The sequence below is a fragment of the Robiginitalea sp. genome (assembly GCF_982776155.1).
The window spans coordinates 1-52,219 of the sequence record NZ_CEXZKX010000002.1 but is presented as its reverse complement, the minus strand read 5'-3'; the positions used below and the strand labels follow the sequence as shown (position 1 = coordinate 52,219).

45 protein-coding genes, 1 tRNA gene and 1 pseudogene are annotated in these 52,219 nt (G+C 58.8%); 22 read left to right on the top strand and 25 right to left on the bottom strand.

All coding sequences use genetic code 11. The annotated features are described in order from the left end of the window. Nucleotides 1–87: 87 nt before the first annotated feature. The 5 genes from AC3DKS_RS03755 to AC3DKS_RS03735 form a co-directional block, all read right to left on the bottom strand. A tRNA-Asp gene (locus tag AC3DKS_RS03755) sits at nucleotides 88–161 on the bottom strand. 132 nt (nucleotides 162–293) lie between these two features. After that, a complete protein-coding gene (locus tag AC3DKS_RS03750) occupies nucleotides 294–1,226 on the bottom strand; it encodes a DUF58 domain-containing protein (RefSeq protein ID WP_272607661.1) in 933 nt (310 codons plus the stop codon). A 208-nt stretch (nucleotides 1,227–1,434) separates the two neighbouring features. Then, nucleotides 1,435–1,752, bottom strand: a complete 318-nt coding sequence (trxA, locus tag AC3DKS_RS03745) for a thioredoxin (RefSeq protein ID WP_272607659.1) — start codon at nucleotides 1,750–1,752, stop codon at nucleotides 1,435–1,437. 178 nt (nucleotides 1,753–1,930) lie between these two features. Next, the gene (dnaE, locus tag AC3DKS_RS03740) at nucleotides 1,931–6,292 is read right to left on the bottom strand and encodes a DNA polymerase III subunit alpha (RefSeq protein WP_272607658.1); all 4,362 of its coding nucleotides are present in this window, start codon (nucleotides 6,290–6,292) and stop codon (nucleotides 1,931–1,933) included. Nucleotides 6,293–6,505: 213 nt separating this feature from the next. Then, nucleotides 6,506–6,961: a ferritin-like domain-containing protein gene (locus tag AC3DKS_RS03735; protein WP_012813773.1), complete on the bottom strand. Its 456-nt coding sequence runs from the start codon at nucleotides 6,959–6,961 to the stop codon at nucleotides 6,506–6,508. 297 nt (nucleotides 6,962–7,258) lie between these two features. Here AC3DKS_RS03735 and AC3DKS_RS03730 point away from each other — a divergent pair, with 297 nt between their 5' ends. Further along, nucleotides 7,259–8,008 (top strand): 30S ribosomal protein S16, encoded by a 750-nt coding sequence (locus AC3DKS_RS03730; protein ID WP_083760662.1) that lies wholly within the window; start codon nucleotides 7,259–7,261, stop codon nucleotides 8,006–8,008. Nucleotides 8,009–8,020: 12 nt separating this feature from the next. Then, nucleotides 8,021–8,548 carry a ribosome maturation factor RimM gene (gene rimM / locus AC3DKS_RS03725; RefSeq protein WP_012813771.1) on the top strand — a complete coding sequence of 176 codons (528 nt, stop codon included), beginning with the start codon at nucleotides 8,021–8,023 and terminating at the stop codon, nucleotides 8,546–8,548. Nucleotides 8,549–8,586: 38 nt separating this feature from the next. Here the strand turns inward: rimM and AC3DKS_RS03720 are convergent, their stop codons facing one another. Continuing rightward, complete coding sequence (locus AC3DKS_RS03720; RefSeq protein WP_272607656.1) at nucleotides 8,587–9,630, bottom strand: sugar phosphate isomerase/epimerase family protein; 1,044 nt, start codon at nucleotides 9,628–9,630, stop codon at nucleotides 8,587–8,589. Further along, nucleotides 9,627–12,407 (bottom strand): DUF7133 domain-containing protein, encoded by a 2,781-nt coding sequence (locus tag AC3DKS_RS03715; RefSeq protein ID WP_272607655.1) that lies wholly within the window; start codon nucleotides 12,405–12,407, stop codon nucleotides 9,627–9,629. Before AC3DKS_RS03715 ends, AC3DKS_RS03720 begins: the two co-directional genes overlap by 4 nt. A 150-nt stretch (nucleotides 12,408–12,557) precedes the next feature. Here AC3DKS_RS03715 and AC3DKS_RS03710 point away from each other — a divergent pair, with 150 nt between their 5' ends. From AC3DKS_RS03710 to AC3DKS_RS03700, 3 genes are read left to right on the top strand one after another with little or no spacing between them, the layout of a single operon-like run. Continuing rightward, entirely contained in the window at nucleotides 12,558–14,081 is a 1,524-nt protein-coding gene (locus tag AC3DKS_RS03710; protein WP_148214261.1) for a sulfatase family protein, read from the top strand. Nucleotides 14,082–14,091: 10 nt separating this feature from the next. Then, nucleotides 14,092–14,805, top strand: coding sequence for a tRNA1(Val) (adenine(37)-N6)-methyltransferase (locus tag AC3DKS_RS03705; RefSeq protein ID WP_012813767.1), 714 nt, complete (start codon nucleotides 14,092–14,094; stop codon nucleotides 14,803–14,805). A 58-nt stretch (nucleotides 14,806–14,863) separates the two neighbouring features. Beyond that, entirely contained in the window at nucleotides 14,864–16,042 is a 1,179-nt protein-coding gene (locus tag AC3DKS_RS03700; RefSeq protein WP_012813766.1) for an acyl-CoA dehydrogenase family protein, read from the top strand. 112 nt (nucleotides 16,043–16,154) lie between these two features. Here AC3DKS_RS03700 and AC3DKS_RS03695 read toward each other — a convergent pair whose 3' ends face one another. After that, nucleotides 16,155–17,219, bottom strand: a complete 1,065-nt coding sequence (locus tag AC3DKS_RS03695) for a phosphotransferase enzyme family protein (protein WP_474730704.1) — start codon at nucleotides 17,217–17,219, stop codon at nucleotides 16,155–16,157. A gap of 18 nt (nucleotides 17,220–17,237) precedes the next feature. Continuing rightward, the gene (locus AC3DKS_RS03690) at nucleotides 17,238–18,122 is read right to left on the bottom strand and encodes a nucleotidyltransferase family protein (protein ID WP_012813764.1); all 885 of its coding nucleotides are present in this window, start codon (nucleotides 18,120–18,122) and stop codon (nucleotides 17,238–17,240) included. Between the two features lie 105 nt (nucleotides 18,123–18,227). On the opposite strand from AC3DKS_RS03690, the gene AC3DKS_RS03685 reads away from it, so the two are divergent. The 3 genes from AC3DKS_RS03685 to AC3DKS_RS03675 all read left to right on the top strand — a co-directional run bounded on the left by AC3DKS_RS03685 (nucleotide 18,228) and on the right by AC3DKS_RS03675 (nucleotide 21,888). Beyond that, entirely contained in the window at nucleotides 18,228–19,586 is a 1,359-nt protein-coding gene (locus tag AC3DKS_RS03685) for a Gfo/Idh/MocA family protein (protein ID WP_041326873.1), read from the top strand. Between the two features lie 106 nt (nucleotides 19,587–19,692). Next, nucleotides 19,693–21,051 carry an oxygen-independent coproporphyrinogen III oxidase gene (gene hemN / locus AC3DKS_RS03680; RefSeq protein ID WP_474730701.1) on the top strand — a complete coding sequence of 453 codons (1,359 nt, stop codon included), beginning with the start codon at nucleotides 19,693–19,695 and terminating at the stop codon, nucleotides 21,049–21,051. A gap of 15 nt (nucleotides 21,052–21,066) precedes the next feature. Further along, nucleotides 21,067–21,888, top strand: a complete 822-nt coding sequence (locus tag AC3DKS_RS03675) for a universal stress protein (RefSeq protein WP_272607654.1) — start codon at nucleotides 21,067–21,069, stop codon at nucleotides 21,886–21,888. A gap of 29 nt (nucleotides 21,889–21,917) precedes the next feature. Here the strand turns inward: AC3DKS_RS03675 and AC3DKS_RS03670 are convergent, their stop codons facing one another. The 9 genes from AC3DKS_RS03670 to AC3DKS_RS03630 all read right to left on the bottom strand — a co-directional run bounded on the left by AC3DKS_RS03670 (nucleotide 21,918) and on the right by AC3DKS_RS03630 (nucleotide 32,117). Further along, nucleotides 21,918–23,306, bottom strand: coding sequence for a Gfo/Idh/MocA family protein (locus AC3DKS_RS03670; protein ID WP_422019281.1), 1,389 nt, complete (start codon nucleotides 23,304–23,306; stop codon nucleotides 21,918–21,920). Between the two features lie 73 nt (nucleotides 23,307–23,379). Next, entirely contained in the window at nucleotides 23,380–24,084 is a 705-nt protein-coding gene (locus AC3DKS_RS03665; RefSeq protein WP_474730699.1) for a sulfite exporter TauE/SafE family protein, read from the bottom strand. Nucleotides 24,085–24,148: 64 nt separating this feature from the next. Further along, nucleotides 24,149–24,595 carry a FixH family protein gene (locus tag AC3DKS_RS03660; protein ID WP_474730697.1) on the bottom strand — a complete coding sequence of 149 codons (447 nt, stop codon included), beginning with the start codon at nucleotides 24,593–24,595 and terminating at the stop codon, nucleotides 24,149–24,151. 6 nt (nucleotides 24,596–24,601) lie between these two features. Further along, nucleotides 24,602–26,017: a cytochrome c oxidase accessory protein CcoG gene (gene ccoG / locus AC3DKS_RS03655; protein ID WP_474730695.1), complete on the bottom strand. Its 1,416-nt coding sequence runs from the start codon at nucleotides 26,015–26,017 to the stop codon at nucleotides 24,602–24,604. Between the two features lie 44 nt (nucleotides 26,018–26,061). Then, nucleotides 26,062–27,039: a cbb3-type cytochrome c oxidase N-terminal domain-containing protein gene (locus AC3DKS_RS03650; RefSeq protein ID WP_474730692.1), complete on the bottom strand. Its 978-nt coding sequence runs from the start codon at nucleotides 27,037–27,039 to the stop codon at nucleotides 26,062–26,064. Then, nucleotides 27,036–27,227, bottom strand: a complete 192-nt coding sequence (locus AC3DKS_RS03645) for a hypothetical protein (RefSeq protein ID WP_012813755.1) — start codon at nucleotides 27,225–27,227, stop codon at nucleotides 27,036–27,038. The genes AC3DKS_RS03650 and AC3DKS_RS03645 overlap by 4 nt, the downstream gene beginning before the upstream one ends. 3 nt (nucleotides 27,228–27,230) lie before the next feature. Further along, nucleotides 27,231–29,432 (bottom strand): cytochrome-c oxidase, cbb3-type subunit I, encoded by a 2,202-nt coding sequence (gene ccoN, locus AC3DKS_RS03640; RefSeq protein WP_012813754.1) that lies wholly within the window; start codon nucleotides 29,430–29,432, stop codon nucleotides 27,231–27,233. A gap of 9 nt (nucleotides 29,433–29,441) precedes the next feature. Then, on the bottom strand, nucleotides 29,442–29,639 hold the full coding sequence (gene ccoS, locus AC3DKS_RS03635; RefSeq protein WP_012813753.1) for a cbb3-type cytochrome oxidase assembly protein CcoS: 198 nt from the start codon (nucleotides 29,637–29,639) through the stop codon (nucleotides 29,442–29,444). Between the two features lie 60 nt (nucleotides 29,640–29,699). After that, the gene (locus tag AC3DKS_RS03630; RefSeq protein ID WP_012813752.1) at nucleotides 29,700–32,117 is read right to left on the bottom strand and encodes a heavy metal translocating P-type ATPase; all 2,418 of its coding nucleotides are present in this window, start codon (nucleotides 32,115–32,117) and stop codon (nucleotides 29,700–29,702) included. Nucleotides 32,118–32,312: 195 nt separating this feature from the next. On the opposite strand from AC3DKS_RS03630, the gene AC3DKS_RS03625 reads away from it, so the two are divergent. From AC3DKS_RS03625 to AC3DKS_RS03615, 3 genes are all read left to right on the top strand, one after another. Then, nucleotides 32,313–32,948: a Crp/Fnr family transcriptional regulator gene (locus AC3DKS_RS03625; RefSeq protein WP_148214260.1), complete on the top strand. Its 636-nt coding sequence runs from the start codon at nucleotides 32,313–32,315 to the stop codon at nucleotides 32,946–32,948. Nucleotides 32,949–33,041: 93 nt separating this feature from the next. Further along, nucleotides 33,042–34,346, top strand: coding sequence for an NAD(P)/FAD-dependent oxidoreductase (locus AC3DKS_RS03620; protein ID WP_012813750.1), 1,305 nt, complete (start codon nucleotides 33,042–33,044; stop codon nucleotides 34,344–34,346). Between the two features lie 295 nt (nucleotides 34,347–34,641). Further along, nucleotides 34,642–35,799, top strand: a complete 1,158-nt coding sequence (locus AC3DKS_RS03615; RefSeq protein WP_272607650.1) for a homogentisate 1,2-dioxygenase — start codon at nucleotides 34,642–34,644, stop codon at nucleotides 35,797–35,799. Nucleotides 35,800–35,807: 8 nt separating this feature from the next. Here AC3DKS_RS03615 and hutG read toward each other — a convergent pair whose 3' ends face one another. The 4 genes from hutG to hutH are packed head-to-tail and all read right to left on the bottom strand — an operon-like array spanning nucleotide 35,808 to nucleotide 41,799. After that, nucleotides 35,808–36,776 carry a formimidoylglutamase gene (hutG, locus tag AC3DKS_RS03610; RefSeq protein WP_272607649.1) on the bottom strand — a complete coding sequence of 323 codons (969 nt, stop codon included), beginning with the start codon at nucleotides 36,774–36,776 and terminating at the stop codon, nucleotides 35,808–35,810. 13 nt (nucleotides 36,777–36,789) lie between these two features. Then, nucleotides 36,790–38,817 carry a urocanate hydratase gene (gene hutU / locus AC3DKS_RS03605; protein ID WP_430930921.1) on the bottom strand — a complete coding sequence of 676 codons (2,028 nt, stop codon included), beginning with the start codon at nucleotides 38,815–38,817 and terminating at the stop codon, nucleotides 36,790–36,792. Nucleotides 38,818–38,866: 49 nt separating this feature from the next. Further along, nucleotides 38,867–40,219 (bottom strand): imidazolonepropionase, encoded by a 1,353-nt coding sequence (gene hutI, locus AC3DKS_RS03600; RefSeq protein WP_272640695.1) that lies wholly within the window; start codon nucleotides 40,217–40,219, stop codon nucleotides 38,867–38,869. Beyond that, complete coding sequence (gene hutH / locus AC3DKS_RS03595; protein ID WP_272607647.1) at nucleotides 40,219–41,799, bottom strand: histidine ammonia-lyase; 1,581 nt, start codon at nucleotides 41,797–41,799, stop codon at nucleotides 40,219–40,221. Before hutH ends, hutI begins: the two co-directional genes overlap by 1 nt. A gap of 82 nt (nucleotides 41,800–41,881) precedes the next feature. Here hutH and AC3DKS_RS03590 point away from each other — a divergent pair, with 82 nt between their 5' ends. Together AC3DKS_RS03590 and AC3DKS_RS03585 are read left to right on the top strand one after the other, a co-directional pair. Continuing rightward, nucleotides 41,882–42,781, top strand: a complete 900-nt coding sequence (locus AC3DKS_RS03590; RefSeq protein ID WP_272607646.1) for a LysR family transcriptional regulator — start codon at nucleotides 41,882–41,884, stop codon at nucleotides 42,779–42,781. A gap of 53 nt (nucleotides 42,782–42,834) precedes the next feature. Next, nucleotides 42,835–43,386, top strand: a complete 552-nt coding sequence (locus AC3DKS_RS03585) for a nitroreductase family protein (RefSeq protein ID WP_272607645.1) — start codon at nucleotides 42,835–42,837, stop codon at nucleotides 43,384–43,386. 78 nt (nucleotides 43,387–43,464) lie between these two features. Here the strand turns inward: AC3DKS_RS03585 and AC3DKS_RS03580 are convergent, their stop codons facing one another. Continuing rightward, nucleotides 43,465–43,980: a DUF456 domain-containing protein gene (locus AC3DKS_RS03580; protein WP_041326871.1), complete on the bottom strand. Its 516-nt coding sequence runs from the start codon at nucleotides 43,978–43,980 to the stop codon at nucleotides 43,465–43,467. Nucleotides 43,981–44,114: 134 nt separating this feature from the next. Between AC3DKS_RS03580 and AC3DKS_RS03575 the strand changes: the two genes are divergently transcribed. The 9 genes from AC3DKS_RS03575 to AC3DKS_RS03535 all read left to right on the top strand — a co-directional run bounded on the left by AC3DKS_RS03575 (nucleotide 44,115) and on the right by AC3DKS_RS03535 (nucleotide 50,789). Continuing rightward, complete coding sequence (locus AC3DKS_RS03575) at nucleotides 44,115–44,600, top strand: hypothetical protein (protein ID WP_272607644.1); 486 nt, start codon at nucleotides 44,115–44,117, stop codon at nucleotides 44,598–44,600. Continuing rightward, the gene (gene ruvC / locus AC3DKS_RS03570; protein ID WP_012813739.1) at nucleotides 44,593–45,159 is read left to right on the top strand and encodes a crossover junction endodeoxyribonuclease RuvC; all 567 of its coding nucleotides are present in this window, start codon (nucleotides 44,593–44,595) and stop codon (nucleotides 45,157–45,159) included. The genes AC3DKS_RS03575 and ruvC overlap by 8 nt, the downstream gene beginning before the upstream one ends. An 81-nt stretch (nucleotides 45,160–45,240) precedes the next feature. Then, entirely contained in the window at nucleotides 45,241–46,374 is a 1,134-nt protein-coding gene (hemW, locus tag AC3DKS_RS03565; RefSeq protein ID WP_272607643.1) for a radical SAM family heme chaperone HemW, read from the top strand. A 12-nt stretch (nucleotides 46,375–46,386) separates the two neighbouring features. Further along, nucleotides 46,387–47,133, top strand: a complete 747-nt coding sequence (locus AC3DKS_RS03560) for a cyclase family protein (protein ID WP_272607642.1) — start codon at nucleotides 46,387–46,389, stop codon at nucleotides 47,131–47,133. Then, a complete protein-coding gene (locus tag AC3DKS_RS03555) occupies nucleotides 47,130–47,498 on the top strand; it encodes a DUF4260 domain-containing protein (protein WP_012813736.1) in 369 nt (122 codons plus the stop codon). The genes AC3DKS_RS03560 and AC3DKS_RS03555 overlap by 4 nt, the downstream gene beginning before the upstream one ends. Continuing rightward, nucleotides 47,491–48,135, top strand: coding sequence for a DUF4230 domain-containing protein (locus AC3DKS_RS03550; RefSeq protein ID WP_272607641.1), 645 nt, complete (start codon nucleotides 47,491–47,493; stop codon nucleotides 48,133–48,135). The genes AC3DKS_RS03555 and AC3DKS_RS03550 overlap by 8 nt, the downstream gene beginning before the upstream one ends. Nucleotides 48,136–48,151: 16 nt before the next feature. Beyond that, complete coding sequence (locus AC3DKS_RS03545; protein WP_272607640.1) at nucleotides 48,152–48,571, top strand: Dabb family protein; 420 nt, start codon at nucleotides 48,152–48,154, stop codon at nucleotides 48,569–48,571. Nucleotides 48,572–48,582: 11 nt separating this feature from the next. Beyond that, nucleotides 48,583–48,942 (top strand): MmcQ/YjbR family DNA-binding protein, encoded by a 360-nt coding sequence (locus AC3DKS_RS03540; RefSeq protein WP_012813733.1) that lies wholly within the window; start codon nucleotides 48,583–48,585, stop codon nucleotides 48,940–48,942. Further along, nucleotides 48,939–50,789 (top strand): MutS-related protein, encoded by a 1,851-nt coding sequence (locus tag AC3DKS_RS03535; protein WP_272607639.1) that lies wholly within the window; start codon nucleotides 48,939–48,941, stop codon nucleotides 50,787–50,789. Before AC3DKS_RS03540 ends, AC3DKS_RS03535 begins: the two co-directional genes overlap by 4 nt. 35 nt (nucleotides 50,790–50,824) lie before the next feature. Here AC3DKS_RS03535 and AC3DKS_RS03530 read toward each other — a convergent pair whose 3' ends face one another. Continuing rightward, nucleotides 50,825–51,925, bottom strand: a complete 1,101-nt coding sequence (locus AC3DKS_RS03530; protein WP_012813731.1) for a DUF4407 domain-containing protein — start codon at nucleotides 51,923–51,925, stop codon at nucleotides 50,825–50,827. A 110-nt stretch (nucleotides 51,926–52,035) separates the two neighbouring features. Then, nucleotides 52,036–52,219, bottom strand: a pseudogene (locus AC3DKS_RS03525) (hypothetical protein); the annotation flags it as partial.

Sequence of the window (52,219 nt, the reverse complement as noted above, 5' to 3'; positions counted from 1 at the left end):
CCATTTGTCCGAATTTGAGAGCAAGCTCTCCATTCGTCCAAATGAAAAAACCCCCCGCACTTACGTGCGAAGGGTTTTGCTTTACAGCGGTCTGGACGGGACTCGAACCCGCGACCCCCTGCGTGACAGGCAGGTATTCTAACCAACTGAACTACCAGACCAATGTTCCAACCCTTGCGGGTGCCAACAACAGTTGGCTTTGCGGAAATTGTCAGTGCTTCTTGTTCAAAAGCGTGGGCAAATATAAGGTACTATTTCAATCCGGCAAACAAAAAATCCATTTTTAGCGCAGCCTATCCGGCAAAGCGCTGGCGTTCTGTGAGGAAGGTATTCAGTACGCGGGCAAACGGGTCTGCAACGTCTATGCCTACATACTTGATGTCGTACTGCCCGCAGATGAGTTGGATGGAGCGGACGTAGCGGTCCAGGGCATCCCGGTAGGCGGTGCGGACGGTCTCGGGATAGAGGTCTACGTGTTTGCCGGTCTCCACATCCAGGAAGCGTTTCGGGGTGTTCTCAAAATCGAAGTCCAGTTCGGTGGCCCGGTCGGCCAGGTGGAAGAGGACTACTTCGTGTTTGTTGTATTTCAGGTGGCGGAGCGCCTCAAAGAGCTGTTCGTCCCCCACGCTGTCCTGGAAAAGGTCGGAGAAGAGGATCACCAGGCTGCGCCGCTTCAATTTCTCGGCAATCAGGTGCAGGTGGGCGTGGAGTTCCGTGCCCGCCCCGCGGCGGCCGGCTAGCCCCAGGTCGTTCAGTTTGGCCAGGAGCATCTGGAAGTGCCGCTCACTGCCTTTTTCCGGGGCGTGGTATTCGTAGGTATCGGCAAAGACGCTGAGGCCCACGGCGTCGCGCTGTTTTTTGAGCAGTTCCATCAGGGCGGCCGCGGCCAGGACGGCAAATCCCATTTTGTGCAGGTGGTCCAGGTCCAGCTTTTTCACCTCCGGGTAATACATGGAAGCCGAGCTGTCCAGGATCAGGTGGCAGCGCAGGTTCGTTTCCTCCTCATAGCGCTTTGTGTAGAGCTTGTCCGTTTTGGCAAAGAGCTTCCAGTCGATGTGCTTGGTGCTTTCGCCTGTGTTGTAGACCTTGTGTTCGGCGAATTCGGCAGAATACCCGTGAAAGGGACTTTTGTGGATCCCGCTGATATACCCCTCCACCACCTGCCGGGCCAGCAGGCCGAGGTTTTCGAACAGGGGGGCATTGTGCAGTTCCGATCTCAGGTCCATACCTCAAAGATACGAAGGGACGGGCAAGTAGCAGGTAATTTTCCAGAACCGGGGAGGAATGGGAGGAATGGGAGGAATGGGAGGAAGGGTAAGAAGGGTAAGAAGGGGAGGAAGGGGAAGACGGGGTGGAGCGTCACAGGAGCAAAAAAAAAATCCCGCAACCGGGGTAACCGGGAACGGGACTTTGAATACTGTGTATATCGAGTGGCTACAGGACCGCGTCGATCGCTTCGGCGTAAACCTTTTTCGGGCTGACGCCCACCTGGCGGTTTACGATTTCGCCATCCTTGAACACCAATACGGTAGGGATGTTCCGCACGCCGTACTTGGCCGCGAACTCCTGGTGGACATCCACGTCTACCTTCCCGACAACCGCTTTGCCGTCGTATTCCTGGCTGAGTTCCTCGATGATGGGTCCAACCATCCGGCAGGGGCCGCACCATGCCGCCCAAAAATCTACTACTACCGGTTTATCGCTTTTAAGGACCACCTCGTCAAAGGTCGCATCTGTTATTTCTAGTGCCATATTCGCTTTATTTTAATTAGTGCAAAGTTAGTCAATTATTTAAGCCGTCCCTTACACTGTGCGTATTCGATTTGTCGATATGCCGATTGAGTCCGTCGATAGGCGAAGGACAGGGCGCAGGATGCGGAGCAGGCCGGGATAAAGCCTGAGGGCCTGCCGGGGTTCGCGGGTAGACTTCTTAATTGAGTTTGTAATGCACTTCCTGGTCGCGGAGCGAATGGAGCAGTTCCGAGCTGATGTGGACCTTTTGCTTCCGGCTGGAGAGCTGTACCTTGATGGCTTCCTCCATCTCGTAGACCACAAAATTCAGGTGGTGCTGCCCTTTAAAGGAACGCAGCGTGTCCTGCAATTCCCGGATGCGCTTCTCGTGCAGCTGCCCGATATCGAGCTGGATGGTCAGTTTTTTGGCATAGGCGTCCATCACGTCCTGCAGCAGGAGGACCTGGTTGTACTGGAGGCGGGGGTCGCCTTTTTTTCCGGTTTCCCGGTTCACCCAGCCTTCCCGGACAAAGACTTTCAGGTAGATAAACGCATTGATGGTCAGGAAATGCCGGAATTTCAGGTATTCCTCCCCGAAAACCTTGAATTCAAAGGCGTCTGAATAATCCTCCAGGGTAAAGATCGCCCAGCCCTTGCCGTTTTTGGAAACCCGGTGCTGCACGTCCGTAATCACCCCGGCCAGGCTGAGTTCCCGGTTGAGGTAGGGCGACAGGTCGTTCAGGGCATAGATCTCCGTATTGCAGAACGCCTGGATTTCCGTCTTGAAATCGTCCAGGGGGTGGCCCGAGATATAGATGCCCACCACCTCTTTTTCCCGTTTCAGGGTCTCCATGGTACCCCATTCCTCGCAGGGCGGGATTTCCGGCTCGGCAATCTGCACTTCGCTGCTGCCCCCAAATAGGCTTACCTGGGAGGAGTTTTCGCTCTCCTGGAAACGGGCCCCGAAGCGAATCACCTTCTCCAGGAAACTCACCCCGTCCGTGCCGCAATCGAAGTACTGGGCGCGATGCGCATTTCCCAGGGAGTCGAACCCGCCCGCCAGGGCCAGGTTTTCAAAGGCCTTCTTGTTGGCGGCCCGCAAATCGATGCGCTTGGCCAGGTCAAAGATAGACTGGTAGGGGCCGTCCGCCTTGCGGTTTTCCACGATGGTTTCCACGGCACTCCGCCCCACGCCTTTGATGGCCCCCATGCCAAAGCGCACCTGGTTGTCCTTGTTCACCGCGAACTTGTAATAGGATTCGTTGACATCCGGCCCGAGAACGTCCAGGCCCATCCGCCGGCATTCCTCCATAAAGAAGGTTACCTGCTTGATGTCGTTCATATTGTTGGAGAGCACTGCGGCCATGTATTCGGCCGGGTAGTGGGCCTTCAGGTAGGCCGTCTGGTAGGCGATATAGGCATAGCAGGTGGAGTGGCTCTTGTTGAAGGCGTAGGAGGCGAAGGCTTCCCAGTCTTTCCAGATCTTCTCAAGTACATCCCGCGGATGCCCGTTTGCCTCGCCCCCGTCCAGGAATTTGGGCTTGAGTTTCTGCAGCAGCGCAAAGATCTTTTTCCCCATCGCCTTGCGGAGTACGTCCGCCTCGCCCTTGGAAAACCCGGCCAGCTTCTGGGAGAGCAGCATCACCTGCTCCTGGTAGACGGTGATCCCGTAGGTCTCCTGCAGGTATTCCTCCATTTCCGGGAGGTCATAGGTGATTTCCTCCTGCCCGTGCTTCCGCGCGATAAAACTCGGGATGTATTCCATGGGCCCGGGCCGGTAGAGGGCGTTCATGGCGATCAAATCGTCGAAGACTGTCGGTTTGAGGTCTTTCAGGTGCTTTTGCATCCCCGGGGATTCGTACTGGAATATCCCCACCGTTTCGCCCCGCTGGAAGAGCTCATAGGTTTCCGCGTCGTCCAGGGGAAAGTCGTCCGGGATCAGGTCGATACCGTGCCGCGCCTTGACGATCTTCACCGTATCCTTGATGAGCGTCAGCGTTTTCAGGCCCAGGAAATCCATCTTGAGCAGGCCGGCGTTTTCCACCACGGAGTTGTCGAACTGGGTCACGTAGAGGTCGGAATCCTTGGCGGTGGCCACCGGGACAAAATTCGTGATGTCGTCCGGGGTAATGATCACCCCGCAGGCGTGGATGCCCGTGTTGCGCAGCGAGCCCTCCAGCACGCGGGCCATATTGACGGTCTGCGCCTCCAGGTCGCTGCCCTCGGACAGGTTCAGCAGCTCATTGACCTTTGCCAGGTCGTCCGAGCGGAATTTCTTTTTGAGCTCTGCCTCGTCCTGCCCGAAAATCTTGGCCAGCTTGGACATGTTCGGGATGAGCTTTGCGATGCGGTCCGCTTCGCTGAGCGGCAGGTCCAGCACCCGGGCGGTGTCCCGGATGGAGGATTTTGCCGCCATGGTGCCGTAGGTGATGATCTGGGCCACCTGGTTGGCGCCGTATTTGTCGATGACGTAATCCATTACCCGTGAGCGCCCCTCGTCGTCAAAGTCGATGTCGATATCGGGCATGGATACCCGGTCCGGGTTCAGGAACCGCTCAAACAGCAGATCGTACTTGAGCGGGTCGATGTTGGTGATCCCCAGGCAGTACGCAACTACGGACCCGGCCGCCGAGCCCCGCCCGGGGCCTACGGACACCCCCATGTTGCGGGCTTCGCGGATAAAATCCTCCACGATCAGGAAATAACCCGGGTACCCGGAGTTTTCGATAGTGGAAAGTTCAAAGTCCAGCCGCTCCCGGATGGCCTCCGTGATCTCCCCGTACCGCTTTTCCGCCCCCTGAAAGGTGATGTGGCGGAGATAGGCATTTTCGCCCCGTTTGCCGCCGTCCGCTGCGTCCTCGGCCACCCGGAATTCCTCGGGGATCTCGAATTTTGGAAGGAGGACATCCCGGGCCAGGTCAAAGGGCTCGATCTTCTCGATGATTCCCTCAATGGACTGGATGCTTTCCGGCAGGTCGCGGAACAGCTCCTTCATTTCTTCCGGGGATTTGAAGTAGTATTCCTGGTTGGGCAGGCCAAAGCGGTAGCCCCGGCCGCGCCCGATGGGGGTTGCCTGTTTTTCCCCTTCCTTGACGCACAGCAGGATGTCGTGGGCTTCCGCATCTTCCTTGCGGCGGTAATAGGTGTTGTTGGTGGCCACCAGGGACACCTCGTGTTTTTTTGCGAGGGCTACTAGGCTCTGGTTGGCCCGGTCCTCGTCTTCCTGCCCGTGGCGCATCACCTCCACATAGAGGTCTTCCCCGAATTGCTCTTTCCACCAGAGCAACGCCTCTTCGGCTTGTTTTTCCCCCTGGTTCAACACCTTGGAGGGAACTTCCCCATAGAGGTTTCCGGTAAGGACGATGACATCCTCTTTATAGCGCTCCACAACCTCCCGGTCTATCCGGGGCACATAGTAGAACCCTTCCGTGTAGGCGATGGAGGACATCTTGGCCAGGTTGTGGTAGCCCTTCTTATTCTTGGCCAGCATTACTACCTGGTAGCCGTAATCCTTGACGGATTTGTTGTTGCGGTCCTCGCAGACAAAGAACTCGCAACCGATAATCGGGATGAGGTCCCGCTTGCCCGATGCCCGGTCCTCCTCGGTGAGGTTGCTGTTGTGGGCTTTGACCTCCCGTACAAAATGGAAGGCCCCCATCATGTTGGCGTGGTCCGTCAGGGCCACGGCCGGCATCCCGTATTCCGCCGCGGCGGCCACCAGGTCCTTGATGCCCATGGTGGACTGGAGGACGGAAAACTGGCTGTGGTTGTGCAGGTGGGCGAAAGGGACCCCTTCCAGGGCCTGGACGTTCTCCCGTATTTCTGCCCGCGTGAGCCCGGGATCGTCTACCGCTGTGGCTTCCGCGAGTTTGCGGGAGGCTTTTTTAAGGTTTTTGTGGGCAATCCCGATCGGGGCGATAGTTCCCGGGTTGGCCCGGTCGAAAGCCTCGAAATACCCGGGGGCCACGCCGAGCTGCTCCGGGCTGTATTGCCGCCGGCGGAGCAATTCCAGGAAGCATCGGGCGGTGGCTTCCACGTCGGCTGTCGCGTTGTGCGCTTCCTCAAAAGGTTCCCCAAAAAGGTGCAGGTGCAATTCGGTGAGGGTGGGCAGCTTGAATTTTCCTCCCCGCCCGCCCGGGAGCTGGCAGAGTTCTGCCGTGGATTCCGTACACGTGTCGAGTACCGGGAATTTTTCCAGGGGGTCCTCGTCTGCAACCCGGTAAAATTCGGCCCCCATCACGTTGATGTCGAACCCGACATTCTGGCCTACCAGGAATTGGGTGCGGGATAATGCCCCGCGAAATGCCTCGAGAACTTCTTCCAGCGGGAGCCCTTCTTCCCGCGCTAGGTCTGTGGAGATACCGTGAATCTGTTCGGCGTCGTACGGGATGTTAAACCCGTCCGGCCGGACCAGCGCGTCGTATTGTTCCACCAGCCGCCCTTCCCCGTCGTGCAATTGCCAGGCAATCTGGATGCAGCGGGGCCAGTTGTCAGTGTCGCTGGCGGGGGCGTCCCAACGTTTGGGAAGCCCGGTGGTCTCTGTGTCGAATATGAGGTACATGGACAGGTATCGGGAATCAGGAGGATAAAATTATGGAAATACCCCGGGCTGCAAAAATGGAGTTTTTATGAGTTATTAACTGGGCCGAGGAGCCAGCCGGTGTGCGGGCCGTCCGTAGCCGAGCGACCGCAAAAGTTCCGGTGGATCCATCCCCTGGCAAGAAAAAACCCGGCGCGGGGCCGGGTTCTGATATTGGGTATTTGCGTGCGTCGATCAGGATACGATGGATTCGTACATCTTCGACGTGTTCAGGGCTGCCTGGATGGCGTTGCGCTGACTTCTCAGGAGCTGCTCCGTAGATGGCGGGAGGGTCATTTCCTTATCGTCGAGGATTTCATCGTACTGCTCCAGGCTGGCTTTCTCGCCCCGCTCTACTTCTTCGAGGATGCGTTCGGTTTCATTGCCGGTGAGCGTACTGGTGAGATTCATCCAGGTACGGTGCAGGTCGCCCTTAAAGCTGCCGCCTTTGTCTGGCAATTCCCCGTACTCGCGGATTTCGGTCTTCAGTTCGTGCCCAAAGGTATAGCGCTGCTTAACTTTGTCGTTCAGGAATTCCTTCACGGCTGGCACTTCTACCTTCTCGGCTGCGAGCTTATATCCTTTTTCAGCATCGTATGTCTTTTCGAGTAATTCGTTTAACTTATTGGAAATTTTTTCAGTGTACTTCATGGTCTATCGTCATTTTAGTGGTTACTGTTTCTATGGTGCCTTTCAATAAGACATAAATAGTATACTGGTCAACCTGCGGCAAATCAAATATTTAGCACAATTTATCATCCTCTTAACAGCTTTTATGAAAATATGGGGCTCCGCGGGGTATAAATTTTTCGCCCAAGTCCTTTACTCATTGGCAAAATGGCGTATATTTGCACCCGCTTTCAGTAGAAATACCCTTGGCTGAACAGCTTGAAATGTTGTAACAAGAATTAATAACCGGGGTCGGGTACCCCAAAACTTTAATGTGATATGCCAGTTAGAATCAGACTTCAGAGACACGGTAAGAAAGGAAAACCTTTTTACTGGATCGTAGCCGCCGACGTGCGTGCCAAGCGCGACGGCCGTTTCCTCGAAAAACTAGGAATCTACAACCCGAATACGAATCCCGCCACTATCGAGATAGACGTGGATCAATCCGTACAATGGCTCAACGACGGGGCTCAGCCCAGCGAGACAGCCCGCCGGATCCTTTCCTATAAAGGGGTACTGCTGAAGCACCACCTGATGGGGGGCGTTCGTAAAGGGGCCCTGACCGAAGAGGAGGCCGAAAAGAAATTTCAGGCATGGCTCGATGAAAAGGAGCAGAAGGTAAGCCAGAAAACCGAAGGACTGGAAAAAGCCCGGGAAGAAGCGCGTGCCAAGGCCCTGGAGGCTGAACGGGAAGCCAACGAAAAGCGCAAGGCGGCCGCTGCCGAGGCAGAAGCCCCGGAGGCGGAGGAAACCCCGGAGACCCCTGAAGGCGAAAGCGCTGCCGAGGAAGTTGAAGCGGTTGCAGCTGCCGGAGAACCGGAAAACGAAGTAGCCGAGGCCGAGGCCCCTGCTGCTGCCGATGATGCTGCTCAGGAGGAAGCCGGTGAGGAAAAAGCCGAAGCTGCCCCGGCCGAAAAGGCTGAGGAAGCGAAGGCTGAAGAAAAGGCCGAAGAAGCCCCCAAAGCTGCTGCCGGAGATTCCGAAGAAAAGGAAGAAAAGAAAGAAGCCGCAGCAGGCGATAAGGAATAAGCCTGTTTTGCCATGCGGAAGGAAGACTGTTTCTACCTCGGTAAAATTGTCTCCCGCCATGGCTTCAAGGGCGAGTTACTGGCGAAGTTAGATACAGACGAGCCGCAGCTATACGAAAATCTGGAATCGGTGTTTGTTTCCGTAGGGAACAACCTGGTTCCATTTTTTTTGCGCCGTTGCCAGTTGCACAAAACGCGCTTGCTCCGGCTGCATTTCGAAGACATCGACTCGGAGGCAGATGCCACCCGTATCCTCGGCAGCGAATTGTACCTGCCCCTGCAAATGCTCCCGCCGCTTGAGGGGAACAAATTTTATTACCACGAGGTTATTGGGTTTCGGCTGAACGATGCCCGGCGTGGCGATGTGGGGGAAATCCGCTCGGTCAATGACCAGGGCGCCCAGGCGCTGTTCGTGGCGGACAAGGACGGGCGGGAAGTGCTCATCCCCGTTACGGACGACTTTATCGAAAAGGTGGACCGCGACCAGCGCGTCATCCACATTCGGACCCCGGAGGGCCTGCTGGACCTTTACCTCACCTGAACGGGGAACAGGCCGGGGTGCATACAGCCCGCCGCTCCCTAGCTAAGCGCCTCCCGGCAGAATTCCAGGCATTTCTTCACCTCGGCTACGGCGTCGGACCCTTCGGGGATGTCGTATTCGAGTTCGATGGTGCTCGGGAAGTCGTATTTATTTTCCCGCATAAGTTGCAGGGCCTCGCGGATGGGGGTATCTCCGCTTCCCCAAACCACATTCCCCTTCCCGTTTTCCGGCTTCTGCCGGTCTTTCAGGTGCATGCTTTGGATCCGGTAAAATTTATCCCGGATGATGCCAAGGGGGTCCGCATTCCCGGCGGCCACATAATGGCCGAGGTCCAGGTTGAGGGAATTGAAAGTCGATTGTTTCAGAGCGGTGTCCCAGAAAGTGGGGGTTTGCTGTTCGTGCCCGTGGTAGGCGACAAAAATCCCGTGTTTGGCGGCAATGCGGGCCAGTTTTTGGGTATGTGCGTCGTTATCCGGGTGTTCCAGCGTAATATGGCTGGCGCCCAGGGCTTTTGCAGCCCGCACCCCCCAGTCCATCTCGGCCTCCGTGTTGTCGGCCCCAAATGCCCGGGGCTTGAAGGCATAGATCGAAACCCCTTCATTAGCATACATCCGGCGGAGTTCTTCAAAGGGTTCCATGGAGGTTTGCTCCCTCCAGGCGGCTACTTCCTTGTTATAGGCCTCACTGGCTTCCCGGAGTTCGGCCAGTTCTTTCTGCTGGTCACCGCTGAGCCCCCCGTCGCGTTCGGCCCGCCTCAGGCGATAATACTGGCGGAAATCCACCGGGTTCTCAGGCTTGCCCGCAAAGGATTCGGCCGGGTCGCCCATTAATTCAATGGCGCCGATACCGCATTGTTTGACGTAGTCCAGGGTAGCTTCGGCGCTTTGATCGGGCATGCTCCGGAAGGAGTAGGTGATAACGCCAATCTGAACGCCGCTGATCACCGATGCCGGATACCCGGGGTTCTTAATCAGGGCCGGGCCGGCGAAGAGCCGGGAACCCCCGAGCCCTATTCCGGCGCCAACCAGTGCGGTGGTACCGATAAATTTGCGGCGCGACAGGCCTTTTTTCTCTTGTTTCATTTTGTTTCTGGTTTCGAATGAGTGGATTGCTGGGATTCCTGTTGCCCGTAGAGGCGCATCTGCCGCATGGACCAGGGGATGCCCGGGTCGTCCGGGACATCGGTCAGTTCTAGGCGAAGCGCCCGGAGCCGGGTTGGAGGCAGTTTAAAAGCCACTTCCAGGCTGTCGGGCCGCACCCGGGTTATTTCCTTCCAGGTCTGCCCGTCCTGGGAAGCCTGGACGCTGAGCTCCCGGGGATAGGCTGCCGGTTTTTTAGCGGCCGCCCATACCGTCCCGTTGGCCGGGGCGTCAAACTGGATTTCCTCCAGGCGCATGGGTTCCGGAAAATCGATCCGGTACCACATCCCCACCTGCTGGTCTGCTCCGGTGGTCCATCCCCCGAAATCGAAAGCCGCCCTCGGACTGGCAGCCCCCCCGATAACGACGGGCTGGGTATGGCTGGCTTCCATCTTCCACGCCTCAGTGGGTTTCAGTTCCCGGGGGATGGAGGCCAGGAGTTCCGGATAGGAATAGGGAGCCTGACGCCCCCGGGTGGCCTGCCGAAAAGCAGCTGCATCCGCTTCAGTTACCAGGGAGGCCCCATTTCCGAGGCCCACCCGGATGTAGGAGGTGATATCGGCGATCCATCGGTCGGATTGTTCCGCATTGCCTACCATGATCCCCCCGGCGTATTGCTTTCCTTCGATTTCCCCCTGTAATCCGTGCAGGATGGCCCCCAGGGCGTACCGGGGGTGCCCCTGGACGCGCAGGGAGGAGGCCAGGGCAGGGGCCATCAGTTGGTCCCGGCCCGCAGGTTTTCCAATACCGCCTGCCCCGTGGCATTGCACGCAAAGTTCATTGTAGATGGCTTTTCCCCGTTCCAGGGATGCCAGTTGTTCCTCGCTGAAATCCCCGTCGGCCAGGTTGTGCCCGCCGGCTTCCAGTTGGTCGAGGATCTGTTCCCCAACCAGCCGGATCCCCCGGATATCGGATGTGTCGGCAATTGCCGCGATGCGGGATTCCAGGTTTTCGAGCCCCAGGAATTTGGCGCTGAGCATCGCCTGGATGGCGACATCTGCCACCGGGTCTTCCATCAAGCGATTATAGGTGGCGTCCAGGCCGGCAGGGCCCTCCAGGTAGAGGCTTTCCCCGGCGCGTAAGGCCTGAATCCGCAGCCGCGGTTGCGGGCTTGCGGCCAATTGGCGTATGTGGTTCTCCTGCAGCAAACCGAGGCCCTCCAGGCACCACAGGGCGTGGATCCGGGCATTCGTACCTTCGGAATCGGACCCCAGGAGGTCCTCCAATCGGGGCCCCAGGGAGGTATCCCCGGAAAGTACGATGAGCTGTTGCGCCTTGTCCCGCCACCAGCCATTCGGGTGGTTCAGGTATTGAATCAACTCGGATGGTTGCTGGTCCAGCATACGCGGTCGGGTTTTGTCGCGCGGGATGCCTTCGTGGGTTAGCCGCCATATGCGCCCGAGCCCGATGACCTTGTCGAGTTGGTACTGTTCGATCCTGGCGCGCAAATAGGAGCCCGGCTGCACCCACTGGCCCTCCTGGATAATCCCCCGGTACATATCGGTGACATAGAGCGTACCGTCCGGGGCCGTGGTCAGATCCACCGGCCGGAAGAGTGGGTCCGTGCTGCGCAGGAATTCGGATTTTTCTTCCTGGTAGGCGTTGTGCAACGTGGTCAGCCCCTCGGCAACCACCGGGTGGACCTGCCGGACAATGCGCGCCACGGGTTCCCCGTAGAAGAGTTCCCCGTAGAGTTCCCGCGGCAGCCTGTCGCCACGGTAGATATCGTTCCCGGCAGACCCGGTTACCTCGTTGAGGGAGCCGTCGGGTTGCCGGACCTGATCCATGCCCCCCTGCATGTCTGCGATACGGACGGGGGCACCCCAGGGTACCTTAAAGCCTTCGGCCAGTTCATCCGGGACTTCGAAATTTCCATAGTGGATCGGGAACTGGAAATAGGAGGGCACCCCGGAAGCCCCGCCCAGGAACCAAAGTTTGCCATCGTCGTCGTGGGTCAGGCCCCATTGGGCGTGGTTGTACCCCGTGGGCTGCCGGATGATACCGCCTGCGGTTTCCCGAACGCGAAACGCGTTCACCGTACTGTAGAGCCAATTGTCCATCCCGTAATACATGAAGGCCTGCTGGTGCTCCACATTGCCCGCCCGCCCGAAGCGGTTGGTAAACAATTCCTTCTGGTCCGCGCGCCCGTCCCCGTCTGTATCCGTATACCGGTACACGTTGTCCCGGTTGCTCTCCATGGCCAGGATGCAGTCCTTTCCGTAGGGCAGGACAAAACGCGGAAATACCAGGCTGTCGACGAATACGGTGCCCGTTTCGTACACCCCGTCATGATCCCGGTCTTCCCAGCGGGAGATCCGGCTAATCGGGTCGAGCTCCCCATCCGAATCGGCGGTGAGCATATACGAGCGGAGTTCCAGGACATACATCCGTCCATTGCCGTCAAAGGCGATGGCCCCGGGCTGTTCGATTTCCGGTTCGGTGAGTACGGGCTCCATCCGGTAGCCGTCCGGGAGCAGGAAGTGTTTGGCGGATTCCTCCGGGTAGAGGGGTTTAACGGGGGGCTTGGGCCCCAGGTCGGCCCCGGCCCAGTTGGCATCTGTAGCATCGGCATCCGGGGGCAGCCCGATATGCGGCAGGGAGTCGGAAAAACTACCGATTACCCGGTCTACGGGGTGTTGTTTTTTTTCGGAACACGCCGGTATCAGGGCAAGAGCGGCCAGGAGCAGGACACAGGTCCGGCCGGAAAAGCGTAAAGGCATCAATGTCGTTTAGTTTGTCCGGGGCCTGGAAACGGCCCTGAGTTTGTACGAAAATTAAGTACTTTGTGCAGATATTTCAAAGATTTAACAAATTTGATCCAGCAGGACATCCTTATATCCATTTTTCCCAAACAATTCCTCATTCAATCCATGAAAACGACTTCCACGCCCCTGAGTAAATTCCTGCAAAAGTTTTCCCGGTGGTGCCAGCGCTGTGTCCGATACCCGCTCCTCGCCATCATCCTGCTGGGGGTGTCCTGCCGGGAGACCGTTAAGTCGGAATTCGCGGCAGCGGACCGGGCAGACCGCCCCCCGAATATCGTGATCATTTTCACGGACGACCAGGGGTATTCGGACGTGGGGGTGTACGGGGCCCGGGATATCCCTACACCAAACCTGGACGCCATGGCTGCGGACGGGTTGCTGTTGACCAATTTTTACGCCGCTCAGCCGGTTTGTTCCGCTTCGCGGGCCGGGCTGCTCACGGGCTGTTACCCGAATCGGGTCGGGATTCACAATGCGCTGATGCCCAACAGCCCTGTCGGCCTGAACCCCGCGGAGGAAACCCTGGCGGAACTGCTGCGCCAACAGGGCTACCGGACCGGGATTTTCGGGAAATGGCACCTGGGCGACCATCCGGATTTCCTGCCGACGCGCCACGGGTTTGACGAGTTTTTCGGGATTCCCTATTCGAATGACATGTGGCCGCTGCATCCTCTGCAGGGCCCCGTTTTCGATTTTGGGCCGCTACCGCTCTACGAGCAGGAGCGCGTGGTGGATACGCTGGAAGACCAGAGGCTGCTGACCCGGCAGATAACCGAACGCAGCGTGGATTTTATCAACCGCCATAAGGAGGAGCCCTTTTTTCTGTATGTCCCCCACCCCCAGCCGCACGTTCCCCTCTTTGTTTCGGATGCCTTCCGGGGGAAATCCGGACGGGGCCTTTACGGGGATGTGATCATGGAGATCGACTGGTCGGTAGGGCAGGTTTTGGGCGCGTTGGAGGACAATGGCCTCACGGATGATACCTGGGTGATCTTCACCTCAGACAACGGCCCGTGGCTGGCCTACGGCAACCACTCCGGCCGGGCCGAACCGCTGCGTGAAGGCAAGGGGACCAATTGGGAAGGAGGCGTGCGGGAACCCTGCATCATGAAATTCCCGGGCCGGTTGCCACGGGGAAAAGTCCTGGACGAGCCGCTCATGGCCATCGACCTGCTGCCGACGATAGCCTCCGTAACGGGCTCCCCCCAACCCGGGCGGGAAATCGACGGGAAGAATGCCTGGGGCCTGTTGAGCGGGGCGGAAGCCCGGGGCCCGCAGGATGCCTATTATTTCTATTACCGGGTCAATGAATTGCAGGCGGTGCGCGACGGGGACTGGAAGCTGGTGCTGCCGCACAATTACCGGACCATGCAGGGACAGGAGCCCGGGGCGGATGGCCTGCCCGGCGCGTACGACTATGTGGACGTAACCGCCCCCGAGTTGTACAACCTCCGGGAAGACCCGGGTGAAACTAACAATTTGGCAGAACGGCACCCGGAGGTGCTGGCAGCCATCAGCCGTAAGGCGGATTCCATGCGCAGACGCCTGGGCGATGCGCTTACCGGAGTGAAGGGTGTCGAAAACAGGCCCCCCGGCCGGGTGGAAACAGGAGCCGGTCAGGAGCACTAATCAGGGCGGTATGTCGGACGTTTTTCATTTTAAACAATTCCAGGTAGCCCAGCAGGGGGCTGCCATGAAGGTGGGCACGGACAGCGTATTGCTCGGCGCCTGGGCCCCGTTGCCCGAATCGCCCGGCCAGCTTCTCGATGTGGGCAGCGGCAACGGGCTCCTGGGCCTGATGCTCGCCCAGCGATGCCCTTCCGGGGATATTGAGGCAGTGGAGGTTGACCCCGGGGCCTATGTGTGCTGCGTGGAGAACTTCGAGGCGTCCCCCTGGGCAGACCGGCTGTTTTGTTATCACTGCAGCTGGGAAGAATTTGTCGCCGAATCTGCCGGCCCGTACGATATGATTATTTCCAACCCGCCCTTCCACCCGGAACAGGTCTCCAGCCATGAGCCGGCCCGGGAACGGGCCCGGCGGGAAGCCTCCCTGCCGTTTAACAGCCTGTTGGAAGGGGTAGACCGGTTGTTGGCGGAGCAGGGCCTGTTCTCGGTGGTCGTCCCATTTGCTTCAGAGGCCGATTTTACGAAGCTGGCCGCGGCCTTGGGGCTGTACCCCCAAAAGGTGCTCCGGGTGCGCGGGCGTGCGGGCGCCCCGGTGAAACGAAGCCTGATGGCGTTTGGAAGGACGCAAGTGCGGCATACCCCAGGGGAATTGGTGATTGAAGAGGCCCGGCACCGATACACCGACGACTATAAAAATCTCACCCGGGACTTCTATTTAAAAATGTAACATCTGCCGGGCAAATTGTTAGATTTAGCTAACTTTGACGGAACTGAAATGACTGCCCATGAAGCCCGATCTTTTTGAAGCCCCGGATTACTATTTGCTCGACGATTTGCTGGACGAGGAACACAAGCTCGTCCGCGATGCCACCCGTTCCTGGGTAAAGCGGGCGGTATCCCCAATCATTGAGGAATACGCCCAGAAAGCGGAATTCCCGGAGGAGATACTCGCCGGCCTGGCCGAAATCGGCGCTTTCGGGCCGTATATCCCCGAACAATACGGGGGGGCAGGCCTGGACCAGATCAGTTACGGGCTCATTATGCAGGAAATCGAGCGGGGAGACAGCGGGGTGCGGTCTACGGCTTCGGTTCAGTCCTCCCTGGTGATGTACCCTATTTTTGCCTATGGGAACGAGGCCCAACGCGAGAAATACCTGCCCAAGCTCGCCTCCGGGGAATGGATGGGCTGTTTTGGCCTCACGGAACCCGACCACGGCTCCAACCCGGCCGGGATGGTGACGAATTTCAAAGACGCCGGGGACCATTACCTGCTCAACGGGGCAAAGCTCTGGATTTCCAATGCGCCCTTTGCCGATATCGCAATTGTATGGGCCAAGAACGAGGAGGGCCGGATCCACGGCCTGATCGTGGAGCGCGGCATGGAGGGCTTTTCCACCCCGGAAACACACAACAAGTGGTCGCTTCGGGCATCGGCTACCGGCGAATTGATTTTCGACAACGTAAAAGTCCCTAAGGATAACCTCCTGGAGGGCAAGTCCGGTTTGGGCGCCCCCCTGGGCTGCCTGGACTCGGCCCGGTACGGGATTGCCTGGGGGGCTATCGGAGCCGCCATGGATTGTTACGATACGGCCCTGCGCTATGCCAAGGAGCGCGTACAATTCGGCAAGCCCATTGCCGGCACCCAACTGCAACAGAAAAAACTGGCCGAGATGATCACCGAGATCACCAAGGCCCAGCTACTCGCCTTCCGCCTTGGGCAGCTCCGCAATGAGGGAAGGGCCACCACGGCCCAGATTTCCATGGCCAAGCGGAACAATGTGGAGATGGCGCTGAATATCGCCCGCGAGGCCCGACAGGTCCTGGGGGGTATGGGTATTACCGGGGAGTACAGTATCATGCGCCACATGATGAACCTGGAATCCGTGATTACCTACGAAGGCACCCACGATATCCATCTGCTCATAACCGGGGCGGATATTACGGGGATCAGCGCCTTTAAGTAACGCGCAGGGGCGATCCGCCAACCGGGGATGGGTTCCTGCCAGATAAACTGCATTGCGCCATTCAGGCCCTGTCAGCCAACCGGCGCGGCACACCCCAGGCCCTGTCTGCCCTTTAAGTTTCTTCCCGGGCCGCAACCCAGGTTTCCCGGAGCCGATTGATTTCCTCCCCGGCCGTCCCGGCCACCCGGAGCAGGTTTCGCGCCCGCACCAGGTTCTGCGTTTCATAGGAAACTTTGTAATGGAGGTCGCCCAGGTAATAGTCTGCCAGGGCCCGTGCCCCGTGCAATAAAGGCATTAGCAGGAGGCCGTACGGCAGGCTGGCCGATTCGGCCGCGGAGAGTTCCGGGCAGGCAGCGGCAAACCCCTGGCAGAATTCTCTATAGGCCCGCCAGTCGATTTCGTTGGTCCCGTCTTCCGGTTGCTCCTCGGCCAGCGAATTGATCAATGTGCGTCCGGCATCCCCGAAATCAAAAAGCAGCGCACCGGGCATCAGCGTGTCCAGGTCAATCAGGCAGAGGGCTTTGGGACGGAGACCTGTCGAAAACAGGATATTGCTGAGCTTCGGGTCGTTGTGGCAGACCCGTGTGGGGAGTGTGTCCAGCCGTATGGCATCCATTTGGCTTGCCAGTACCCGTGCCTGCTCTGCCAGTTTACGTCCCCGGGCCACCCGGTCTGGAAGGCCCTGGGTTTCGGCGGCGTTGAGTTGCTGCATCCGAAGGCCCAGGTCGTGGAACCCCGGCAGCACGGGATGCAGCATTCCGGGATCGGTGTCTTGCAGCAGCTGGTGGAAACGCCCCAGGATCCGGCCGGTTTCCCGTGCAACCCCCGGTTGTTGTGCATCGGAAATGGTCTGGGATCCGGGGATGAATTTGTATAGGCGCCAGGCGCCGGAACCCGCATTCTGATACCAGGCCCTGCCATCGGTTGTCCGGATGAGTTCCAATTGGCGGTAGCCATCCCCCCGGAGTTTTGGCAGGATGCGTTCCAGGTTTTCCATGAGGGCGTCCGGATCCGGGAATACCTCCGTATTGATCCGTTGCAGGACGTACCCGTCCGAGTTGGGTATGGACACCCTGAAGGTATCGTTGATCAGGCCCTCCGAAATCGGTTGCAGTTCCCGCAACCCGGCGGGTATCTTAAAGTTTTCGAGGACCCTTGCTGGTTGGGGAGTGGCCATGGGCGCTTTATTTTCGGATCAGCCCCAGAGCGGGCTGGGGTATCTGCCTTTGTCGGATAGGTCGGCGAGTTCCGAGACCGCCTGCTCCTTGTCGGCCGCATACGTGACCCCGAACCAGGGGCTATCGGCCGGGATGACCTCCACCTGTACCACCTCCTCGCTGAGCATGTCCTGAATGACAAAGGGCAGGTAGATTTCCCCTTTGGAGGGGTCGTCGCTGCCGCTCAGGAATTCCCTGAAATCCGTTTCTATTTGTTGGAAGATGGACGGGTGGCAGACCCAGAAATTCATGCTGACCAGCTCGTTGCCGTCAAACTCCAGGCCGCTGTCCGCATCCCGGATTTGGCCGTCTACCTCCTGGATTTCCACGCGTTCGTCCACCGACCGGAGGTATTTCCCTTCCCGGCTGCAAACCCCGCGCGAAACGGATCCGTGGGGCGAGAGTGTATCGCGGAGCGTATAGGCCACCAGGCCGAAGGTATTGCTGCCTTCGGTTGCCTTCATAAATTCGGCGGCCCGGGCATAGGCCGGCTGCCCGTAATAATCGTCTGCATTGATTACCGCAAAAGGCCCGCGGATGACATCCCTCGCCGTCCAGACTGCGTGGGCTGTACCCCAGGGTTTGGGGCGTTCCCCGCTAAACGATGCACCTTCGGGCAGGTCTGTGAGTTCCTGGGCCAGAACATCCAGGCTAACCGACCCGGGCAGCCGCTCCTTCAAATAGTCCCTCAGGAAATCCACATTGTCCTTTTGGGTGATCACCACGATGTGGTCAAAACCATTGGCGAGGGCATCGTGTATGCTGAATTCCATCAGGAATTCCCCGTTCGGGCCCAGGTCGTCGAATTGTTTGAGTTTTCCGTATCGGCTGCCGCGTCCCGCGGCCATCAGGAGTAAAGTCATCGAAGCGTTTTCTTTGCAGGCCAAAAATACTATTTTGAATGGGAAACAGGGGTGAAAGCCCATAAATTCATAACTTCTCCCGTCAAACTTCAAGATCCTTTCAATATGCATAACCGACGTACCTTCCTTCGGAATTCCGCATGTGCGGCAACCGCCCTCGGCCTGGGTCCTTCCGGGCTTTTTTCCATGACGGGACCCCCCCGGAAAGACATCCTCCGGATCGGCCTGATCGGCGTGGGCCTGCGCGGCACGAACCACCTGAGGAACCTGCTGTTGCGAGACGATGTCCGGGTAACGGCGCTTTGCGACATCGACCCCGGGCGCCTGGAGCCGGCGGCCGGGATGGTGGTGGAAGCCGGGCAGGAACCGCCTGCAACTTTTGGGGAGCACGAGCATTCCTACCGGGACCTGCTGGACCTGGAATCCGTGGATGCGGTGGTGATTTCCACACCCTGGCTCTGGCATACGCCCATGGCGGTGGACGCGATGAAGGCGGGAAAGTATACGGGACTGGAAGTCTCGGCGGCCACCACCCTGGAGGAGTGCTGGGACCTGGTCGATACGCATGAGGCTACGGGGACCCACCTGATGCTTTTGGAGAACGTCAACTACCGCCGGGACGTACTGGCCGTTTTGAATATGGTGCGGCAGGATGTCTTCGGCGAATTGGTGCACTTCCGTTGCGGCTACCAGCACGACCTGCGGGAGGTGAAGTTCAACGACGGGAAACAGCCCTATGGGGGCGGGGTGGAATTTGGGGAAAAAGCGATATCGGAAGCCCGTTGGCGGACGCTCCATTCGCTCCGGCGGAACGCGGATGTCTACCCGACCCATGGCCTGGGGCCTGTGGCGGCAATGGCCGACATCAACCGCGGCAACCGATTGGTGAGTCTGACCTCCACGGCGAGCAAGGGCATCGGCCTGCACAACCATATCGTGGCCCGGGGCGGGGCCGACCACCCGAACGCCTCCCTGAAATTCCAGCAGGGCGACGTGATCACCACCACGTTGACCACAGCCCGGGGGGAGACAATCATCGTCACGCACGACTGCAACCTGCCCAGGCCCTATTCCCTCGGGTTCCGCGTACAGGGGGCTAACGGGCTCTGGGAGGTGGACGGCGACCGGATCTATATCGAAGGGGAATCCGAGCCGCACCGCTGGGATGCCGCCGGCCCCTGGCTGGAGCGCTATGACCACCCGCTGTGGAAGAAATACGGGGAGTACGCTTCGGGTTCGGGCCATGGCGGGATGGACTTTTTCGTACTCCACGCCTTTGTGCAGTCGGCCCGTCTCGGGGTGGCCCCTCCCATTGATGCCTACGATGCGGCCGCCTGGAGCAGCGTGACCCCGCTCTCCGAACAGTCCATCGCCGGCCGGGGGGAACCCCAGGATGTGCCCGATTTTACAAGGGGGCAGTGGATTCGGCGCAAACCCTACGACTGGATCAAGGATACGTATTGATCCGCAAAGGGACTCCTTTTGAGTTGGACGGCCCGATCCGCCGGGTGACAATTATCATATTCTGGAGGGCAGGGTCGGTGTAGCTTTGTGTGAAACGCCTTTGATTATGTGTACCCTGAGTAAAAAATACAATGTCCCCGGTCCGCGCTACACGAGTTACCCCACAGTGCCCTATTGGGAAAGGGACGGTTTTTCGGGCAGTAACTGGAAGGTTGCTGCCAAACGGAGTTTTGACCAGAGCAATGCCGCCAGTGGGATCAGTGTGTATATCCACCTGCCATTTTGCGAGAGCCTTTGTACGTTTTGCGGCTGCCTGAAGCGAATCACCAAACGCCACAGTGTGGAAGACCCGTATATACGGGCCGTGCTGAAGGAGTGGAAGCTGTATCGCGAAATTTTCGGCAAGCGCCCGGTGATCCGGACGCTGCACCTGGGCGGGGGGACCCCCACGTTTTTCTCGCCAGAAAACCTCCAGCTCCTGGTGCGGGGCATCCTGCGCTTTGCGGATCGGGCCCCGGACTGGGAATTCAGTTTTGAGGGACATCCGTCCAACACCACCCGGGAACACCTGCAGGTTCTCTACGATCTCGGATTCCGCCGGGTTTCCTATGGGGTACAGGATTACAACCCAGGGGTACAGGAGGCCATCAACCGGAAACAAAGCTTTGAAGAGGTTGCGGAGATCACGCGCCTGTCCCGGGAAATCGGGTATACATCCGTGGGGCACGACATTATTTACGGCCTGCCCAGGCAAACGGCGGACCACGTGCGGGACACGCTAGGGAAAACCCTGGACATCCGTCCGGACCGGATCGCCTTTTACAGTTATGCGCATGTGCCCTGGATGAAGGGCAATGGCCAGCGTGGCTTCCGCGATTCCGACCTGCCGGGGGCAGCCGGGAAATTAAGGCAATTTGCCCTTGGCGAAGAAATCCTGGGAAAGGGCGGATATGCCGCCGTGGGGATGGACCACTACGCCCTGGAGTCCGATGTGCTTTACCGGGCCATGCGGTCCGGGCAGCTGCACCGGAATTTTATGGGCTATACCGAGACCGCCACGCAACTGACCATCGGCCTGGGCGTATCCAGCATCAGCGACAGCTGGGATGCCTTTGCCCAGAACGTGAAGAGCGTGGAGGAATACCAGCACCTGGTTGACTGCGGCGTCCTGCCGCTGATGCGCGGGCACCAGCTTACCCTGGCGGACCGGCAGGTCCGCAGGCACATACTGAACCTGATGTGCCGCAATGAAACGCAGTGGAACCTCGGGCTGCCGGCGGATGTCCGCGAGGCCATAGTCGGGCGCCTTGTCCAGCCCGAAGCCGACGGCCTGGTGGAATTGTTGCCGGGCGGGATCCGGATTACGCAACGGGGCAGGCGTTTTATGCGCAACATCTGTATGGCGTTCGATTTGCGATTGCACGAAAAATCGCCTGAAACGCGTTTATTTTCAATGACCGTTTAACCTAACTTTACTACTATGAAAACAATAATAGTACCCGTAGATTTTTCAGAACAATCCGAATATGCCCTGAAGCTCGCGGCCTCCCTGGCCAAATCGAACGAAGGCGAAATCATTGTCCTGCACATGCTGGAGCTCAACTACGCGATGATCTCCTCGGCGGAATCTTTCCACCCCGAGCAGATGGTCCTGTTGCTGAAGGCAGCCGAAAAGCGCCTGGAGGATTTTCTCGACAAACCCTATCTGAAGGGAGTTGGGATTACCCCGGTGATCAAGCACTACAAAGTGTTCTCCGAGGTGAACGAGGTTGTGGAACGCCATAACGCAGACCTCATCGTCATGGGGTCCCACGGATCGGACGGGCTCAGGGAACTCTTCTTCGGCTCGAATGCCGAGAAGGTGGTCCGCAATGCGGAAGTACCCGTGCTGGTGGTTAAGAAGGACCGGCCCGATTTCCAGGTAGACACTTTTGTTTTTGCGTGCGATTTCAGGGAAGAAAGCCTGGAGGTGTTCCGCGAGGCCCAGAAAATTGCCGGCCTGTTTGGCGCTTCCTTCCGGCCGGTCTATATCAATATCCCCGGGGACAACTTTATGAGTACCCGGGAGATCAACGAGCAGATATCCCGATTCCTGAACAAGGCCAAGGCTGGCCTGGAAGTGGACATCTTCAACGATTACAGCGTGGAACGCGGTGTGCTCGCCTACAGCGAGGACGTCGGGGCCGACCTGATCGGTGTCCCCACCCATGGCAGGAAAGGCCTGACCCATTTCTTTATGGGGAGCATCGGGGAGGACATTGCCAACCATTCCAGTATCCCGGTACTGACCTTCCGGATGTAGGGAGGCGACAGGCCCGCCTGCCGGGCCGTTTACCCAACGAGTTGCATGGCATCCGGGTCCCAGCGGACCGGGCGGGAGGTGTAATAACTCTCGTTGGCCAGCAGGGCGGCCCCGGCGGCCCGCAACCCGAAGGTGGGGTCCTGGATCACACTCCGGTTGCCGCGTACGGCATCGAAGAAATTGTAGAAGTGGTCGTAGTGCCCGCCTTTGTATCCGCGGGGAGCCTCGTAGACGGTCTCTCCCAGGTTCAGGTTGGCGCTGCGCTGGTTGCCGAGCGCCTCCTCGTAGGCCGCCTGCAATAAGGCCTGGTTTGCCTCGGTCTGCGCAATCATCGAATACCCGCCGGGTACGAGGTCCAGCTTGGTACGCTGCAAACGGACTGAATTCTGCCCTACTTCCATCGATCCTTCGGTACCCACCAGGCGAAAGCCCCCGCCTCCGCCGCCCCCGGCGATAAAATTGACCCGGAAGGAGGCATTGAAGGCCGCGTGGGTATCCGTCTTGGGGTAGTCGTAGAAGGTCAGGGTCACGTCCGGAACGTCCCGGCCGTCGTTCCAGAAGCGAAGCCCGCCGGTGGATAGCGCCCGCACGGGCCCATTCGAGCTCAGGATGTAGTTGAGGGTTGAAAAGGCGTGTACGAACAGGTCGCCGGCTACCCCGGTCCCGTAATCCCTGTAGTTCCTCCATCGGAAAAACCGCGTGTTGTCGTACGGTACCTCCGGGGCGCGGCCCAGGAAGGTGTCAAAGTCTACCGTCTGGGGGTTGGCATCCGGGGGGATCGGGTATTGCCAGGCGCCTTCCGCGCTATACCGGTCGTTGTACATGTCCAGCATGACGATTTCTCCGATGGCCCCCGCCTCGTAAAGCTCCCGGGCTTTTTCGTTGCCCAGGGAGGACATACCCTGGCTGCCCACCTGGCACACAACGCCGGTCCGTTTCTGGGCGGCAATGATTTCATGGCCTTCTTCAAATTGCTGCACCATGGGTTTTTCGCAATAAACGGCCTTGCCCGCATTCAGGGCGTCGATGGTAATTTGTTTATGCCAGTGGTCCGGAGTGGCCACGATGACTGCGTCGATATCTTCCCGGGCCAGGAGTTCCCGGTAATCGCGGGTTTTGAAAAGGCCCTCGCCCCAGAGTTCTTCGGCCCGTGTCAGCCGGCCTGAATAGAGGTCGCATACGGCTACCAGTTGCACGCCGGCTACTTCCAGGGCGGAACGCGTGTCGAAAATGCCCTGTATCCCGCAGCCGATCAGGCCGAGCTGCACCTGGTCGTTGGGGCTGAACGCCTCGTACTTCCGCTCCATGGCGGAACCGCGGTTTTCCGCGCGCAATATATAGGGGCCGGCGGTGAGGCCGGCTGTAGCCAGGGTGGTTTTTTTCAGGAAGGACCTCCGGGAGGAACTGGGATTTTTCATGCTGTCTTGGAATGTTTGGTTTGTTTGACGGAGAAAGATAATTCATTCTCATTTCCGGCACAAACCAGGACCGTCACGGGTTGCACTCCACCCCGGCGGCAACCCCTTGTCCGGGGGGGCGGGGGGAAACGTACGGGATGCCGAGCCCCATGCCCCGAAGGATAAACAGCAAACCGATCAGGACAACAAGCACAGGGATGGCCCGCCTGAGCCGGCTGGACCACTGGCCTTTAAGAAACTTCCCGAACAGGGCGGCCGCACTCATCAGCGGCAGGGTGCCCAGGCCGAACACAACCATATAGGCCACACCCTGCAATACCGTTCCGCCTGCCATCGCCCCGATTACGGCCATATAGACCAGGCCGCAGGGCAGGAACCCATTGAGGAATCCGATGGTCAGAAATGTATCCGGGGTGCGCTTTTTCAACTGGCCGCCCAATGCCTCCTTCAAGCGGCCCACAGCCCGGTAAACCGGGCGCACCACCCAGCGGTTCTGAAAGCGCTTCCAGGGGAGGAGGACCGCCAGGATCATCAGTACCCCCAGGAATATGGAGAGTTTTTGCTGGAATCCGAACAGGTAGAGCCCGCGGCCCACCAAGCCGAATACCCCCCCGATGATCCCGTAGGCGAGGAGCCTGCCCCCGTGGTACAGGCCGAGTTGCAGGTACCGCCTGCCGGCGGACTCCCGGTCCAGGGGAAGCATCAGGGCGATTGGCCCGCACATGCCAATGCAGTGCAGGCTTCCCATGAGTCCCAACAAGATGGCGGTTGCGAGCAAGTCCCCGTCGTTTTAGGTTTTGTATGAATCGTCTATGCCCTGCAGGGCCCCGAGCGGCTCCCGTTCAGTACGTCAGCCGGGTCCGGTACAGGTATTTTTCCCCTTGGTATTCCCAATCGATACGGAGGTCCCAACGCCCCTCGACCAAACGGTCTGATGGAATCCGCTGCAGGGAGTCCCCGGGCTGTATGGGCCATTCAAAATCCAGATTGTCGTCGGACGGCCTGTACATCCCGATTGTGCCCCGGATAGCGGCCGGGTCCATCCGTTCCGGGAGCCGGATGGCGAGGCCGTCGGGCAACCGCCGGACGGTTACGCCCCCCCCGGATGCCTTCAGGTTGGCCGAGGCATTCAGCTCCTGCTGGTACTCCAGCTCCTTTTTGTAATACGAGTCGGTGACCATGTCGTGTTCGGCACGCGGATCTGCGCTCGCCTGGATTACGAAATACAGGATGAACCCGATAAACCCGATAAAGGCGATTACAATCCCGGTGCCCCAGTTAATTTTCATAGCGCGTTATTTATACGTTCTCGGCGCCAGAAAACGTGTCGCCGTGGTTTCGATTAATTCCTTCCCGCTGTAGACCCCAATCCGGAGCTTGTCCTGGTCGCCGTTGAGCTCGGCTTCCGGGATGTCGATAAACAGCGTTCCTTCGAACAGTTCCTGCGCCGGCACGGCAAAGCCGTCGCCTTTGACAAAAGTGATCGTCCCGGTGTGCGAAAGCAGCCGGAAATGTACGTCCGGGATTTCCCGGGTGGTTTTGTTGATTAGTTTGTAGGTGTATACATTGCTGATTACCTGGTTCTCCTTTCGCTGGTACAACTGGCCGGGCAGCCTGAGGATGGAAGCCTCCAGGTCGTTCCTCAGGAACAGCATGCCGATAAATACCCCGGTCAGGATGGTTAATACCGCGGCATACCCCTTCATCCTGGGGGTAAACCGGAATTTCTTCTTGCGGGCGATCTCGTCTTCACTCGCGTAGCGGATCAGGCCTTTCGGGAGGTTTACCTTCTCCATGATCGTGTCGCATTCGTCGATACAGGCCGTACAGTTTACACATTCCAGCTGGGTGCCGTTGCGGATGTCAATCCCCGTGGGGCAGACGTGGACGCATTGCAGGCAATCGATGCAATCCCCGTAGCCGAGGGCCTGGCGATCTTCCCCCTTGCGGAATTTTTTCCGCCCTTTTTCCGCCTCCCCCCGCTTGTAGTCGTAGGCTACCACCACCGACTTCTCGTCCAGCAGGACCCCCTGCATCCGACCGTACGGGCAGGCGATGATGCAAACCTGTTCCCGGAACCAGGCAAAGACAAAATAAAAGACGCCGGTAAAGATGAGCAGGGCCACCAGGGTCCCCAGGTGGGCGGCCGGGCCATCCTGCACATAGCGCAGCAAGGTGTCACTCCCGATCAGGTAGGCGAGGAATACATTGGCGATCCCGAAGGAGATCAGAAAGAACACTGCCCACTTGGTCAGTCGCTTGCGAAGCTTCACCGCGTTCCACGGTTGCCGGTCCAGCCGCATCTGTGCGCCCCGATCCCCGTCTATCCAGTATTCGATGCGCCGGAATACCATTTCCATAAAGATGGTTTGCGGGCACATCCAGCCGCAAAAGATCCGTCCGAAGGCCGTGGTGAAGAGCGCGATGAAAATCACGCCGATGATCATGGAGATCACCACCAGGTGGAAATCCTGGGGCCAGAAGGGGAGGCCGAAAATATTGAACCGCCTCTCCAGGACGTTGAAGAGCATAAACTGGTTCCCGTTTACATAGATGAACGGGGAGGCAACCAGGATGAGCAACAGGGCGTAGCTCACCCACTTGCGGTAGGTGTAGAACCTGCCACTGGGCTTTTTTGGGAAAACCCAGGCGCGTTTGCCCGCTTCATCAATGGTGCCTATGGAATCCCGGAACCGTTCGTCCTTGCTCATTTCATTCCTTTTTCAATCCTCCGCAGGCCCCTGTCCGGATGGGCTTATTGGTCCGACTCCGATTCCAGCGGGTTGGGGGTATCCGTTTCGATGATTACTTCTGCGCCGGTACTGTCTGTTTCCACCTCCACGCGGTCCACCGGGGCATCCGGGTCTACGTAGAGTTCCCCTTCCGGGGCTTTGGCATCGGGCGGGTTTGTTCCGTGCAACCCCACAATATAGCTTGCCACCTGGGCAATTTCGCCGGGTTTCAGGTTGGTCTTCCAGGCCACCATCCCCTTCCCGTCGCGGCCTCCTTCGGAGATCGTGTTAAAGATGTTTCGGATGCCCCCGCCGAGGATCCAGTAATCGTCCGTCAGGTTCGGGCCGATGGAACCGCCCCCGTCCACTTTATGGCAGACCGCGCAGTTGCCGGTAAATATCGCTTCCCCTGCTGCGAGGTCCGCGGGCTCGGTAAGCAGTTCCACCGTGCTCGCGTCCACCAGGTCCACGGCGGTGCGCTTGTATTCCGCAACGGCTTCCCGGGCCGCGACCATCTCTTTCTCGAATTCGGTTTGCTGGTCGTCCCCGCTGAATACGTGGTAGCGGAACATGTAGATCACACTGAAAATTATGGTGATATAGAAGGAATAGACCCACCAGGGCGGCAGCCGGTTGTCCAGTTCCCGGATGCCGTCGTAATTGTGGTCCAGGATGATTTCGCCCTCTTCTTCGATGGGGCGGGACCCAAGCAGGTTCCTGTAGACGCGCATACCCCATTCCCAGCGCCGGGGCCGGGCTTTCATTTCCAGGTAGCGCTGCCGGGCAGCCGGGTCCAGGGTCCGGAACAGGACATTTTCGATGCCCCGCATCATGAGTTCCACGGCAATGAGCAACACCAGTACAACCACCAGGAAGAGCGCTGCGGCCGGTTGGGCGATAAATGCGGGTTGGTCGCCTGAATCGATGAAGTATTCCATCAGGCCGAAAATCAAAAAGAACAGCAAGGGGATCCGGATCCACCATGGGGTTGATTGTCTCATTTTTCAGTCGGTTTTGGTTGTTCGTCCTCCAGGGGCAATTCGCTCATTTCTTTCACGTGTTGTTTTGAGGCGGTAAGCACCCACCAGAACAACAATATAAAGAAGACAAAGAAGATTAACAGGGAAATCATCGGGTAGTTGGCCACCCCGTCGATTGTCTCCATATAGTTTTTGACAAATTTCATCATGGCTTATGGTTTTTCGGAGGCAACTTCGCTGCCCTGTTCAATTTTGATATCCGTACCCAGTCGCTGCAGGTAGGCAATCATCGCGACGATTTCCCGGTTGCGCATCTCCACGAAGGGCTCCCCGTTCTCCTGTGCGTTCTGCTTCTGGTTTTCATAACTCCGGGCAAATTCCGGGTCGGTGTACAGGTTTTGTTCGATTTGGGCAGCCTGGGCTTCCATGGACTCAAAGGCCCCCTCGATATCCGCCTCCGTATAGGGCACGCCCAGGGTTACCATGGCCCGCATCTTATCCTGAATGTCGCTGCGGTCGTGCTCGTTCCGGATCAGCCACTGGTAGGCGGGCATAATGGAACCGGCAGAGGTGCTCTGCGGGTCGTAAAAGTGGTTCAGGTGCCAGTTATCCGAGTACTTGCCCCCCACGCGCAGCAGGTCGGGACCGGTCCGTTTGCTTCCCCACAGGAAGGGGTGGTCGTACACGAATTCCCCCGCCTTGGCGTATTCCCCGTACCGTTCCACCTCGCTCCGGAAGGGACGCACCATCTGGGAGTGGCAACTGACGCAGCCTTCGCGAATATAGAGGTCCCGCCCTTCGAGTTCCAGGGGGGTATAGGGGGTAACGCTCGTGATGGTCGGGATGTTGGATTTCACCAGCAGGGTAGGGATGATCTGGACCGCCCCGCCAATCAGGATGGCGATGGTGGCCAGGATGGTCAGTTGCACGGGTTTCCGCTCCAGCCAGGTGTGGAAGGTTTCCCCCGCCAGGCGTTTGCGGCTCACCCGTTTCAGGGGTGCCGCTTCTGCCAGCTCATCGCTGACGGCCTCCCCACCCCGGATGGTGACTGCGATATTGTACAACATCACGAATACGCCCACCAGATAAAGGGTCCCGCCGATAGCGCGCATCCAGTACATGGGCATGATCTCCTGGACGGTTTCCAGGAAGTTCCCGTAGACCAGTGTCCCGTCCGGGTTGAAGTCTTTCCACATGAGCGCCTGGGTGAATCCTGCAACATACATGGGCAGCGCATAGAGGACGATCCCGAGCGTGCCGATCCAGAAGTGGAAGTTGGCGAGTTTGACCGAGAACAGGTCCGTTTTATAGAGCCGCGGCACCATCCAGTAGACCATTCCGAAGGCCAGAAAGCCGTTCCAGGCCAGGGCCCCCACGTGGACGTGGGCGATGATCCAGTCGCTGAAGTGGGCGATGGCGTTGATATTTTTCAGGGAGAGCATGGGCCCTTCAAAGGTGGCCATCCCATAGCCGGTGATGGCAACTACCATGAATTTAAGCACCGGGCTCGTCCGGACCTTGTCCCAGGCGCCGCGCAGCGTGAGCAGCCCGTTGATCATCCCGCCCCAGGAAGGCGCAATCAGCATCACCGAGAAGGTGACCCCGAGGTTTTGGGCCCAGTCCGGCAGGGAGGTATAAAGCAGGTGGTGCGGCCCGGCCCAGATATAGATAAAGATCAGCGACCAGAAGTGGACAATGGACAGCCGGTAGGAATAGATCGGCCGGTTGGCCGCCTTGGGTACAAAATAATACATGAGCCCCAGGAAGGGCGTCGTCAGGAAAAAGGCCACGGCGTTGTGTCCGTACCACCACTGTACCAGCGCATCCTGGACCCCGGCGTATACGGAATAACTCTTCAGGGCGCTCACCGGCAGTTCCAGGCTGTTGAAAATGTGCAGCACGGCTACGGTGACGATGGTGGCCAGGTAAAACCAGATGGCCACGTACAAATGCCGCTGTCTGCGCTTGAGGACCGTCCCGATAAAGTTCCAGGCAAAAACCACCCACACCAGCGTGATGGCGATATCGATGGGCCACTCGAGTTCGGCGTACTCCTTGGAGGTGGTATACCCCAGGGGCAGGGTAAGTACCGCCGACACGATAATCAGCTGCCAGCCCCAGAAATTGATCTTGCTCAGGGCGTCGCTGTACATCCGCGCCTTGAGGAGCCGCTGGGTGGAGTAATAAATCCCGGCAAAAATGGCATTCCCCACAAAGGCAAAGATGACCGCATTCGTGTGGAGCGGCCGCAGCCGCCCGAAGCTCAGCCAAGAGATGCCGTCCGTGAGGTTGGGAAACAGGAACATAAAGGCCAGCAGCAGCCCTACCAGCATCCCTACGATGCCCCACAGCATGGTGGCATAGAGGAACTTCTGAACAATCTTGTTGTCGTATTTAAACTGTTCGACTTCCATAGAAAGAAACTATTTGTTGGATGGTTTTGAAGGATTCTCTTTTTTGTCGGGCTCCCCGGTAGTGACGAGTTCGTCGTCGAAGAGCATGCGCACGGAAGGCGTATAGGCATCGTCGTACTGCCCCCGCCTGACGGAGATGACGAACACCACAAAAAACACCAGGGCCACGGTGACACTGATGGCCAGCAATAAGTAGATAACGCTCATTCCCGATTCGGTTTTGGCTGTAAAACTAGCCCTGTCGCCAGGGGCAAAACATGATATTTGTCAGCCACGCGCATTTATTTCAGTTTTCGACCGGTCGAGTTTCCGACCAATCCAGTTGGTGGCAGCGGTGGTAAATGCCACGATACTGATGGAGCTCAGGGGCATCAGGATAGCGGCAACTACCGGCTCCAGCCGGCCGGTTACGGCAAACCAAAGCCCCACGGCGTTGTAGATCAATGACAGCGCGAGGCTGAGCCGGATAATCCCCATGGCCTTTCGGGTGAGGCCTAAAAAGGTATCCAGACGGGTGAACTGCCGGCTGTCCAGGATGGCATCGCAGGCCGGGGTAAACAAATTGGCGTCTTCCGAAACTGCGATACCCACCTCTGCTAGGGCCAGGGCGCCGGCGTCATTCAGCCCGTCGCCCACCATGGCAACTTGCCGGCCGTTTTGCTGCAACTCCCTGACAAAATGGAGTTTGTCCCCGGGTTGCTGATTGAAATAAGCCGGGGTGAGCGGGGGCAGCAGGGCTTCCAGGGCTTCTTCCTCGGAAGCGTTATCCCCGGAGAGGACTGCGAGTTTGTACCGGGGAGCAAGCCTGCCGAATAATCCGGCGGCTCCTTCGCGGTATGCATTGCGGATATTGAAACATCCCCTGTAGCCTGCAGCCGTGCGAACATGAACTTCAGCCCCGGCGCTTTCCACTTGGCCTGTGGGTATTTCGCTGTCCTGTACAAACCCCCGGGAACCCACTTTAAAATAGTGTCCTTCCGCACCCCCTTCCAGGCCCTGGCCCAGGTGCTCCCGAAAGTGTTCCAGGGGGACGATGCCCAGGGGTTCCAGCTGCCGGTAGAGCGTCTGGCTGAGCGGGTGGCCGGATGCCCGGAGCAGGTTTTTCAGCACCAGCGCTTCCCGGGGTTCCAGCGGGATGCCTGTATAGGTGATCTGGTTCTGGCGGGTAGTGCTGATGGTACCTGTTTTGTCGAACAGGATTGTATCGGTTTTTGCCATGCGCTCCAGCGCATTCGTATCTTTTGCGTAGAACCCGTTCCGGCCGAAGATCCGCAGGAGGTTACCCAGCGTAAACGGCGCCGCCAGGGCAATGGCACAGGGGCAGGCGATGATCAGCACTGCCGTGAAGACGTCCAGGGAGCGGCCCGGGTCGATGGTCAGCCAAATACCGGCCGACAGGGTGGCAATGGTGAGTACGGCCAGGGTAAACCGCTTCCCGATCCGGTCCGTGAAATTCCGGAAGCTGCCGCGGGCCTCTCCCGAAAATGCGGAATCGCTCCACAGTTCCGTCAGGTAGCTCTGGGAGACTTCCCGGAGCGCGCGGACCTCAATGGGCCCCTGCAGTTGTTTGCCCCCGGCATAGAGGGTGTCCCCCGCTTTTTTCGATACGGGCCGGGCCTCCCCGGTGACAAAGCTGTAATCGATCTGCCCCGTCCCGCTCAGGAGTACGGCATCCGCGGGGATCAGGGAGTTGTTCCGGATGAGCAGCCGGTCGCCCGGGGCCACTTCGTAGACGGGGACATTGGTTTCTTTTCCATCCTCCCCGATGCGGGTGACGGCGATGGGGAAGTAGGATTTGTAGTCCCTTTCAAAAGACAGGTGGGCATAGGTGCGCTGCTGGAAGAACCGGCCGAGCAACAGGAAGAAAACCAGACCCGCAAGGCTGTCGAAGAACCCGCTGCCAAGGTCCCCGATGATCTCCACCGTACTCCGGATAAAAAGGGTGAGGATGCCCAGGGCAATTGGCAGGTCGATATTCACCAAGCCCGATCGCAGACCCTTCCAGGCGGTTCGCAAATATCCCATCCCGGAGTAGAACACCACCGGGACCGAAAAGCTGAACATGAGCCAGCGGAACAGGACCTTGTATTTTTCCAGCCAGTACTCCCCGCTTTCAAAGTATTCCGGGAAGGAAAGGAACATGATATTGCCAAACGCAAACCCTGCAACGGCCAGCTGGTAGGTAAGCGTGCGGTCTTTTTTTTCTCCGCCCCCGCTGTAATCGTCCAGCGTAATGGAGGGTTCGTACCCGATGGCTGCGAGCAGCCGTACAAGCGCTTTGAGCGAAAGCAGCTCCGGGTTAAAATGGATGCGGGCCTTTTTCCTGGGGAAATCCACCTGGCTGCTGATAACCCCCGGGTTGAGTTTGTGCAGGTTTTCCAGAATCCAGATACACGAACTGCAGTGGATATGCGGAATGGACAGGCTGATGACCTGGTGGCGGGTGTCCTGGAAATCCAGCAGGCGACCGGCAATTTCCGGGTCGTCCAGATAGTCGTAAGCCCCCTCGGCGGCGGCAGGGGATTTACCGGCAGCCTGTTCCAACTCATAGTAATATTCCAGGTTGTGGGATTGGAACAGGTCGTACACGGTCCGGCATCCCCGGCAACAGAACGTGTGCCCGTCAAATTCCACGGCGTCGGAGCCAGCGGGGTCTCCGCAATGGTAGCAGGAGGGGCCGCTCATCCGTTGGGTTGTTGAATCGTATGTCCGGAAATCCCGATCATACTGCAAATGTGCAACGGGCCCCCCGGGTAAATGCTGATAAATATCAGCTTTCGGGATTCGCTGTTTTTCGCTACATTTATATTTATGGAAGAGGAAATCGGAAGATCTCGCTGCGAGAACTGCATTGTGAGGAAGTTTAACTCGCTGAAAGCCATGTCTAAAGAGGAGCTGAAGGCAGTCTCAGATAGCAAGGTGTCCCGTAAGATCAAAAAAGGCGAGATCATCTTTGACGAAGGAGAAAAACTGGCCGGGGTGTACTGCGTCCGGGACGGTGTTTCCAAGCTTTCCAAGCTGAGTGAAAATGGGAAAGACCAGATCGTCAAACTGGCCAGCAAGGGCCAGGTCCTCGGGCAGCGATCCGTGGTAGCCGAAGAATCGGCCAATCTGAGCGCCACGGCGGTCAACGACATGGAGATTTGTTTTATCCCCCGGGAAGCCATCACCGATACGTTGCACAAGAACCCCGAGTTCAGCTACGAGGTGTTGCAAACCATGGCACACGACCTCCGCGAGGCCGACGATGTGATTGTGAATATGTCCCAGAAGTCCGTCAAACAACGGATCGCCCAGGCGCTTCTCTACCTCCGGGAGAATTTCGGGGAGGACGGGGAAGGCTACCTGCTGTTGGTGCTTTCCAGGGAGGATATCGCCAGCGTGGTTGGGACGGCCACCGAATCCTGCATCCGGATGCTCTCCGAACTGCGCAAGGAAGGGCTGATCAAAACTTCAGGGAAACGCCTTTCCATTACCGATGCGCGTAAACTCAAATCCCTGGCAGACGGATTTTAATTGCGTTTCCCGCCGGGCGGATCGGACCCCATCTAAGGGGTTGGAAATTTCTCCCGGGTGGCGGGATTTGGTATTTTTGTTGAAACCCTAACCATGAACATCCCGAAGACCGAATATCCCCGCATCGTCCTGGTCGGTGGCGGGTTTGCAGGCATCGCCCTGGCCAAACGGATGAAAGGGCTGCCGGTGCAGCTCGTGGTGATCGACCGGCAGAACTACCACAATTTTCAACCGCTGCTGTACCAGGTATCCACCGGGGGTCTGGAGCCTGACAGCATCGCCTATCCGATACGCAAAATCCTCAAGCGCCTGGACAATATGTACTTTCGCTGGGCCGAAGCCGAGTCGGTGGACCCGGCACGGGGCGTACTTCGGACAGACAAAGGAGAGATTACCTACGATTACCTGATCCTGGCAACCGGTACCCGGACGAACTATTTCGGAAACGACCAGATGCGGGACTTTGCCCTGCCCATGAAGACGATCCCCCAGGCACTGAATATCCGCAGCCTGGCCCTTCAGAACCTGGAAGAGGCCGAATACACCGAGGATCAGGCTGAGCGCCGCGCCCTGATGAATTTTTGCATTATCGGCGCAGGGCCGACCGGGGTGGAACTCGCCGGGGCTTTTGCCGAACTTAAACGGCATGTATTCCCCCGGGATTACAAACACCTGGCCGTGGATGAAATGGAGATCAACCTGTTTGAGGGGGCGGACCGGGTGCTTCCCCCCATGAGCGAAACCGCTTCCCGAAAATCCCGGGAATTCCTGGAGTCCCTGGGGGTGCGCATCCATCTGGACACCTTTGTGGACACCTACGACGGCCGGCTCCTGACCACCAAGGACAGGCGGGAATTCCGCACGGCCAATTGCATCTGGACGGCGGGGGTGACCGGGGCGCTCCTCCCCGGTTTCCCGGAGGGCTCCACCGATTCCCGTACGGGCCGCCTGCTGGTGGACGAGCTGAACCGCGTCCGCGGATACGGCTCCGTTTTTGCCATCGGGGATATCGCCCTGATGCGTACGGACGACTACCCGGAAGGCCACCCGCAGATGGCCCAGCCTGCCCTGCAGCAGGGGGCGCACCTGGCGGACAACCTGGAAAGGCTCCTTAAAGGCCGGGAAATGCAGCCCTTCAATTACAAGGACAAAGGCAGCATGGCTACCATCGGCAGGAACAAGGCGGTGGTAGACCTGCCGGGTTACCAGTTCGGGGGCTTTGCCGCCTGGTTTATCTGGATGTTCATCCACCTGATGTCCCTGGTGGGGTTCCGCAACAAGGTGGTGGTCTTCTTCAACTGGGTATACAACTACATCAACTACGACAAGGCAGCCCGCCTGATTGTCCGGCCCTTCACGAAAAAAAAGAGAAAGGAAACTCAATACGCCGGAAAATAAAAATGCTTTGCTATCTTTGTCTTGTTGTGTTGTGTTCCCGAGAGGGAATGCAGGTCGGCGGCAATTTTTTGCCGCTTTCCAATGAAAGGCTTTCCGATGAGGGAGGCTTTTTTTGTTGGTATCCCCCGCCCGCCGCCCGCCCCGGGTTGCCGGACCCCTTCCCGGTTAAGTCCTCCCTGCCGGGTTGAAGGCCCCATCGCCGGGCCTCGGTTTTGCCCCCATCAAACAGAAAGGGCGGTTTTTGAATGGCCCCGAATTGTCGTATTTTTAAGGGTGAAACAAATGCGAGCACACCATGCCCTTATACCATAAACTGGGGAAGATTCCCCACAAACGCCACACGACCTTCCGGAAGGACGACGGCAGCCTGCATTACGAGCAGCTGTTCGGCACCATCGGCTTCGACGGGATGTCCTCCCTGTTGTACCACCTGCACCGCCCCACCCAGGTAAAATCCATCGATAAAACGCTGGATGTCGCCCCGCGGGCCGCCGTGTCGAAACACATCCAGTCGCGCCTGCTCAAAGGCCTGGAGCTGCCCCCTAAGGACGATTACCTGGACAGCCGCACGGTGGTCCTCTTTAACCGGGATGTCCACATCGGGCTGGCGGCCCCCAGGAACTCCCAAACCGGGTATTTTTACAAGAATGCCGATGCGGATGAGCTGTTGTTCGTCCACCAGGGTTCCGGGGTGCTGAAAACATTTCTCGGGGAAATCCCCTTTGAATACGGCGATTACCTGCTGATCCCCCGTGGGATGATCTACCAGATCCACTTTGACGGCCCGGATAACCGGCTGTTCACCGTGGAATCCTACCACCCGATCTACACGCCTAAACGCTATCGGAACTGGTTCGGGCAACACCTGGAGCACTCGCCGTACTGCGAACGGGATTTCAAACTGCCGCAGAACCTGCAAACCCACGACGAACAGGGGGAGTTCCTGATCAAGATCAAAAAGGAAGGGCAACTGCACCACCTGGTGTACGCCTCCCACCCTTTCGACGTTGTTGGCTGGGACGGGTACAACTATCCCTACGGGTTTTCAATCCACGATTTTGAACCGATCACGGGCCGGGTCCACCAACCCCCGCCCGTCCACCAGACCTTTGAGACGGGCGCTTTTGTGGTTTGCTCCTTTGTCCCCAGGTTGTACGACTACCACCCGGAATCCATCCCGGCCCCGTACAACCACTCCAACATCGATTCCGATGAGGTCCTGTACTATGTGGACGGGGATTTTATGAGCCGGAAAGGGATCGACCGGGGGTACATTTCCCTGCACCCGGCCGGAATTCCCCATGGCCCGCATCCGGGCACCTACGAAGCGAGTATCGGTAAAAAGGGTACGGAAGAACTGGCTGTGATGGTCGACACCTTCAAGCCGCTCCAACTCACCCAGGCGGCCCTGGACCTGGACGACGGCAAATACTATCAATCCTGGCTCGAGTAGCCGTCTGCCTAAAATAGTCCCGGAAAGTGCAGGATCCGGTGGATCAGGCTGCCGGCCAGCGCAACCGTCTGGCCGTCCTGGTCGTGTGCCGGGTTGAGTTCGGCGATATCCAGACCGATGAGTTTCCCGCTGTTGAGCACCACATCCAGCAGGGGCGCGATTTCCATAGGCGCGTACCCCATGGGGGAGGCCGCGCTCACCCCCGGCGCATAGGCGGATGAGAACCCGTCCAGGTCGATGGTCAGGTATACCGCATCCAGCGGTTTGAGGAATTTCCGCAGTGTCCTGCAATGCCCGGACAGCTGGTCCGGGGTCAGGCTTTCCCGTTCAATTGTGCACACGGAAAATTCTCTGGCACGGTCCCAGAGTACCTGGGGGTTGGCATCCCGCCGCACACCGATGCAGGCGTAGTGAAAATCCAGGCCCTCCTGCTGGCAGGTTCGGGCCACCTGGAAGAACGGGCTTCCCGAATGCGGCGCATCCCCGGGGGAGCGCAGGTCAAAGTGCGCATCGAAGTTTACAATGCCCAGGTGCTTTCTGGGGCCCAGGTGGTTCCGGATTCCCTTGTAGTGGGCAAAGGCGATATCGTGGCCCCCGCCAATTCCCATGGGCAGGTATCCCGCTTCCAATAGTTTTGAAACTCCCTCGGCATAGGCGGCCTGGGCGCCTTCGAGATTGTCGTCTTCCAGGCGGATGTCCCCGGCGTCGGCCAAATGCCCGGGCGCCCCTACCTGCCAGGGGTATTTTCCCAGGCCTTTCCGCAAGGCCCGCGGTCCCTCGGCAGCCCCGGGGCGCCCCAGGTTGCGACGGACCCCTTCATCGCAGGCGTAGCCAAACAGGGCCGGGATGCGTTCTTCCGTACGGGCCAGGGAGCCCCGGAGGTCCAGGGCGCGCACATTTTCGTGCAGGTAGGCCCGGCTCGTCGATTCGCGCCCGGTGTAAAGGGCAGGCTCACACAGGTGGTACAGTGCATTCATCCAAAGGGAATTTTCAGAAAAGGTCGTTTAAAATTGCCTCATCCACAAGTTGCGGCAGACGTACCGAAAGGCCCGGGCTCCGCCCGATTTCCCGATTGAGGGCCTGCATGGCCTCCGGGTTGCGGGCCCAGCTGCGGCGCGCAATGCCGTTGTTCACGTCAAAAAACAACATATTGGCCAATCGCCTCTCCGCCGCCGGCGTACCGTCCAGGACCAGGCCGAAGCCCCCGTTGACCACTTCGCCCCAGCCCACGCCGCCCCCGTTGTGGATGGATACCCAGGTGGCCCCGCGGAAGGAATCCCCGATGACGTTGTGGATGGCCATATCGGCGGTAAACCGGCTGCCGTCGTAGATATTGCTGGTTTCCCGGAACGGACTGTCGGTTCCGCTCACATCGTGGTGGTCGCGGCCCAGGACCACAGGGGCCTGCAGGCGTCCGTCGGCAATCGCTTCGTTAAATGCCCGGGCTATGGCTATCCGGCCTTCGGCATCTGCATAGAGGATCCGCGCCTGGGATCCGACCACGAGCGCATTTTCCTCCGCCCGGGAGATCCAGCGAATGTTATCCCGCAGTTGGCCGCGGATCGATTCCGGGGCGTCCTGCAACTGGGCTTCCATGACCTCCCGGGCTATCTGGTCGGTAATTCTCAGGTCTTCCGGGTTGCCCGAGGTACAGACCCAGCGGAAGGGGCCGAAACCGAAATCGAAACACAAGGGCCCCAGGATATCCTGCACGTAGGAGGGGTAGCGGAACTCCTTTCCGTCCGCCCCCTGGATGTCTGCCCCGGCCCGGTAGGCTTCCAGGAGGAAGGCATTTCCGTAATCGAAGAAATAAGTGCCCTTTTGGGTGTGTCGGTTGATGGCTGTCACATGCCGCCTCAGGGATTCGCGAACTTTTTCCCGGAATTTTTCGGGCTCTTCGGCCATCATCCGGTTGGCTGCCTCAAAGGACATCCCGGCCGGGTAATACCCCCCGGCCCAGGGATTGTGCAGGGAGGTCTGGTCGCTGCCCAGGGTTACCGGGATATCTTCGTCCGCAAAGCGCTCCCACACGTCCACCACATTCCCCAGGTAGGCCAGGGACACTACCTCCCGGCCTGCAATAGCCTGTCGGGTACGCGCCGCCAGGGCATCCAGTTCTTCGAGGAGCTCGTCCACCCATCCCTGTTGATGCCGCTTTCGCGCCGCTGCCGGGTTGACCTCCGCGCATACGGTGACGCACCCGGCGATATTCCCCGCCTTGGGCTGTGCCCCGCTCATCCCCCCGAGGCCGGCAGTCAAAAACACGCGCCCTGCAAAATCCGTTGCTTCGGGCAAGACCCGCCGAAAGGCATTCAGGACGGTGATCGTGGTTCCGTGGACGATCCCCTGCGGCCCGATGTACATATAGGAGCCGGCCGTCATCTGGCCGTATTGGGTCACCCCCAGGGCATTGAAGCGCTCCCAGTCGTCCGGACGGGAATAATTCGGGATCATCATCCCATTGGTGACCACCACGCGCGGGGCGTCGGGAGAGGATGGGAACAGGCCCATCGGGTGGCCGGAGTACATGTGCAGTGTTTGGGCCTCGGTCATTTCCGAGAGGTATTGCATGGTGAGCAGGTATTGCGCCCAGTTCTGGAATACGGCCCCGTTGCCCCCGTAGGTGATCAGCTCGTCCGGGTGCTGGGCCACCTCCGGGTCCAGGTTGTTCTGGATCATCAGCATGATGGCTGCCGCTTCCGGGATTTTAGCGGGATAGGCATCGATGGGCCGGGCCACCATCCGGTATTCCGGTCGGAAGCGGTACATGTAGATGCGGCCGTATTGCCGCAATTCCCCGGCGAATTCCGGGGCGAGTTCCGCGTGCCATTCCGATGGGAAGTAGCGCAGCGCATTCCGCAGGGCGAGCTTCTTTTCCTCCGGGTCCAGGATGTCTTTCCGGACGGGGGCATGGGGAACCTCCGGGTTTCTTTCCCGCGGTGGCGGCAGGGTATCCGGGATACCGGCCCGGATGGCCTTCTGGAAATCCGTCATCGTATTCGGGGTATTTGTCTTCATGGGAATGCTGTAATTTTTTGTCGTCTTCTAAATTGAATTGGCAAAGGCTCTAATTTTTGCCATTCGAGTTCGGGATGCGCCGGCCGCTTTTCCATACGGCGGAAGGCCTGAGCCGTCCCTGGTGATAGAGGATTTCGTTGTAGTGGTCCGTGTCAAAGAGGACGAAGTCGGCGAGCATCCCCGGGGCAAGCGCCCCGCGGTCGTCCAGGCCCAGGGCTGCGGCCGCCCGGAAGGTAATCCCGGCAAAAATTTCGGCGTGGGAGATCTTCTCGGCGGGCCCGAGCAGTGCCGCTTGGGTAAGCAGGTCGCCCATGGGGGCCGAACCCGGGTTGTAGTCGCTGGCGATGGCCAGCGCGGCTCCTGCATCCAGCAGTGCCCGTGCCGGGGTGTACCCGCAGCCCAGTCCCAGGGTGGCACCGGGGAGGGCCGTGGCCACCACGTCGCTTTTGGCCAGGGCGGCAATCTCGGCCGGGCCGCTGGCCTCCAGGTGGTCGGCACTCCGCGCGCCGCATCGGATGGCAACCTCACTGCCCCCGGTCGTGAACTGGTCCGCGTGAATGGTGATGTCGTAACCGAGGCGACGAGCCGTTTCCAGGTAGGGCAGGATCTGGTCCGGGGAAAACGCGCTTTGTTCCACAAAGGCATCCACCCGCCGGGCGAGTCCTTCTTTCAGCAGTACGGGCAGTAATTCCTCGGCGATCTGCTCCAGGTATTCCCCGGCCGAACCGTCAAAATCCCGGGGCATACTGTGCGCCGCCAGGCAGGTCGGGATGATATCTTGGGAAACGTCTGCAGCGGTTTCGGCAATGACGCGGAGCATCTTGAGTTCTTCTTCTACCGACAGCCCGTAACCGCTTTTGACTTCCAGGGTGGTGATGCCGTCTGATGCGAAACGCCGGCACCGATCCCTGAGCAAATTGCGAAGCTGTTCCGGAGTGGCTTTGCGCGTGGCGGTTACCGTATCCCAGATTCCACCCCCGGCTTCGGCGATTTCCAGGTAGGAACGCCCGCTGTTGCGCAAGGCGTAATCCCGGGCACGGCTGCCGGCAAAGCAACTGTGCGTATGGGCATCGACAAGCCCGGGCAGGGCCACCTGGTTCCCGGGAAGCCGGGTGATAGTAGCCCGCATCCGCCGCGCCTCCTGTTCCATCTGGTCAAAAGGCCCGATAGCCCGGACCCGGCTGCCTTCCATCAGGATCCCCGCCCGTTCCAGTACGGTCAGGGAAGTGTCCGGCAAGGCACCCTTGAGGGGAAGCCCGCTCATCGGGAGCAGCTGTGCAAAGGGCCCGACCAGGTGCAGGACGGGTTGCCCCCCTTGCCCATGCCCTTCGGCATCCGGGCCCGCATGGGTTTCCGGGTTTGCTTTCGATTGTGTTTTTCGATCCATTTTGTTCTGTTCCATCAATAGGTTTCAAATAGTTCGTCGTAATCGGTTTTCAGGCTGAGGGCTTTTTTCCGGGACACCGTATCGAGGAGCCGGATCAGTGCCCCGGACCGGATCAGTTCCAGCCCGGCCTCTATATCCGTGGCAAAAACCCGGTCCGCCTCGGCAAAAGAGACCCGGGTGCGTACCAGGCCGTGGACTTTCTCCAGGAACCAACCGGATTTCAGGGGTTTCCGGTACTCGAAGGCCTGGGCGGCCGTGAGCAGCTCCACAGCCTGGATCTTTTCGACGTTTTCGAGCACCTGCAGGGCTTTCCGGCCGCTGATAGACCCCATGCTCACGTGGTCTTCCTGCCCCATGGAGGTGGGGATGCTGTCTGCACTGGCCGGGAAGCAGAGGCTTTTGTTTTCACTGGCCAGGGCGGCCGAGGTGTATTGCAGCATCATATAGCCCGAGTTCAGCCCGGTATCCTTCATCAGCAACTTGGGCAGGTCCGTTTGGTTGCCCTCCAGGGCGAGGTAGATCCTTCTGTCCGAAATATTCCCGATCTCCGAGGCAGCCAGGCAGGCGTAATCCAGGGCCATCGCCAGGGGCTGCCCGTGGAAATTGCCCCCGCTGATGGAGAGTTCCTCGTCAATGACCACCGGGTTGTCGGTCACCGAGTTCAGTTCGGTTTCAAGGAGTTCTTTCAGGTGGAGCCAGGCGGTCCGGGAGGCGCCGTGTACCTGCGGGATACAACGGAGGGAATAGGGGTCCTGTACGCGTTCGCAGTCAATGTGGTCCTCGAGGATTTCGGAGCCTTTCAGCAGGTTGCGTACCCGGTGGGCGACGTGTCGCGTGCCGGGGTAGGGCCGTAGCTTGTGCAATTCCTCGTGGAAAGGCCTGAGGGAGCCCTGCAACCCCTCGAGCATCATGGCGCCGATAATGTCGGCCTGGGAGAGGCATTGCTGCATTTTTTCCACTACGCTCACCCCATGGGCGGCGATAAACTGGGTGCCATTGATCAGGGCGAGTCCTTCCTTGGGCCCGAGTTCCAGGGGGTCCATCCCGAATTTCCCCAATACCTCCGCAGTATCCCGCACCTCTCCCTGGTAGGTAACCCGGCCCAGCCCGATAAGCGGCAGGAAGAGGTGGGCCAGGGGCGCCAGGTCGCCGGAAGCGCCTACCGAGCCCTGGGAGGGGACCACCGGGGTTACCTCGTTTTCGATATGCCAGAGGATGCGCTTCAGGGTGGTCTCAGCGACGCCGGAATGCCCCATGGAAAGGGCGTGCAATTTCAGGATCAACATCAGTCGGGCGATCTCGTCCCGGATGGGGTCGCCAACCCCCACGCTGTGGCTTTTCAGGATATTCACCTGCAGGAGGCTCGTCTGGTCTGCCGAGATTCGGGTGGTACACAAGGGGCCGAAACCCGTATTGATGCCGTAAACGGGTTCCCCTTTGGCCACGATCCGGGCCACGGCCTCCCGGTTGGCGCGGACCCGTTCCAGGACAGGTTCGGTGAGTTGGCCCGCGAGGGTCCCCCGGGCAATTCCGAGGGCTTTCCCCACCGTCAGCCGATCGGCTCCGTAGTCAAAGGATGGTGTCTTCAAGCTCATTGTTGCGGTTTTCGTTGCGGAAATTAAAAATACGCATTAGGTTTGATAATTGTTGATGCGAATTTTATAATAATTGATGCCTATGAGTAATCAAATTGAGTTGCGGCACCTGCGGTATTTTATGGCGGTTGCAGACCTGCTGAATTTTCACCGGGCAGCGGAACGCCTGGACATTACACAGCCCGGTCTCAGCCGGCAGATCCAGCAACTCGAATACCACCTGGGGACCCAATTGCTCCTTCGCAACCGGAGGGAAGTCCGGCTTACACCGGCGGGGGCCTACCTGCAGGAGCAGCTGATCCCCCAGCTCAACCGGTTGGAGAATATTTTCGGGCAAGCCCGCCTGATAGGCCGAGGGCAGGCCGGGGAGATCCGCATTGGTTTCCTGGGCTCTGCCATGCAGGAAGTTATCCCCCGCCTGCTCCTGGAACTCGATAGCCGCTATCCGGATATCCGTACGAGCCTGGAGGAACTCTCCAACCAGGCCCAGGTCCGCGCCCTGCTCCAGGAACGGCTCGACCTGGGCTTTGTACGCCTCTCCGACCTGCCCCCCGACCTGGAGGGCTGCCCGGTTATCCGGGAGACCTTTTCGCTGGTGGTGCCCGAAGACCACCCCTTCCGCGGCAAATCCCTGGGATCCATCCGGGATTTTGCCGGGGAATCCTTTATTTTATTTACCCCGGAATACAGTCCGGATTACTACCGGACCGTGCTGAGCATCTGCGAGGATGCCGGCTTCCATCCGCAGGTTTCCCACAAATCTGTCCATGCCCATACGATTTTTAAACTGGTAGCCGCCGGCCTGGGGGTAGCCATCGTCCCCACTTCCCTGCAGCACGGCTTCCAGCTGAAGGTCCGCTTTTTGGAACTGTCCGGCATCCGGCAACGCGCCGTACTGACAGCGGTCTGGAACCGGGCCCACCACAGCAACGCCCTGCAGCATTGCATCGAACACCTCAGGGGTAGTTCGCCCGAGCCATAGGCCGGCTGCCGGCAGACCCGTGCAAAGTGTTATTTTTGTCGAAAATTCAACAAATGATCGAAGACCTGATCCGCCGACGCCGTTCCATTTTCCCCGACCAGTACAACGACCAGCCCATCGACCGGGCTACCCTGTTTCGTGTGCTGGAAGCTGCTAATTGGGCGCCTACCCACAAACGGACCGAACCCTGGCGTTTTAAAGTAGTCACCGGGGAGAAGCGGGAAGCCCTTGGGGCTTTCCTGCGCGACAAGTACCTGGATTTAGATCCGTCCCCCAAGGAGTTCAAGGCGAAGAAGCTCTACCACAACCCGCAAAGCGCGGCAGCGATTATTGCCATTTGCATGCAGCGCGACCCGGAGGAGCGGCTGCCCGAATGGGAAGAAGTGGCCGCCACGGCCATGGCCGTCCAGAACATGTGGCTGGTGTGCACCGAATTGGGGATCGGGTCCTATTGGAGTTCCCCGGGGCTGATCCGCCATATGGGCGAATTCTTTGACCTGGCGGAAGGGGAACGCTGCCTGGGCTTTTTCTATATGGGGTATTACGACGAGGCACCTCCGGAGGGCACGCGCAGCCCGCTGGACGAAAAAATCAGTTGGGAATAAGCGTAATCCGGGCGTAGGAACCCTTGCCGGGCCACCCCGGTTTCGATTGGACCTGCCAGAAGGCAGTCCGGGGTAGGGCTAATCAAACCACGGGAATAATCCACTTCGGTAATCCCACGCTTTGGACAGGAAAAGGCCAAAGTAGATGATGCTGACCAGAAACTTGAGGAACGTCCCGGTGAGGAAGCCCACAAACGAGCCAAAAGCAGCTTTCAGGGCGGTCTGGCTATTGGATTTGTTGATCAATTCCCCCACAACGGCGCCCAGAAATGGCCAGATGATGATGCCTGCGATTCCCAGAACCGGGAAGATGATCGCCACGAGCAGGCCTACGGTGGTCCCGATCATCCCGGCACGGCTTCCCCCGAAACGTTTGGTACCCATGGCGGGGATCCAGTAATCCAGGCCTACCACCACCACGGCCACGGCCGCGGTGATCCCGAGAAACCACCAGTTGTCCGGTACGGCCGAAGTCAGCGTCAGGAGCAGCAACCCCACCCAACTGATGGGCGGGCCGGGGAGGACCGGCAGGAAACTGCCCAGGACTCCCAAAATCATACATAGCAAGCCAAAAAAGATCAAAACAAGGTCCATAAGGCGATGAATTTAAAGCGGTCCGGCCGCACCGAGGCAGGAGCTCTACGCAACCACATAAGACGTAAGGCAAAGATAGATGTTACGGGGAATTACTAATAAAATCGTAATTTCCCCCCTAGTAAAATTGGGGAATGAACCATCGCGTACTTTGCGGTATACTGCTGGCCGGTTGCCTCAGCGCCTGCAACCTGTTTGAGTCGCGGGAGCAACGGACCCAAAAACTGGTGGACGCGGAGATTCAGACCATCAACTTCAACGAAGTAGACCAGTTTCCGTTGTTTGACGATTGCCAGGAAACCGAGGACAAGGCAGTGCAGCGCCGCTGTTTTGAAGAGACTTTGCTGATGCACCTTTCCATGACCCTGCAAAATTTTGAATTCCGGTCACAAGCCTCCCTGAAAGATACGCTGCACATCGATTTTAAGGTGGATGCCCAGGGGGTAATTTCGATCACTTCGGTGGAACAACACCCGGCGATTGTGGAAGCGAACCCGGAATTTGAGCGAATTGTAACCGGAAGCCTGCGGAGCCTGCCGCGACTGCAACCCGCACTCAAGCGAGGGATCCCGGTGGCCACGAGGTTCCGGCTCCCCTTAGTCCTGCAAACCGATGAGTAAACTGACAGCATCCGAAACCATTATCCTGGGTATCGACCCGGGGACCACCATCATGGGCTTTGGCATTATACGCGTGCAGGGCAAACAAATGGAATTCGTCCAGATGAACGAGCTTATCCTGCGCAAGTACGACGACCCGTTCACCAAGCTAAAACTCATCTTCGACCGCACCCTGGAACTTATCGACACCTACCACCCGGACGAAATTGCCATCGAGGCGCCCTTTTACGGCAAGAACGTCCAGTCCATGCTGAAACTCGGCCGGGCCCAGGGGGTGGCCATGGCTGCCGGGCTTTCCCGACAAGTCCCGATTACGGAATACCTCCCCAAAAAGATCAAAATGGCCATCACCGGCAACGGGAATGCCAGCAAGGAGCAGGTGGCCCGGATGCTGCAGTCCCTGCTGGAGCTCAAATCCCTGCCCAAAAACCTGGACAGCACGGACGGCCTGGCAGCGGCTGTCTGCCACTTCTACAACCAGGGCAAGCCCACGGGGGCGAAGTCCTATTCGGGATGGGAGGCCTTTGTCAAACAGAATACCGGCCGGACGTCGGAGTGACACCCGGATTGCCCCCCGTATGGGAATTGGCAAAAGCCGTACCTTTAACCCACCACACACCCAGCTCCCGACCCGCTGCTCATGTCCGGAATCTACCTCCATATCCCATTTTGCAAGCAGGCTTGCCACTACTGCGATTTTCATTTTTCGACCACCCTCAAACACAAACAGGGGTTGCTGGAAGCCATGGAGCTGGAGATGGAGCAGCGACGGGACGAACTCGGCGGGCAGCCGGCAGAGACCCTGTATTTCGGGGGCGGCACTCCGTCCCTGCTCACCGGGGCGGAAATCGGGCAACTGATCCGCCGGGCAGCTGCGTGCTTTGGCCTGGCTGCGGATGCGGAGATTACCCTGGAGGCCAACCCGGACGATTTGCCTCCCGGCCGGTTGGAAGAACTGGCCCTAAGCCCGGTGAACCGTTTGAGCATCGGCATCCAGAGCTTTCACGAAACCGAACTGCGCTGGATGAACCGGGCCCACTCGGCCGGTGAAGCGCTGGAGTGCCTGGAGCACGCGGCCGCCCGGTTTGCGAATTACTCCATCGACCTGATCTACGGCATTTCTGGCAGCCGCCCGGATGACTGGAAGCGAACCCTGGAGGTGGCCCTCGGTTTCGACCCCCCGCATATTTCGGCCTATGCGCTTACGGTGGAACCCGACACCGCCCTGGCCCGCTTTATCGATAAAGGGGTGACCCCCGGGGTGGACGACCACCGTGCCCGGGAAGATTTCTCCCACCTGGTGGAAACGTTGCAGCAGGCCGGTTACGACCATTACGAGATCTCGAATTTCGGGAAGCCCGGGTTCCACTCCCGGAATAACACCGCTTACTGGCAGGGGAAATCCTACGTGGGAATCGGGCCTTCCGCCCATTCCTTCGACGGGGGAAACCGCCGCTGGAATGTGGCCTCCAACCTGAAATACCTCCGGGCCGTAACGGAAGGGAAAACCTATTGGGAGGCGGAGCAACTCAGCACCCGGGACCGGTACAACGAAGCGGTAATGACCGGCCTCCGCACCCAATGGGGGGTCTCCGAGAACCGCGTGGGCAGCGAGTTTGGCCCGCGATATGCGGAATATCTCCGCCAACAGGCCGCCCCCTACCTGGAAAAAGGCTTGCTGGCATCCCGGTCGGGCCACCTGGTAGCCACGGAAGCCGGCAAATTTCTCGTGGACGGGATTGCCAGTGATTTATTTATGATTAATTTGAAGTGATTTCACAGTAACATGCAGACCCGACTTGAAAAGAACGGCACCACCTACCTGGCCGATTTAAGTGCCCCAACCGACCTGTCCATCCCCGTAAGCGCCAACGGGATAACCGCCTGGGGCGTTCCCGGGGCCACCCTGGAACCCCATGGCCAACCCGGCTTCACTGGGAGCGTCGCCACAGGCGCCTCCGTGAATTTTTACGATATCACCTTCAACCCCCACGCCCACGGCACGCATACCGAGTGTATGGGCCACATCACCGAGCGGCCGTATTCGGTGAATACCATCCCCCCCGCGCCCTGGATGGAAGCCCGCCTGGTGAGTATTGAACCGGAGCCAGCCGGGAAAGGAGCACACGTTTCCCTGGGGCAATTGCGGGAAGCCCTGGGGACCCCTTCCTGCGAAGCAGTCGTGATCCGGACCTACCCAAACCCGCCCTCCAAACGAGGCCGGAGCTGGTCCGGGTCCAACCCGCCCTATCTGGACCCTAAGGCGTCCGCCTGGCTTGCAGCGGAGGGGGTACTCCACCTGCTCATCGACCTGCCTTCCGTGGACCCGGAGGAGGACGGTGGGGCGCTGGCTGCCCATACCGCTTTTTGGGGGCTGCCCGGGAACCCGCGCCCGGCGGCTACCATTACGGAGCTTATCTTTGTGCCGGACTCCCTGGCGGACGGCCGGTACCTGCTCAACCTGCAGGTGGCAGCCATCGAGAACGACGCGAGCCCCAGCCGGCCCCTGCTGTTTAAACTCAAGGAATTATGAAGCGCGTATTGCAACTGGAAGAAATTTTGCTTTTTGCCGGGGGAATTTTCCTTTTTGCCCAATTGCCCTTTGCCTGGTGGTGGTTTCCGCTGCTGATCCTTACGCCGGATATCGGGATGGTCGGTTACCTCGCCGGGCCGGTTACCGGGGCCTGGACGTACAACCTGTTCCACCACCGGGGCTTTGCCTTTGCCATTTGGGTAGCGGGCATGCTCCTGGCGCTCCCCCTGCTGCAGCTGGCGGGCATCATCCTGTTCAGTCATGTCGCCATGGACCGGATCTTCGGGTACGGCCTGAAGCATACCCGGGGGTTTCAGTACACCCACCTGGGGGAAATCGGAAAAAATGCAAAACGGCATGCTTGAATTATTCCTCGGGCTCCTGTTGGGGGCCATGATCATGTACTGGTTTTACGCCCTGTTTACCAGGAAAAGGCGCAAAGACCAGACCGAGCACCAGTCTACCGTGATCCTGGAAAAGATCCGCTCGGTCTGCAAGCTCATTTCGGTAGAGGGGGATTTCGCTGAGATCTACCGGTACGAGAACCGGCGGGAGCACTTCGGGAACCTTTTCAGCAGCAAGAAAAAGGCGCTGATTGTGGTACACGCGAAAGCACACATCGGATACGACTTCAAGAAACTGGAAATCACTTCCGACCCAAAACGGAAAACGGTTTATTTAAAGCATTTCCCGCAGCCCGAAATCCTTTCCATAGAGCCGGAACTGGAATTTTACGATATCCGCAACGGGATATTCAACGCATTCACGCCCGAGGATATGACGGCCCTCAACCGGGAGGCCAAAGCGCAGATCCGCGAGAAGATTCCCGAGAGCGGACTGATGGATTCCGCCCGGCACGAAGCGATTGAGGCCATCCTTGTAATGGAAAAAATTGTGGAAACCATCGGTTGGAAGCTTAACTTTGAAGCACTGGAGCTCGGGAAGGAGCCCCGGATGCTCCCCCGGGTGTATACTTCCGGGAACGACCAAAAGGATACCTGAATAAAACCATACATAAATGAACATCAGAAAAATTCTCTTTATCACCGGGGCCGCCCTGCTACTCTTGCCGGGCGCGCTGTCCGCCCAAAACGACACCGACATGAAGACTTTTGACCCTGCTTTTGCCCATACCGTCTATTTCTGGCTGCACAACCCGGACAGGCAGGAAGACCGACAGGCATTCGAAGCCTCCCTGAAGAAGTTCCTTTCCCGCTCCGCCTACGCCAAAACGAATTTTATCGGCACGCCGCCCCAGGCGAGCCGGGATGTGGTGGACGGGTCGTTTACCTATTCGCTGATCGTTACCTTTGAATCTGCCGAGGCCCAGGCCGCCTACCAGGCGGAACAGCCGCACCTCGATTTTATTTCCGAGTCCGAGCACCTCTGGAAAAAGGTGATCGTTTACGATTCCACTGGGATCCCGATGAACGATTAGTAGTCCGGGGGATGCACATAGAGGAATTCCGGGAATATTGCCTGGCCAAAAAGGGTGTTACCGAAGGTTTTCCGTTCGGGCAGGACGTACTGGTCTTTAAGGTCATGGGGAAGATGTTTGCCCTGACCGGCCTGGATCGGCACCCGCCCCAGGCCAACCTGAAAGCCGACCCCGAACGCATCCCGGGGCTTCGGGAGGAATACGACGGACGCATCCTGCCCGGGTACCACATGAATAAAGACCACTGGAATACCGTGATGTTGCAGGGGCTTCCCGCAGACCTGCTCAGGGAACTCATCGACCATTCCTACGAGCTCATTGTTGCATCGCTTCCCGCGAAATCCCGGAAGGAATGGGAGGCGCTGCCATGACGACCCCCCGAGAGGCATATGCCGCCCGGCTTAAAGGGCTACGGGAGGAGCGCGAGGCGATTTCCCGGCGGTTGCACCTCACCGCCCTGTTTCGCGTTTTATCGTTTTTGGGTGCGGGCGGCGCCCTCTACCTGGCAGCCGCCTCGCATGGGGCATTTGCCGCAGTATCGCTCGTGTTGCTGGCGCTATTTGGCTGGCTGGTGGGCCGGAATGAAGACCTGAAATACCAAAGGCGAAAACGCGACGAACTCATCCGCCTGAACGAAACCGAAACCCGGGTCCTGGACCTGGATTATGAAGACCTGCCCGAGGGTACGGGGTACCGGGATCCGGGGCACGCCTTCAGCGAGGATCTGGACCTGTTCGGGCCCGGGTCCTTTTTTCAGTATGCCAACCGCTGTGGCCTTTTGCCGGGGGCCGAACGACTGGCCAAATGGCTGACCGACAATGATACCGGGTCGGTCAGGGAAAAGCAGGAAGCCATACGCGAACTGGCGCCACAGGTTAACTGGAGGCAGGAGTACTACGCGGTGGCGCGGATTTCCGACAAGGGTGCCACCGTCCATTCCGCGCTGGACTGGCTGGAAGGATACGGTCCCTTTACCCGGCCTACCTACCGCTATGCCCCCTACCTTTTTGGCCTGGTATCCCTGGGTCTGCTTGGCGCATTCCTGGCGGGATGGGTGACGCCCTGGGCGGTTGGAGGGGTTTTCCTCTCGGGGCTGGTGATCGCGGGGTACTTTGCAAAGCGCGTCGGGAAACTGGCAGCCGATGCCTCTCGGGTACAGGATGTTTTTGAAGGATATGCCCGGCTGGTTGCACACGTGGAAGACCGGGAATTTTCAAGCGAAATGCTTTGCCGGGAACAGGGGAAACTCCGGAAGGACGGCGAGGCCGTATCCGTCCTGCTGAAGCGGTTTTCCCGCCACCTGTCGGCCCTGGACCAGCGAAACAACCTCCTGGTGGCCTTGTTGGGGAACGGATTTTTGCTCTGGGACCTGCTCAAGTCACGGGCCGTGGAAGCCTGGATCACCGCACACGGTAGCCAGGTACGTCATTGGTTTGGCGGCATAGCCGCGCTGGATGCCTGGTGCAGCCTGGGCAATTTTGCCTTCAACCACCCGGATTACACGTATCCGGGGCTGGAAGTTGCCGCGTATGTCGGAGACAGCGGACAGCCGGTCTCCCTCGGCGGTAACGCCGACCGCCCCTTTGTTGTAGCAGCCAGCGGCCTGGCCCATCCGCTATTGCCACCGGGGAACCGCGTGGCGAATGATTTTGAAATCCGGGAAGGCGGGTTCTTCGTGATTACGGGGGCCAATATGGCTGGGAAGAGTACGTTTTTAAGGACGCTTTCCCTTTCCCTGGTGATGGCAAATTGCGGTTTGCCCGTCTGCGCAACTTCTTTCAGCTATACGCCCCTCCCGTTGATTAGCAGTATGCGCACTTCCGATTCCCTGGCGCGGAGCGAATCCTATTTTTTTGCGGAACTCAAACGGCTGCAGTTCTTGATTGCGGCCCTGGAAGAGCGGCCCAGTTTTGTGGTCCTGGATGAAATCCTGAAAGGTACCAACAGCACGGACAAGGCCAAAGGCTCCCGGCTTTTTCTGGGTCGGCTTGTCCGCATGGGCGCCACGGGGGTCATCGCCACCCACGACCTGAGCCTTTGCCAGGTGGCGGACACGGAACCCCGGGTGGAAAACTGGCATTTTGATGCGGAAATCCGGCAGGGCGAACTCCATTTTGATTACCGGTTGAAGCCCGGGGTTTGCCACTCCATGAATGCCTCCTTTCTGCTCAGGAAGATGGGGATTGTGGAGGACCCGGAGGGCAAGCAGCCTTCGTGAATTGGAAATTCGGGAGGCCCGTTTCGGGCCGGGCTTTATAGATGCCTGGACTGCAATTCGTGGAACTTATCGGCCTGCAACCGCAGGAGTTGCTCGGCCTTTTCCTTTTTATAGGCGTACACGGCCTCCTCATCGGCAATTTCCCCGTAGATGCGCTCGTTGAGGAGCCGGTCCGTATCGGCCAGTTTGAAGCGCTGGTCCACTTTTTGTTTTACCCAGGCGGAAACGGTGGTTTCCTCATCCTCGAGCTTCATATCGTACGGCCCTTTCGGAGTCATCAGTTTTACCAGGATGGGAGCCGTCTCAATAGAGAGGAAAAGCAGGAATATAAAAAAGGAAGGAAACCAGGGGAGCTCCCCCAGGGCGTCGATCCGGGCCATCAGCCCGTCAAACCCGTCGATGACGGATTGCGATCCTTCTACCGCCTGGGCGTATCCGCTCTCAAGGGTTGCGATTTCCGATTCGATGGCCGTGATTTTGGCCGTATTCGTCTCCCGGAGGTCCGCCAGTTCGGCCAGGGAGGCATCGTGTTTTTCGCGCTTTTCCGCATAGACAGGCCCTTTGCCCACCAATAGCGTCCCTTCCCGTCCTTCGGCCTCGGCGATGTAGGTGTTGTACAACGCATCCGTGGCGGCTTCCTTGTCTGCAATTTCCTGTTTCAGGCCGGCGATTTCCGCCTGCTTTTCGGCGATGGCCGGGTTGTACTGCTGGGCGATCTGCTCCTGGTTGGCCAGGGTCAGGTCGTTTTTTCGCTCCAGGAGCACCTGGTTGATTTCCTTTTCAAAGATTTTCAATTCCAGGGGCTTGGAAATCACCACGGCGATGATCACCGCCAGGACAATCCGCGGGCTGGCCTGCAGGAGTTCCTTCCCAAAATGGTCCCGTTTCCGCATGGTCGAGACGATATAGCGGTCCAGGTTGAAGATGAGCAGGCCCCAGACCAGCCCAAACGGGATGGCCGCCCAGACGGAATCAAAAACCGTATACAGCGCATAGCCGGCTGCGAGGAATGCCATTAAGGCGGTGAAAAAAATGGTGGCGCCGATCCCGGCGTATTTATTCTGTTCCCCCTGGGAGCAGGTACCGAGTAATTCCCGGTCTGCCCCGGAGCAAATAATGAAGAAGCTGCGTATCATATCAGTGTTCAGGGTTTGGTATGTACACAAGAACGCAGCTTGCCGGCTTTTTGGTGCCCGTTTTGGAGGAATTTAACAATGCGGGGGCGTTACCCTATCCCACGAGCGCATCACTCCGCCAGGTAAACCTGGGGGGTCCCCCCATCGGAATTGCGCACCTGGATCCGATTGACCTCCCCGGCCCGGAATAATTCAAGGGCTTTTTCGGAAGGAATGGCTTGGTTGCGGTAGAAGAAGTCGGCTCCCTGCGAGGCCAGTTCCCGCAAGTGCTCTTCGGGGTCCGGCGGAGGAGGG

What these genes read in the sequence shown, in the direction of transcription:
- AC3DKS_RS03750 (WP_272607661.1), bottom strand. Translation starts at nt 1,226, where the DNA reads ATGGACCTGAGATCGGAACTGCACAATGCCCCCCTGTTCGAAAACCTC.
- trxA (WP_272607659.1), bottom strand. Translation starts at nt 1,752, where the DNA reads ATGGCACTAGAAATAACAGATGCGACCTTTGACGAGGTGGTCCTTAAA.
- dnaE (WP_272607658.1), bottom strand. Translation starts at nt 6,292, where the DNA reads ATGTACCTCATATTCGACACAGAGACCACCGGGCTTCCCAAACGTTGG.
- AC3DKS_RS03735 (WP_012813773.1), bottom strand. Translation starts at nt 6,961, where the DNA reads ATGAAGTACACTGAAAAAATTTCCAATAAGTTAAACGAATTACTCGAA.
- AC3DKS_RS03730 (WP_083760662.1), top strand. Translation starts at nt 7,259, where the DNA reads ATGCCAGTTAGAATCAGACTTCAGAGACACGGTAAGAAAGGAAAACCT.
- rimM (WP_012813771.1), top strand. Translation starts at nt 8,021, where the DNA reads ATGCGGAAGGAAGACTGTTTCTACCTCGGTAAAATTGTCTCCCGCCAT.
- AC3DKS_RS03720 (WP_272607656.1), bottom strand. Translation starts at nt 9,630, where the DNA reads ATGAAACAAGAGAAAAAAGGCCTGTCGCGCCGCAAATTTATCGGTACC.
- AC3DKS_RS03715 (WP_272607655.1), bottom strand. Translation starts at nt 12,407, where the DNA reads ATGCCTTTACGCTTTTCCGGCCGGACCTGTGTCCTGCTCCTGGCCGCT.
- AC3DKS_RS03710 (WP_148214261.1), top strand. Translation starts at nt 12,558, where the DNA reads ATGAAAACGACTTCCACGCCCCTGAGTAAATTCCTGCAAAAGTTTTCC.
- AC3DKS_RS03705 (WP_012813767.1), top strand. Translation starts at nt 14,092, where the DNA reads ATGTCGGACGTTTTTCATTTTAAACAATTCCAGGTAGCCCAGCAGGGG.
- AC3DKS_RS03700 (WP_012813766.1), top strand. Translation starts at nt 14,864, where the DNA reads ATGAAGCCCGATCTTTTTGAAGCCCCGGATTACTATTTGCTCGACGAT.
- AC3DKS_RS03695 (WP_474730704.1), bottom strand. Translation starts at nt 17,219, where the DNA reads ATGGCCACTCCCCAACCAGCAAGGGTCCTCGAAAACTTTAAGATACCC.
- AC3DKS_RS03690 (WP_012813764.1), bottom strand. Translation starts at nt 18,122, where the DNA reads ATGACTTTACTCCTGATGGCCGCGGGACGCGGCAGCCGATACGGAAAA.
- AC3DKS_RS03685 (WP_041326873.1), top strand. Translation starts at nt 18,228, where the DNA reads ATGCATAACCGACGTACCTTCCTTCGGAATTCCGCATGTGCGGCAACC.
- hemN (WP_474730701.1), top strand. Translation starts at nt 19,693, where the DNA reads ATGTGTACCCTGAGTAAAAAATACAATGTCCCCGGTCCGCGCTACACG.
- AC3DKS_RS03675 (WP_272607654.1), top strand. Translation starts at nt 21,067, where the DNA reads ATGAAAACAATAATAGTACCCGTAGATTTTTCAGAACAATCCGAATAT.
- AC3DKS_RS03670 (WP_422019281.1), bottom strand. Translation starts at nt 23,306, where the DNA reads ATGAAAAATCCCAGTTCCTCCCGGAGGTCCTTCCTGAAAAAAACCACC.
- AC3DKS_RS03660 (WP_474730697.1), bottom strand. Translation starts at nt 24,595, where the DNA reads ATGAAAATTAACTGGGGCACCGGGATTGTAATCGCCTTTATCGGGTTT.
- ccoG (WP_474730695.1), bottom strand. Translation starts at nt 26,017, where the DNA reads ATGAGCAAGGACGAACGGTTCCGGGATTCCATAGGCACCATTGATGAA.
- AC3DKS_RS03650 (WP_474730692.1), bottom strand. Translation starts at nt 27,039, where the DNA reads ATGAGACAATCAACCCCATGGTGGATCCGGATCCCCTTGCTGTTCTTT.
- AC3DKS_RS03645 (WP_012813755.1), bottom strand. Translation starts at nt 27,227, where the DNA reads ATGATGAAATTTGTCAAAAACTATATGGAGACAATCGACGGGGTGGCC.
- ccoN (WP_012813754.1), bottom strand. Translation starts at nt 29,432, where the DNA reads ATGGAAGTCGAACAGTTTAAATACGACAACAAGATTGTTCAGAAGTTC.
- ccoS (WP_012813753.1), bottom strand. Translation starts at nt 29,639, where the DNA reads ATGAGCGTTATCTACTTATTGCTGGCCATCAGTGTCACCGTGGCCCTG.
- AC3DKS_RS03630 (WP_012813752.1), bottom strand. Translation starts at nt 32,117, where the DNA reads ATGAGCGGCCCCTCCTGCTACCATTGCGGAGACCCCGCTGGCTCCGAC.
- AC3DKS_RS03625 (WP_148214260.1), top strand. Translation starts at nt 32,313, where the DNA reads ATGTCTAAAGAGGAGCTGAAGGCAGTCTCAGATAGCAAGGTGTCCCGT.
- AC3DKS_RS03620 (WP_012813750.1), top strand. Translation starts at nt 33,042, where the DNA reads ATGAACATCCCGAAGACCGAATATCCCCGCATCGTCCTGGTCGGTGGC.
- AC3DKS_RS03615 (WP_272607650.1), top strand. Translation starts at nt 34,642, where the DNA reads ATGCCCTTATACCATAAACTGGGGAAGATTCCCCACAAACGCCACACG.
- hutG (WP_272607649.1), bottom strand. Translation starts at nt 36,776, where the DNA reads ATGAATGCACTGTACCACCTGTGTGAGCCTGCCCTTTACACCGGGCGC.
- hutU (WP_430930921.1), bottom strand. Translation starts at nt 38,817, where the DNA reads ATGAAGACAAATACCCCGAATACGATGACGGATTTCCAGAAGGCCATC.
- hutI (WP_272640695.1), bottom strand. Translation starts at nt 40,219, where the DNA reads ATGGAACAGAACAAAATGGATCGAAAAACACAATCGAAAGCAAACCCG.
- hutH (WP_272607647.1), bottom strand. Translation starts at nt 41,799, where the DNA reads ATGAGCTTGAAGACACCATCCTTTGACTACGGAGCCGATCGGCTGACG.
- AC3DKS_RS03590 (WP_272607646.1), top strand. Translation starts at nt 41,882, where the DNA reads ATGAGTAATCAAATTGAGTTGCGGCACCTGCGGTATTTTATGGCGGTT.
- AC3DKS_RS03585 (WP_272607645.1), top strand. Translation starts at nt 42,835, where the DNA reads ATGATCGAAGACCTGATCCGCCGACGCCGTTCCATTTTCCCCGACCAG.
- AC3DKS_RS03580 (WP_041326871.1), bottom strand. Translation starts at nt 43,980, where the DNA reads ATGGACCTTGTTTTGATCTTTTTTGGCTTGCTATGTATGATTTTGGGA.
- AC3DKS_RS03575 (WP_272607644.1), top strand. Translation starts at nt 44,115, where the DNA reads ATGAACCATCGCGTACTTTGCGGTATACTGCTGGCCGGTTGCCTCAGC.
- ruvC (WP_012813739.1), top strand. Translation starts at nt 44,593, where the DNA reads ATGAGTAAACTGACAGCATCCGAAACCATTATCCTGGGTATCGACCCG.
- hemW (WP_272607643.1), top strand. Translation starts at nt 45,241, where the DNA reads ATGTCCGGAATCTACCTCCATATCCCATTTTGCAAGCAGGCTTGCCAC.
- AC3DKS_RS03560 (WP_272607642.1), top strand. Translation starts at nt 46,387, where the DNA reads ATGCAGACCCGACTTGAAAAGAACGGCACCACCTACCTGGCCGATTTA.
- AC3DKS_RS03555 (WP_012813736.1), top strand. Translation starts at nt 47,130, where the DNA reads ATGAAGCGCGTATTGCAACTGGAAGAAATTTTGCTTTTTGCCGGGGGA.
- AC3DKS_RS03550 (WP_272607641.1), top strand. Translation starts at nt 47,491, where the DNA reads ATGCTTGAATTATTCCTCGGGCTCCTGTTGGGGGCCATGATCATGTAC.
- AC3DKS_RS03545 (WP_272607640.1), top strand. Translation starts at nt 48,152, where the DNA reads ATGAACATCAGAAAAATTCTCTTTATCACCGGGGCCGCCCTGCTACTC.
- AC3DKS_RS03540 (WP_012813733.1), top strand. Translation starts at nt 48,583, where the DNA reads ATGCACATAGAGGAATTCCGGGAATATTGCCTGGCCAAAAAGGGTGTT.
- AC3DKS_RS03535 (WP_272607639.1), top strand. Translation starts at nt 48,939, where the DNA reads ATGACGACCCCCCGAGAGGCATATGCCGCCCGGCTTAAAGGGCTACGG.
- AC3DKS_RS03530 (WP_012813731.1), bottom strand. Translation starts at nt 51,925, where the DNA reads ATGATACGCAGCTTCTTCATTATTTGCTCCGGGGCAGACCGGGAATTA.